Source organism: Williamsia sp., assembly GCF_016462415.1.
In the GTDB taxonomy this organism is placed as follows: domain Bacteria; phylum Actinomycetota; class Actinomycetes; order Mycobacteriales; family Mycobacteriaceae; genus Williamsia_A.
This window is the reverse complement of sequence record NZ_JAEMTF010000030.1, coordinates 1-41948: the sequence shown is the minus strand read 5'-3', so window position 1 is coordinate 41948 and position 41948 is coordinate 1. Positions and strand designations below refer to the sequence as shown.

The following is a 41948-nucleotide window of genomic DNA, read 5'->3' as shown; positions in this document are numbered from 1 at the left end:
GAGTGGCACTCTTCCCACTTCTTGGCGATGGTGTGGACCCGGCCCTTGTCGATGTGCATCGGTCACTCCTTCGGGCGGTCGGGTGTTGTCGATATTTCGGTGGGCAGTGCGGCGAGGGCGTTGAGGGTGAGCTCGGCGTCGTTGTCGAGGATCGTCGACAGGGTTACCGACACCTCGCCGCCCGCAACGGCGACGACAATCCTGTGGCGCCCACCAGTCGCGGCGAATCCTTCTCCCGGTAACGCGTCGTCCGGGATGAACCCCCGAACCAGGAGTCGGTCACCCACGGTCTCGACCCTTGGTTGCTCGACGGACGTGGCAGACGCGACGACTTTTACACGGATACCCGATCCATCGTCGACGTATCGAACACCGACGGTGGCCGGTGGGTGGGGGAGCCATGCGTGCTCCCAGAGATCGCGGAGAAGCTCTGCCAGCGAACGCGTTTGCGACCACGCCGAGCGGACAGCGCGTCCCTGGGGTCGCGGCGCAGGGGCGAATAGTTCGGCCGGCGGGGGACCGCTGTGACGGACGTGAGCGAAGCGGATCCGCGGGTCGTCGCCGAGCGCGTTCTGTGCCTGCCGCAGCAACTTGTCGACGAACGTGGCGTCGGCGTTGGGGTCGGAGTTCATTGTCCCGCAATCCGTGACGCAACCGAGTTGTCCGTCCGGGAGGCGGCTCCCGCGATGACATCCCACAGGCTGCGGCGGTCCTCGTGGGAGATGTCGTCCCCGTTTCCGGAGACGATCCTGCCGAGGTTCTTCAGTGACTCTGTCCCATCTTGGTAGTAGCTGTTGTGGTTTCCGATGACGAGTGTGGAGTCGCCACCCTCGGCCTGGAATCGCTCGGCGCCGTATCGGGTGGTGGCCGGGTCGGAACCGAGGCCACCCAGGCCGAACGAGGCCTCCGAGCTCGGACTACCGAGGTGTCCGACCAGATCGTTGGCGGCGGCGCCGACGTAGACGTTCTTCTCCCCGATGCCGAATTCGCCGGCCGAGGTGACTCCGCCGGTGCCGGGGGAACCGAGGAGGGTCACGGTGTCGACCTGTCCGGCGAGGCGACCGTCGTCACCGGCCCACCCGACGGTGGTCGTCCCGTAGCTGTGACCGATGACGTTGAGGTTCAAATGATCTGAGGCGCCGGCTCCCTGACCCAGGTCCGCCTGGTCGCGTGCGGCGGTGAAGCCGGCGATGTCGGCGGCGAGGAGATTGCCGCCGTCTTTCGCCGCGCCGGCCGCCGACACCGCACCCATGTCGGAGTCACTGGGTGCGTCGTAACCGATCCATGCGACCGAGGCAGCGGAGTTCGATCCGGATACCCGCGCCTGCTCGTAGAGCCGACCTGCTGATTCCACGTTGCCGCCGATGCTCGAGATGTTGGTCGTCATGCCGGGCACGTTCCACGCCACGTCATGCGCGGTGTCGAGGTCACCGACGGAGACGATGGCCTTCCCGTCGCCGCCGAACGCGTCGGAGTCGTAGCCGTACAACTGGATCGGCACCCCGGGATGATCACCCTCGGCCTTGAGCAGGGCGGAGCGGACCTGCTCCGCTTTCTCCAACCGGCGCGTGGCGTCACCGTAGACGTCGGGCTTGTTGGGGATGGACGTCGCCGCAGTCGACTGGGCGATGTCGCGATCGAGGTTCTGCAGGTTCGCCTCGTTGCGCACCGTGGCGGGCAGCCCGTCGCCGTTGCCGAGGTACTCGGGGAACTCCTGCAGCGCAGCCTCTTTCTCGGCGGGATCGAGGGCGTCCCACCACTGCGCACGCTGCGACGGGTTCATCCGCTCGAGGTCCTCGGTGTGGGCGCCGCGGTGGATCTTGTCCAGCCCCGATCGCACGAGGTCGGAGGGGTTGTACCCGCTCGCGGTCAGCGATCGGCCCGACGCCGCAGTTCCCGCCACCGCCCCCAGCGCGGTGACGAAAGAACGTTCGTTGGCCTCGGTCTTGGTCTTCAGGGCGTCGTTGTCGGAGCTGAAGGTCTGCACCTGTCGCTCGAGATCGGCCGAGCGCGACTGGAGGTCGGCCAGGGTGGATTCCGGGATCTCTTTGCCCTCCCACGATCGGACCTCGCCGTCGAACAGCGAGATGGAGCGCGCGAGTTCGTCACGTCGGGAGTCGAGCTGACGGCGAGTCGACTTCAGGGTTTCCAGCTCGTCTGCGTAGGCGCGCATCGCTTTCGCGCCGCGCGAGAGGCCGGTGTACGCCGTCGAGGTCTCCGACGCGAAGGGTGCGATCGCGCCGCGATAGGCGGTCGCACCCTTGCCCGACCAGGTGTTGCCGCCGTCGCCGACACCGGACACCGCGCTACCGGTGGCAAAGTCCTGCTGTCCCTCGACGGCATTAGCCGCGCGCGATGCCCGGGTCGCCATGGCCTCGGCGTCGGCGGGGGATCCCTCCACCCGAGTGGTGGGGGACGGCAGCGCGGGGATGTTTATGGTCGGCATGAGTTGCGAACTCCCCAAATCCGGCACATGAGCATGCCGCGATTCTCGCACGTTCGTTCGGGAGGAGTCGGTGCCGTCGACCGCCGCAGTCTGCGGTGCTCCACAGATCCCGAGGCCTCAACCGGCGTCGACGCCCGTCACTCGAACCATCTGCGAGCACTGAACCCCGTGACCGCTTGTTTGGCGCCCGGGTCGATCCCGTCGACGTCGGCGAAGAAGTAACACGGCGAGGACACTTTGATCGCGATGGGTTGCCGTGTCCCGTTGACGGTCACCGAGAAGACGCCGCTGGTCCCCTCCTGGCCGTCGTCGGCATCCCACTGGATCGGTGTCCCGCGGAAGCGCGCCTGCACCTGTTCGACGGACAGGGGAGGGCTGTTCACGTACACCGTTGCCGAGTACTGCACCCCGTTCAGAGTGGGATGGAACCCGAATTTCTGCTTCGCGGTGCAGTCGGCCCATCGTTCCGTGGACATCTCCCCGTCGATGTCGCTGTCGTTCGCGGGCAGTCGGTCTACATAGTCCAGCGCCATTGCGCGGCCCTTGTCGCGGACTGACGTTGCCTGCTCGGCGGTGATCGGCTCATTCGACGACACCTCGTCGTCGGTGTTGGGCAGCGGTCGAGGCTTATCGGAGCTGCAGGCCGCGGCCATCGTCAGCGACGTCAACACCACCGCCATCATCGCGCCCGTGCGAACGCGACTGATCGCGCGCCGCGCGACTGTGTGTCTGGCATCGGCGACGTCGTCGAGCGAGTCGATCGTCGGTTCGACGTCGATGACGCGACCCCGGCAGGTGAGCATGCCGCGATTCTCGCACGGCCGTTCTCCGACGAGGGCAGCGTCAACCCGCTGAGTCGGTAACGTCGATTGCGAAGCTGTCGACGGACGTCGGCATGTCGCGGCCCACGTGGCCGTCGGTGTCTACAGAGGAGAACGCGATGACGCGGCGTCGGGCAAAGTTCGCGTTGATCGCTGTGGCAGTTGTCGCTATCGCCATTGCCGCCGCCGTGGTCTGGGTGCGCAGCGACGAGCGCACTTCCGGCGCTCAAGGCCCGTTCCTCACCGCCGAGGACTTCCCGGCTGGGTATAAAGTGACGCGGTTACCGAACACTGCGCCGTCGGGCATCGGGGGAACGACGACACCCACCGAATGCGGGGCGATCGTCGCCGAGCAGGCGGGACGGCAGCTGCGCTCGGCCACCGTGGGTGTCCTCGCCACGAAGGATGGCGCGCCCACGTTCGCCCAGTCGGTCATCACCGGTGGCGAATCAGTCTCCGACACAGACGCCGTCGTGCGCCGCTGTTCGTCGTACCGACAGCAGACGGATACCGAGTCTCTTGAATCGATCTCGTCGATCGTGAGCACGCCGGCCGGATGTCCGGGCGATGTGGTGGTGGTTCGCGCAACGACCCGGCTGAGTGCCGCAGCAGAGCAATCGGATTCAACGTCGGTGAGCGCTTATGTGCAGGGCAGCAATGCGGTTGGCGTGCTCACAGTCTCACTCGATCGGCCTGAGGAGCCGATACCTGACGAATTCTGCCGATTGGCGTCAGTTGTCGCAGACGGTCTCGAGTAGCGGATCGAATCGATGTCGATGAGCAACGAAGGGGTTGACGCAATGGAAAGCGCCATCAAGCGTGTGAGCAGGGGTTCACTCACCGGACTCGCGGTAGTTCTGTGTCTCGGGCTGACAGCATGCGGGAGCGACGACAAGGGTTCGCCGACGCCGTCGAGCGCCACCACCACGGCGACGCGGCCTGCGACCCCGGTGTCTCCGACCACGCTGACCGGCGAAGAGATGTGCGGGTTGTTGAGCACGGCTGATGTCGCACCGCTGGTCTATTCAAGGACCAGCGGAAAGCCGGAGGCGGCGAATACGAATGGTCTTGCGGGGTGCCGGTGGCCTGTTTCGGGCGCTCGAAATGACTTCAGCGTTTTCTTGGACAAGGAGTCCGGCGGGAGCAAACGCGAGGACAATGCCGAGTTCGCCGACGTGTCTTTCGATGTGAACGGGTCGAAGATGTATCGGACGACGAGTGGCGCGTCAGTGTGCGACGCGGTGGTCTTCGGCCCCAAGGTGCCCGCGACCTACTTCCTCGACATCAGCTACGAGGCCGACAAGTCGAAACTCGGTGGGCAAGATCCTTGCAAGCCGACGCTTCCGGTCGTCTCGAAGGTTCTCACCAAACTCGGCTGGTGACGATTCGGGTCTGTTGCTGACAAATCTGATTACTCCGCGCAGGGCGTGTCTCATGACCGTGCGAGCCAGGTGATGATGGCGCGCAGGACGACGCCGCCATGGAGTTGAGGTTTTGTTCGTGTATCGGGTGCCATTGTTCTATCGGTGGAAGCTGTGTTCAACGGCGTTGCGGCCCTTGTAGTCCTACGCATCGAACCGTGCCGGGCACCCGCCGGCGCTGCCGACCGAGTCGACTGCCGTGGTTTAGGTTTCGGTGCTGGATGACGATGTGCAGATCGTGACCACTTTTGCGGTCGAACTTTCGACGGTGCAGTGGGTCCGGGATCGTCCTAAAGAACCGACGAAATATCGCTACAACTACAGTCCGGACTCCACACAGCCCGGTAGCTGTTTCGGCGGAACTACCAAGGAAACTAAAGCCAGCACCGTAAAAGTATGCCCTGCTGCATCATTCGGTGACCGGCGCGAGCGTCAGGGACTCGGTGATTGGTGTCAACGTGTCCAGGTACACCGCGGCGAGCATCTCCGACATCGTGCCGGCTTCGCGGACGCTGTCACTCTGTCGGCGGTCGAGGTCGTCATCGATGAGCAGCTCGAGATCGTCGATGCTGTTCGCGCGCTCCATCCAGTCGTACTTGTTCTTGCGACGCTGGATGCCCGCGACGATGTCGCAATAGCGGTCGAGCGACTGCAGACGTTCCAGTGCTGCGTCCATGCCACGGTCGAGTACGCGTGCCTTCTCGATGTAGGCGGCGACCACCTCATCATCGGAACGCAGATGCCCCTTCGGTGCTGGTCCGAGCACGTCGGTCTTGTCGCGCAGATTCAGCGCTCGTTGTGTCAGCGAAGTGACCTCGGAGATTAGATCGACGCGGACGCCGTGGTCGTCGAAGAAACGGTCCTGCCACACGGGGTAGGTGTGGATCCGCGCTGCGAGTACGCCGGACAGCCAGGAAATCTGACCCGCGGGGTCCGCTTTCATGGCGTCGCGGTCTGACTGCTCATCTCCTGACAGCGTGTAGGTGCGGTTCATCCGAGCGGCTATCGATTCCGCTGTGTCCGGGGTGTCATCGAGTTCGCCGTCGTAGAACGGCACCCAACTCCACGCGCGACCGCGATTGCGGTCCGTGAAGTCCTGACCCCGCCACAGGTCCAGGGCCAGCGCCTGATGTGAGTGCACGACATCATCGGCCAGGCGGTCGTCGGTTTTGATCGAGACACGCACCGATTCGCGTATCGCTACGCATGCCAGGGCTCGAGCGGCTCGCCGCTCGGTCAGCTCTTCGGAGGCCTGCTGAAGCGGGGAGGGAGGCTGCGCTGTGAACGGCGATTCCTTGACTCTCCGGCGTCGACCACGCCCGATCACCACACCTGACCCCCGGACTGCACTAGTTTGACGATGAATTGCCGGCGTCGGAGCGCGGAATCTCGGCGGACTGTTTCTCCGGCTTCTCGGAACCGGAGCGACTGATCATGTTGGCAAGGGATCGCAGACCGCCCGCCGCGACGGTTGCGCCGGCACCAACTGCTCGTCCCGCTATCTCGCCGAGCTCGTCAAGCGCCTCACCGACCCCGGGTGTGCGATTCTGCTCCCACTCGAGCATCTGGCTACCGCGGGTCTTTCGAAAATCTTCGAGCTCGGCTTGTAGTGTCTTTGTGCCGGTAGTCAGCGGGTCGACATCCCAGAAGCGGGCAATCTCAAGCGGCTTGACCTTGTCAAACCCATTGAGTCGCGAGTGCAGCTGCGACCACAGTTCGGCGTCGAGCCGCGCCTGCCTCGTCAATATCGCGCGCACCGAATGGTGGACCACCTCGCGGTTTTTCGGTTCGCTGTCCATTACGCGGCGTAGCCGTAGATGCTGCCAGTAGTAGTAGGTCTGTTGGGCGACGACTAGCAGTTGAAGAGATTCGCCGAGCCTGTTGGTCGTGACCACCGCGTCCACTTGAGCTGCGCGATCCTTGAGCGGCGCGTTCGGGTCCAGCTTGGAGACGGTGGCGGTCAGGTACGAACGAAGCTTCTCAAGTCCCCGCTCCAGTTCTGGCCCCAGGGACGCAACAGATTCCCAGTCCGATGTCGGCAAGGTGTTGTTGTTACGTACCTCAGAGGCCAGACGCTTGAGATAACTGTGGTTACCGACCACGTCGCCGATCACCTGGGCTTTCGCCAACGCAAGCAGGTCGTCGACCTTACCGTCGACTTTCGCGATCGCCTTCTGGACATCAGCAAGCGCGGTGGTGAGAGCCATCTGAATGGCGATCATTTGAATGGATGCGAGACGGGCGGGGCTACCCACCACGGGTTTCCAGACCATCTGGCCGCTAAATTTGTTCCCCGCTCCAACGGTAGTCATGCGGAAGTAACCCCCGCCGGCAGGAACCAACTTTCCGGCGCGCGCCAGGTCCATGCTTTGCTTCGAAACCTTCACGTACCGCCCATGTTGGGCGGCTGCGTTGGCTACTCCCGCCGCTACGCCAGCCACCATTCCCATGTCGCTCCTCGAAACCGCGGAGTTCGACACCTCGTTTTTGGTCACTTGCCGGAGCCGAGCGATGTAGCCATCAATCATCTCCGGAGTCCCGACGACCAGGAGCCCATCGTCTTCAACATCGATCGACAGCTCGGTGGAAGCGTCTGACTGCTCTGGCAAATTGTCCATGTTGCGATGATTGCAGATAGCTCGGACATGCGTGCAGCAGCTCGCAAAGACGAGCGGCCGCAGTGCCCGTGAGCTACGCACAGCGAGACAAGTGGTCGGACGATGGGCCAGGACGCTCAGGAAACTTGAACGGGCCGTCTGTCCTGTACTAGCTCGTTCCTCGTCCCTGCGCTCGCAGTCTGATGTCGGCATCCACACTCAACTACCTGGCCTAGGCATACTTGTCTGATGTCAGCAGACGATCAGACCATCTGGCCGACCAGGATCACGAAGGATCAACGGCTTTACGTGTGTCGGCCACACGGCCGTGACTGGCGGGAAGCCCTGATGAACTACCACCAAGTAGAACAGGGCGGCGCTCCGGCGAAGCTCTGGGAGGTCATTGGCGGCGAACCGTGGCGCGCCAATGACATGCTCATCACGTACATGCAGACCAGCCCGATGATGATCGTCCACCTAGACGTTTTGTCGACGGCGTCCACGGCGAAGGGCGGAATCGACTACGACGGGCTGTGTCACTTCGTCCATGGTGTGTCGCTTGACCTGGTCAATCAGCGATTGGGCTTCGAGCTTCAGACGGTTGACCTGTACTGGGAAGCTCCCGAAGCTAGAAGGATCGTGAAGGCTCTGAAACAAGAGTACGAGTTGGGCAGCACTTTGTTCGGCGACAATCGCGTCGCCGAAGCGCTGAAGATCCACTCAGCGCAGCAATCCGACTCGTAACATGACGCCATCTCCGCAAGACGTAGACAAGCTGATCGCCCATGTTGGAGTGCTCGGCGTAATACCGAACGAAGCCGAGCGCAAATCGGACCATGTGGGCGCGTTCATCACCGACGCTTCGCTGCAGCCTCGGACTGTCTACAGGACGACGGTATGGCCACGAGCCAATCTGGTGCAGAGGGAATGGCCTGGCGCTGCGACTCAGAGCGGCTTTATAAATCGGTTGGAGACGGAGCTCGACGAGCATCTCGACCTTGCCTAGTCCCGCATCGCAGAGGTCGGCAGCGTACACCGGGAGGGGCCGGCGCCACGATTGCTGCTCGGCCTCCGCCGGCATGCACCCCCGCTGGTGGAGCATCTGTTCTAGGAGCTGTTCGACGAGTGAGTCGGGATCAGCAATCGCCACACGGTCGGCGGTGGTCCGCAGCAAAGTCACGTAGATGTCCCCAAGGCAGCACGAAAGGATTCGTGCGGTGGGGGACATGTCCGTAGGGAAGTCCGTCAAGCCGCGAGTCGAGGCTAGCTCAACTGGGCGAGATTTCGAATCGCATACGTGTGTGTCGCTCGCGAACAGTAGCGTGGCGAAGAAGACACGTCGGTTCAACGAAAGAGGCGAGGACAATCGCTCGATATCCGCTCACCCGTGGCCAGATCGACTCAACGATGCAGCGGGTTTGCGCCGAGTGTCTGGTCGATGACGGCTCACTGTTGCACCCTGGGCAACAGGTCTGGACTGAGGGCAACGTCGCCGATCTCTACGACAAGTTCATCAAAAACGCATTTGTCGGAAGTGAGGGCGGGGGTACCTTCGACAGCAAATGGCGCCGACAACTTGATGGCACGTCAGACGGTGTGCGCAGACTTGCAGCCGAGATCATGTTGGTGCACTTCCTGTTCCCATCATCTGTCTCGTTTGGCCACAAGAAGAGGCTCATCGCCGAGACGTTGCAACTTGATTCGCTCGATGACCTCGAGAAGTCAGAGTCTATTGCGGCTCTGAAGACGGCCATCGGAAACCCTGGCATCGGATTCAATACGCGTCGCGACCTTCAAATCGGATTCGTCATCGAGTTTGTTCGGCTAGTGAAGGCGCTCGACCCGTTAGAGCGCGCGAAGGTCCTCGCCGATCCGTGGCTAACTCGTGATCTTGCCGAACAGGTTCCGCAGGAGAACCAGCGAGAGATGATGCACATCCTCTTGCACCTGCTGCACCCGGACAGTTTCGAGCGGATAGCGTCACTCTCCCATAAGCGCCAGATAGCCAAGGCTTTCGCGAATGTTGATGAATCGCCCGTAGGGACCGACGCGGATTCGCCGGTCGATCAAGAGCTCTGGCGAATTAGGTCCAGCCTCGAGGGCCTGATGCCGGACGGCAACGCGCCGGACGGCAAGGTTGATTTTTACTACCCGCCGCTCAGTTCGGTGTGGAGCAGCCGGGCCGCCGACTCGGTCGACGGTGTAACGGATTTGGAATCTCTGGCCTGGAAGAAGCAGATCATCCTTTACGGGCCGCCTGGGACCGGCAAGACCTACTCCGCGCGTCAGCTCGCGACAGAGCTGATTTCGAACGCAGCCTTGACTTCGTGGGGTATCGGCCGCTTCTTACAGAACGAAAAGGTCTTGAAGGCGGCGCTGAAGAAGAACTTTCGCACGCTGCAGCTTCACCCCGGTTACGGTTACGCGGACTTCATTCGCGGGGCTCAGCTGATCAACAACGAAACTCGATTTGAGCCCGGCTTCCTGATCGAGGTACTCAAGGACCATAACTCGCAGCAACTCCACGCCGCTGATGGAAGCGAACTCCCCTCGCTACCAACCGTTCTGCTGCTGGACGAGATCAATCGTACGGATCTGTCTGCCATGCTCGGCGAAGCCTTCTCTCTCTTCGAACGCGACAAACGGGGACACGCGATAGTGCTACCTGGCGTGAACCACGGCGAGAAGGCCGCGGAGCTGACTCTCCCGAAAGATCTGTACATCGTCGGCACTATGAATGAGATAGATCAGTCCGTGGAGACGCTCGACTTCGCACTACGCCGACGATTCCTGTGGAAGCGGTGTCCTTTCGATCGAAATGCGCTGATTGAGATCGTTGAATCCAGATGGACGCACGAGATCCCATCGAGATTCGCGATTGAGTTGGCGTTGCCGCAGATCGAGCGGTTCGCGGATGCGGCCGCAGCCCTGAACTCCGAGATCTCGCGGATCGACGACCTCGGCGACATGTACGAGGTGGGGCACAGCTACTTTGCGGACATCGTCTTCTTCATCGCGCAGTGGTTGGAGGGACGGTCCAAAAGCATGGTCGCTAGCGCAATTTGGATGAAGAACGGTCTACCGCGCGCGCCGTTGCAGGACCTCTGGTCGCGGTCGCTCGAGCCGCTCTTGGCGCAGTACCTAGCGTCTGTCGACAACCGACAGCAGCTGCTCGCTTCCCTGTGGAAGGCATTCTCGTCCTCATGACGTCCGAGATCGTCTTTCGTGACTTGTCGAGGCTCGTCGAGCCAGCCGCTTTGACGATCGACGACGATCGGTGGTTGGCCAGCCTGGCGGCGGAGGCGGACACCGCCGCGCTTTCCGTGCCGCTCCACGGGGCCGCGCCGCGCGCCTCGCAATGGAATGAACCGCCCGAGCCCCTGCTTACTCGCCAACTCGACGGGAGTTGGCGTGCGGGCCGCTTCATCGGCGAGATCCGCCGCGGTGACAGGGTTCTCCGGATCGAACCGCGGCTGGGTCTCGCGACCATCGCTAAATGGGCCAACGCGGCTCTGAACGTTCGCATATTTGAAACTTCCGCATCAAAGTCAGGAATGGGATTCGTCCTTGCGGAACTGCAAGGGGCGATGTGGAAGCGATCATTGCTACGTGCTTCTCGCCACGGACCCCTCGGGGTCCGGCGCCCAACGTTGCACGTAGGCACGACGGTTCGCGGCCGACTCGATATTGGCCGCAGCGTCCAGCAGCTTGCACGAGGCAACCGGCAACTCGTGTCTGTCTCGGCGCCGAAGTCCTACGACAACCCAGCCACTGCAGCCATCTACCTTGCGTCGCGTGTCTTGGACCGTGACATCTCGCGGCCAGACTGGAAGGGAAGCGAGGTGGAGACGGTGCTCGCGCACATTCGTATGAGTATTGGGCCACATCCTCGACTCCCTCGAAGGCGGGAGCTCGATCGCGTCCGATACTCCCCAATCACGCAGTCCTACAAGGGTGTGGCAGAGCTATCGTGGCGAATTGCAAAGAACCGAACGCTCGGTTCATCGGCCAGGTCAGACGATGTCGACGGAGTCTTGCTCGACGTAGCTGAGCTCTGGGAACTGTTCCTCGTCCGCTGCATGCAGAAAGCAGCAGGCTCACGATTCGAGGTCGTTCACGGCACTCTCGCAGGGGCGACGCCGCTACTCCGCTCGACTGTTGACCCGGCGCGTCAGATGGGGAGTCTCTACCCGGACATCGTCGTGTCGGATGAGCTAGGGCCGCGGCTTATTGTGGATGCCAAGTACAAACGTCTAGATGCCTCATCTTGGGTTGTGCGCGAGGACCTCTATCAGCTGACGAGCTATCTTTTGGCCCACGCGGGCGGGCGAGACCTCCGCGGCGCGCTCGCCTACCCGGAGGGTGAATCAGCAGAGTCAGTGGCAGAACAGTATGGGCCGTGGTCGTATTCAGCTACCGGGACGCCGAGCCTCGAGTCAGAGTTTCTGCGACTCCCAACTGATGCAGATGGCTGCGTCGAAGCAATGGCGGCGTTGCTCAAGAAGTGACGGCCGAGTCGCCAAAGCGTGCCGCCCAGAATCGCTGGTTCCGCCAGAAGTCGAGATCCTGAACTGCGTTGTCATCGAGAACGAAGTCGAACAGTAGGTCATGCCAGGGGTGTAGCCCGCGTGGGACAGCCCAGACGGTGTCCTGGCTCGTGAACAGGTACCACCTCCGAGTGGGACGAGCGATAGGCTCCCAGTCAACGGACACGGATACGCCGTTGCCGGGGTTGTCGGTGATCGTCCCGCGCAACAAGAACTCCATCGTCGACACGTTGTATCCGCGATGGCCGAACGGTGCATCGCCCTTGACGTTGTATCGCCTCCTTACCGCGATGCGCTCACCCACGCGCATGTCCTGAACCTTCATCTCCCACTTGGGGTTGCGTGTGGTACGCCATTCGCTTCTGGCGATGAAATCGTCAACTTGATCGAGACCACTCCTCTTGGTCCCGGTGTTGACCAGCCAGAGAATCGGAACATCGTCGGGGACGTTCTCGTTGAAAGTGGTGAACGTCGCGGCCCCCGCGGGAAGTTCCTCAGTGACCTCGGTCTCGATGGCGTTATCGACGACCTCCGGCTCGGCGGAAACGGCAACGTCAAGCGCCTCTCGGCTCGATTCGGGGTACACGCGCTCGACCAGTTGAGGGCAGTGATACCGCGTATAGGTGCACGGATGTTTCCGCATCACCTCCTGAACGAGCTGCGCGCCGGCGGAAAGTACCTGGGCGTCTGCCAGCAGAGCGGACAGCGACTCCGGGTCGTTGGCTAAGAGATTTAGAGTATCTGCGCCCGCATCCTGATATCTCGACTGCTTGACCACCACTCGTGGATGCGCGCGACGGAAGTTCTGCAGAGATCCATACGATTTCACGAGGAGTGACTTCCGGACGACCACGAAACCACCGAATGAATCGCCGAAGCGTTGGACGGCGAACGTCTCCATCATTCCGACGCAGACACAGAAAGCTCGCTTACCGCTGTAGCTCCCCGTGCTCACGCTCCACCCATGAAACTCCGTCTGTCTGGGAACCGGGACGCACGATTCGAGGTAACCCCGAAGCAGTGCAGTCAGCTGCGGTTCGTTGGCCGCAGCGAGGTAGTTGCTCGCAGCGGTTGAGTACTTCACCGCTTGCCCGTTCTCCATCGGCTTAAGGCCACTCTGGTCGTCCGCGTTGAACTTCGCAGGATCGGCCAGCCAACGGTCTTGGTCCTCGACGGAGAGAAGTTCCTCGAGCTCGTTCAGACCCCAGGCGATGCCGGCGTGAGCAATATTCCTGCACCGGTCAGGGGTGAGCTTGTTGATTCCGTGAATCAGCGACCTCTCGTACGCTCGAAGCTGTTGCTTCGAGAGTGTTCGACGCAGGAATCGCACGTCGCTAATCTCCCTGCCCCACTTGAGGTTGTGGCCACCCATCCGCGACCTCAGGTTGACCGATTCACCCACGTAGTAGGTGTCGTCCCCGAACGTCAACAAGTAGAACCCTGCTTGCTTCGCGGCTGGATCCCCACCGACAGGTGTCTTAATGCCGGCAAATGACTTTGCTGGCGAAAACCCTTCCCGGTCGGCCCAGCGATCAACGTCGTTCCGTAGTTTGCTCACGATGACGATGTTAGAGAAGTGGTCGGACAGCCGTGCAGCTATCCGTGCGGCACTAGGACCAAGACCAGCAAAGCGCCACGCCCGCCGCAGTGCTCCTGGGTAGATTTGGTGACGTACGAATATGCCGCATCGGAGGTTAGAGTGCCCCTGACAGTCAAAACGTGGACCAGGCTCGATGCGATGGAGCGTAACCCTCCCAGGAACGAGGGTCCGCTTCGATCGAACTTTGGTTCGCGAAGTTTCGACGAGCTGGTCAAGCTGGGGCACTTCAAGCAGTCCGGCGGACGTTACGAGCGCACGCTCGCATCCGTAAACGCGTTCAAGTTGTTTGCGCTGCTTCCACCGGATGGGCGAGCACTGAGCAACTCTGCGGCCGAGAAAGCTTCTGGGCTGTCGCCAACCGGGTACTCCCGAGCAAAAGCGCTGCTACTCAAGAGCGGCGAGATTGTGCGTGCGCCAGGGCGCGGAGGATCGATCAAAAGAGCCGCCGCGGTCGATATCGGGCAACGCCATGGGATCGTCGACAAGGAGTCGGACCTCTATGAGCCCTTTCGGCTCTTGCTCGAGGACAACGAGCAGCAGCCGGGGGAACAGTTCAGCTACAACCGTGTCGTCGCTCACGGCAAGGGGCAAATACGCGCGACAGGTCAGTGGTCGAAGCCGGACGTGGCGTCCGTCGTGGTGACCGATCTCGAATTCATGCCGGGTGTCGACATCACCGTCCGAAGCTATGAACTCAAACGATTTCGAGACGCGCAGAACCTGGCGGGCGTGTACGAAGCGTCTGCCCACCAGCGTGCCGCGCATTACTCTTTTCTCGTCATTGAGTACCCGATCGATGAGGACGAGACGCCGCCGAAGGCGGTGTTCGGAGAGTGTCAAAGGCTCGGAGTTGGTCTGATTTGCATGTGGGCCGGTGAGATCACGGAATGGCTCCCACCCGAACGCAACTCGCCTGACCCTCAGGCGCTCAACCACTTTGTGGGTGAGCTACTTGAACAGTCGCTGGTCGACGAGTACAGAAGGGCCATCGGAAAGGCGAAATCGGTCCTGACGGTCGACGACGTGCTCCCCGAGGAAACTTGAGGTTCTTAGACAGAAGTCGCAGTGACCAGCACTGCGAACATGGAAGAGGAAGAGGCAATCAAGGTGGCCCAGTTGGGACGCAATCACGATCTCGGGTTCGTCGCCGACAAAATGCGCCGTATCCGCGAGCCGCACGTCGCGCCGATCAATGCTCTGGCAGATGAGATCGCAGACACCTACGGACTACCCCGTGGGCACGTGCCCTACGTCGATCCAGCCCAGGGTGGAACCAACGCGCGAGTCCTGGTGCTTCTCGACAACCCGAGCACGAAGGCCGAGGCGGGCACAGGAAGCGGGCTACTCAGTCTCGACAACAACGATGCAACAGCTAAGAACTGCCGGTTGGCTTACAAGCAGTTCGGGGTTGATTGGAAACATGTCGTGCACTGGAACGTCTGTCCCTTCCCGACTGCCAATCAGAGCAACGGGTCGTCAATGGCCTCAGAGCGGCAGCGCGGTGCGGAATGGACAAGAGCGATCTTCGCGTTGTGTCCACGCGTCGACTATGTGTTGCTTCTCGGTCGGGCGGCCGAGGATGGCTGGCGCAGGGCAGCTATCGACTCGAACAATCTGAAGGTGACCGAGGATGTTCCACATTGCAGTCGACGTGGACTTAGTACATCAGACAGCAGGTCCCGTTTCGAGAATGCGATTCGTGATTTGGCCGCTCATCTGAAGGCGTAGACATGGACAGGGGAGCGCTACGGCTTCGGTCGACATAGTTCGACAACATCCCTGGTGGCGCCTCTTGTTCCGAACACATTGTTAGACGTGGAGGGTTGTGCGGCTTCACTTTGGCCCGCCACGTGGCCGCTTAATCACCACGCGCGCCTCAGGCTTGGCAATCTCGACCTGTCTGGGCGCCATGAGGGGCCACCCCAGAAGCCGCGGGAGACAAGCCGGGGCCGTATTTCGTGGGGTCTCCCGGGTCCGGCCTTCGGTTAGATGGTGTCGAAGTAGTCGTTGTCGACGCGATAAAGAGTGGCAGTCTGTTCAATCTGGACGCCCACGCCGTAGTGAACGAGAAGTCCGGCGAGACGATGTCCGTCGATGAGTTCGATGCGGGCATTGATTCGCTCGGCCTCCTCGCCTGCACCGGTGGTGAATCGTGAGGTGGTGATGAAAACACCACGGTCGCCTTGCTTTCCGAGGAGTGCTCCAGCAAATTCGTGTATGCGCGGGCGGTCGACGGGCCGGTCCTCCGCGTAGCGTTTGGCCTGGATATAGATGCGGTCCAGGCCCAATGGGTCTTGACTGATGATCCCGTCGATCCCGGCGTCGCCAGAGGCACTGGTTCGTTGCACGGACCCGGATTCGCCGTAGCCCATGTCGGAGAGCAGTTGAACGACGAGATCTTCGAATGCAGTGGGCGATACACGCAGTGCCTCGGCTAGGACCTCAGCCTCGACCGCGGCACGGTTCACATCCACCGCACGCTGCATCAAATCGTTAGGCGTCTCTGCCGTCGTCGCACTGCTGGCCGCGACTGTGCTTACCGCGGATGCGGAACCCTGCTGTATGCCCTGTCCAGGGCCGCCAGGAGTACGAGTGCGTTCACGAAACGCACGGAACGCCTCGAACTGTTCGAGGACCTTGACGTCGACACGGTCGGGATTCGCGGCAAGGACGCCGCGGCCTTCGTCCGTAATCAGCACCTGTCCACGAACCGGTCGCTCGACCAAACCGGCCTGGGCCAGGTAGGTCAGTGCCCACCCGACTCTGCCGTCGAAGACTCGTTGTCGGCCGCTGGCAAGACGTTCTTCGCGTTCTTCGAGGGACAGGTCAAACACGGTAGCCATGGCGTCTTTGACCTCGCGAGATCGACGCACGGCTCCGTCGGATAGCAACTCCAGCACTGGTCGCATGAGCGTCTGGTAGTCGGGGATCGTCATAGGTCCAGACCGTCCACGACGCGCATGGTCTCGATGGCCACGGTGGTGACCTTCTTGATCAGCTCGACGATGTAGGTGGGGTCGTCGTACTCGTCGCACCACAAGTTCGGGTCGTTGACGATGCCCGATGCCTTGTCGGTCTTCACTTGGTAACGGTCGATGATCCAGGCCAGCGCCGAGCGTGACCCGAGAATGTACTCCTCGGTCTCGGACGGAATGCCGCTGATGGTCACCTTTGGGTTATAGATGATCGCTGTGTGGTCATCCTTGCTGCGCCACTTCATCTTCTGCACCCGCCACGTCTCACGATCGGCCAAATCTGCGCCGGGCTTGAGTTGCACGTCGAGAGGATATGGGTCTGCGTCCTCGTACAGCATGTGAAGTTGCCCGAGCCGTTCACCGGCCTCGGCGAGCTGGGTGAATCGATCCAGCGAATCGGGTGTCGGGATATGCGGCAACATCTTCTTCAGATCAGACTCGTAAGTCTGCCGGTAGCTGGGGACGTGGAGCTGCCCGTACACCGACCAGAAGATGCGGTCCTTCGTCACCGAGTCTCCCAAGGCGGCTTGGTAGGTGGTGAGTATGTCGTCAGTGACGTTGTCTAGCTTGCGGTAACCGTACTCATCGACATTGGAGTCATGGCCGTTGGAGTTGAAGTCCAGTCCGCCATCGACGCCAACGATGCGCTCATACGTAAAACGTGAGAAGAACTGAGTGGTGTAGGTGAACAGTGCGACGTCGGGCATTGTGTGGCAGGCCAGTACTGCGAAATTGGCCGCTGGCCGCGGACTCATTACAACAAAGCCGTAGTTGCGATGGTGGGGTGTTGGAAACATCGACGGCATCTGCCCGCGCTCGTGGTTGAGATGCCGGTCGAAGTAGACGTGCTGGCTGCAGAATGGCCGGTAGCTGGACATGCGAACGTTGCCGTCGTGGAGTGTTATGTCTCGCTGATGCGTTAGATGGGTTCGCAGACTGCGTGACCATTTGATGTGGTCGCCAGCGGCGGCTTCGGGATGTTCGGCGAGGTAGCGGGTGACGTCGGCCTCTGCTGGCCGCATGATGGCATTGACGGCACAGTAGGCGGCGAATGGCTTGAGCTGCTGGTTGTAGTTGTCGATCAGCCAGCTAATGGTCTCGTTGAGTGCATCGCGGGAATAGCTGTATACCCATGCGTCCCTGCCTGTTTCATTGCCGCGAGAGAAGACTCGAAAGATCGCGCGGGCAGATTGTGCTCGATTTCCAATCGCGGGCCAAGAACCGAATGCGTCATCGCGCTGACCGATCCAGTCCCCGTGCGTGTTTGGCTTGATGGCACGCCATTCGGTGTTGTCTATGGTGCTGGCTTCGACGATGCGGAGTTTTTCATCACGGTCGAGGTAGTCGCCGATGTCGCGGTAGCGGATCTGCACAGGGCCGGTGTGTGATGGGTCTCTGACCCCGATGAAGATCGTGATAGTGGATCGGCTTCCGGAACCGAATACTTTGCCGCCTTCCTTGCGCGACAGCTCGCCGGCGGTGCGCTGGTTGCCGCGGAGGTTATAGATCCACAGGTGCGCGAACTCGTCGGCGAAACTCAGGCGGACGCCATCGGCAGTGTTGCCGTCGATCCAGCCCCCGTTGGAGACGAATGCGACGATGCCGTGGTCGCCGACTCTGTCAGTAGCCCAGCGGTAGGCGCGGTAGTAGGAGTCGTAGAGGCTGTTTTTGTTGGTGCCCGTCGAGCGGCCGGCGTAAGTGGCACCGATGCGGGCGTCGAGCGTGGGGTAGGTCATGTTGGCGTTGTTGTCGTTGGCGCTGTCCTGGCCGACCGAATAGGGCGGGTTACCGACGATGACGTTGATCGGTGCGTCGAGCTGTTTCATGATGCGATCGTTGTTCTGCGGGAACATGATCGAGTCCATCGTGTCGCCGTCTTCGGTGATCTGGAAGGTATCAGCGAGCACGATGCCCTCGAACGGTTCGTACGAGCCTTTCTCGCCGTCAGGAGTCGTCAAGGCGTGGAATGTGGTCTCCACGTTGACGGCCGCGATGTAGTAGGCGAGCAACATTATTTCGTTGGCGTGCAACTCTTCTCGATATTTTCGCGCCAGGTCCTCGGGAAGGATCAACCCCGACTGCAGCAACCGGGTGAGGAAGGTGCCGGTACCAGTGAACGGGTCGAGGATGTGGACGCCCTCGTCGGTCAGCCCCTTGCCGAAGTGTTCGCGGGAGACGTGGTCAGCAGCGCGAAGGATGAAGTCCACGATTTCGACGGGGGTGTAGACGATGCCGAGGGCGTCGGATTGCTTCTTGAACGCAACGCGGAAGAAGCGTTCGTAGAGTTCGGCGATGACTTGTTGTTTGCCCTCGGCGCTAGTGACCTCGGACGCCCGGACTTGCACCGAGGCGTAGAACTTGTCGAGGCTAGAGGTCTCGGATTCGAGGTTGGCATCGCCCAGGGCGTCGACCATCTGCTGCATGACGATGGAGACGGGGTTGTGCGCGGCGAAGTCGTGGCCGGCGAACAGCGCGTCGAACACCGGTTTGGTGATCAGGTGTTGGCTGAGCATGCTGATTGCGTCGTCGCGGCTGATGGAGTCGTTGAGGTTGTCGCGCAGCCCTGTCAGGAACTTGTCGAACTGCTCGGTCACCTCGGGTGAGGCGCCGTTGAGCAGGACGTTGATGCGGGCGATCTGGGCGGCGGCGATGTCGGCGACGTCGGCGGCCCATTGTTCCCAGTAGACGCGGGTGCCGACCTTGTCGACGATGCGGGCGTAGATCGCTTCCTGCCACTCCGAGAGCGCGAACAGCGCCATCTGCGACGCCATCCCACCGTTGCGGTCACCGGCCTTTGAGGTGTCTTCGGCGGTTTTCGTGGTGGGTTGGCTATCGCCGATGGTCTCGTCGGGGTCGGTGGTGGGGCCGATGTGTCCACCGAGGAGTCGGTCGTTGCCCTTGCCCTTCTTCAGTTCCTTGGTAGTGGCGTTGAGGGCTATGGAGTTGACCATCGCGTTGAACCGGTCATCGTGGGCGCGCAGCGCGTTGAGGACCTGCCACACCACTTTGAACCGGCGGTTGTCCGACAGGGCCTGTGATGGGCTCACACCGGCGGGGACGGCGACGGGCAGGATGATGTAGCCGTAGTCCTTGCCCGGCGAGAGGCGCATGACGCGGCCGACGGACTGCACGACATCGACCACGGAGTTGCGTGGCTGCAGGAACAGCACCGCATCCAGCGCAGGAACATCGACACCCTCGGACAGGCAGCGGGCATTGGACAGGATGCGGCACTCACCCTCGGGGATGGGTGCTTTGAGCCAGGAGAGTTGTTCGTTACGGCGCAGCGCGTTGAAGGTGCCGTCGACGTGGTGCACCGAGACGGTGAGGTCGCGGTTAGTAGAATCGACCTGTTCGCCGTCATTTTCGGACTCGGTGAGCAGATCCCGGTAGGCGTCGACCACGGCGGGGAAGACTTCGGCGACCTGTTTGGATGCGGCGATGTCTTTGGCGAAGGCCACCGCGCGTTTCATCGGGGGTGCCCCGAGGTCGAACCCATCCCCATCGGGGGAGCGTCCGGCCCGTTTGGCCAAACCGTTCCAACAGCCCACGATTTTTGAGGCGTCGTCGAGTTGGAGCTCGGCGTAGTCGCCGGCGAGCTGTTTCTGCATCGGGGCGGCGACGAGGTCCTCGTCGACGGTCAGAACGATGACCTTGTAGTCGGTGAGCAGACCGCGTTCCACGGCGTCACCAAACGACAGGCGGTGGAATTCGGGGCCATAGATGTCGATGTCGTCCATCGACGTGAGCTCAGCCGAGTGATCGGCGGCTTTCTCCTTGACTGTGTCATCGAAAATTCGGGGTGTGGCAGTCATGTAGAGGCGGCGTGCGGCTTTGAGGAACTCCTGGTCGTGGACCTTCACAAAGTTCGACTCATCACCGCCGGCGACAGTGACTCCGGTGGTGCGGTGCGCCTCATCGCAGATCACCAGATCGAATGGATCAACGCCCTCGCCTTGGGCGGCCGCCACCGCTGGCAATGACTGGTAGGTGGTGAAAACGACCGTCAAACCCTTGGACCGCTTGCGGTGTGCCATGTGTGCGGCGAGTGTCGGCCCATCGGTGGTCACCGGGATCGCGACATCAACCGTGCTGTAGTCCTCGGCCGAGCGCGACACTTTCGAGTCGGAACAGACCGCGAATGCTCGTAGGTCGAGCTTCGTCTGCGCGGTCCACTCGCGCAACGTTTGGGAGAGCAGCGAGATCGACGGGACCGCGAACAAGATGCGGGCACTGCCACCGTTGTCGATCGCGGTACGTTCAGCGATCTTCAACGCGGTGAACGTCTTTCCCGTACCGCAGGCCATGATCAGCTTGCCGCGCTCGTTTCCGGCGGCATACCCGTCGAAGACGGCGTCGATCGCGCCCTGCTGGTGCGGTCGGGGTTCATGCCGAGTCGCTTCGCTGAGTTCGACCGTCAGCTCGCCCTGCGGCCAGGCAATGTCCCAGTCGATCGGTGACTCCGCGATATCGGCGAGGCTGATCCGTTGGACGGCAATGGACTGGTTGTTGATCGCATCTTCGGCGTTGGGTCCCCACCTGTCGGTCGTGGAGATGATCACTCGGTTGGTGAACGCGCGCGTCTGATCCTCGATTGGGAACGTCTTGCCCGACTCAGTGAAGAACGAGTCGAGGTCTTCTTTCCGCAGAGTCGTGGTCGGCTCGTAGAACTTGCACTGGATCGCGGTGTAGTTGCCGGTGTCGCGTTCACGGGCCACCAGGTCGATGCCGTTATCGGCTCTGCCCTGCCGATCGGGCCAGTCCATCCACCGCCACACTTGCTCATACTGCTGAGACAACAGCGGGTCGAGCTCGAAGTAGCGGACCATCAACTCCTCGAACTTGGTCCCCCGCTCCGAGTTAGTCGGCTGCTTACGGAACGCCTCGATGACCTCATGAACGCTTGCCACGAACTACCGACACCCACCTCTTGTCTAGGAGACTACGAAACAATTATGCCGTGGATCGCTGGTCAGGTCGGCCACTTCAGCACCTTAATGGGCTACTTCGTCTGGCGTGATGAGCGCGCTCGCGTCCTCGAGGATGCTTTGCCACATCGCACCACAGAGCCTCCTCGGTCCAGACGTACCTGCGCTGGCACAGGGGACAACGAGCTGCTGTGGGCGGAAGCCCTCTTGCGGCGTACGAAACAGGGGTGTCCACCTGAGCTCCATTCAAGTGACGCGACCCGGCAACCGTCGCCCCCTTCACTGCCGACCGTCCGCTCGACTCGTACAACATGCCGACCGCCGCGCGCGAGGTTGAGCGACTGGGTAACTGCTCGAACGGATCCACTCTGATTGCGGCCGGCATAACCATTTGGGGACTCACGGCATGTCGCCGCGACGCGGTCTTGACCGATAGAAATGGGCGTTGCGCCCTCGCCGATTCGACTAGGTCGACCGCGAAGCGGCCGTGGGAACCTGCGGTGAGCCGAGTCATCTATCGAGATCCGTGACGATCTTCATTGTTTCAACTGAAACAGTAGTGACCCTCTTGATCAGTTCGACGATGTAGGTCGGGTCGTTATGCTCGTCGCACCAAAGATTCGGGTCGTTGACATTGCCCGACGCCTTGTCGGTCTTCACCTGGTAGCGGTCGATGATCCAGGCGAGAGCTGACCGTGCGCCGAGCATGTATTCCTCGGCCTCGGCCGGGATGCCGGCGACGGTGACCTTCGGGTTGTAGACGATCGCGGTGTGGTCGGTTTTGCTGCGCCACTTCATCTTCTGGACCCGCCACGTCTCGTGGTTGTCAGGGTCGGCGCCGGGCTTGAACTGTACATCGAGCGGGTACGGATCGACGTCCTCGTACTGCATATGGAGATCACCGAGTCGCTTGCCGGCTTTCGAAAGCTGGGTAAAGCGGCCCAGAGAATCGGGAGTCGGTATGTGCGGCAACATCTTCTTCAGATCGGCAGCATATGTCTCGCGATAGCTCGGGACATGTAGCTGCCCATACACCGACCAGAAGATCTGATCCTTGGTGACGGAGTCGCCCAGCGCTGCTCGGTAGATGGCGAGGATCTCGTCGGTGATGTTGTCGATACGCCGGTAGCCATATTCGTCGTCGCCAGAATCCTCGCCAGCTGAGCCGAAGTCGAGTTCATCGTCGGCAATAGCGGCAACCTGCTTATAGGTGAACCGAGGAAAAAACTGGCCATTCTGCCCGGCCCCCAACATCTGGACGTCCGGGAGCGATCCAGTCGCTTGCAGCGAGAAGTCGGCCGTCGCACCTACCCCAATCGCGTAGAAGCCGTAGTTGCGGTGATGCGGTGTCGGGAACATCGACGGGAGCTGAGATCGCTCGTGGTTGAGGAACTTATCGAAGTAGCTCCACGAAGCGGAGAACGGCCGGTATGCGGCCGACCGGATTCCATTAGAGTCGAATGCGATTCGAGTTCGGCGGGCGAGATGGGTTCGCAGGCTACGAGACCACTTGATTCGGTCGGGTGCTGATGCGGTCGGATTCGCGGCGAGGTACGCGGTAACGTCGGCTTCGGTGGGTTTGGTGATCCCTGTCGACGAGCAGTGCGCGGCGAACGGTTCGTGGAGGGCGTTGAAGTTGTCGATCATCGCTGCGACTTTCGCAGCGACCGTGGCTCGAGAGTAGTTATACACCCAGGCGTCGCGGTTAGTTTGCAGTCCAGCCGAGAATCGTGAGAACACCGCATCGCGCGGATTATCTCGGTCGCCAATCACCGGCCAAGTGCCGAAAGCATCATCACGTTGACTGGTCCAGTCGCCCTGGGTGTTCGGCACTATGGTCTGCCAATCGACGGTGGGCACAGTGCCGGCCCCGACGAGGCGGAGTTTCTGGTCGCGGTCGAGGTAGTCGCCAATGTCGCGGTAGTGGATCTGCACGGGCCCGGTGTGCGTGGGGTCTTTGACCCCGATGAAGATGGCAATGGTTGCCTGCGATCCAGCGCCGAAGATCTGACCGCCCTCCTCTTTCCAGTTCGGCTTTCGCATGTTGCCCCGCAGGTTGTAGATCCAGAGACGGGCATATTCGTCTGCGAAGGTGAGCCGGACGCCGTCGGCGGTGTTGGCTTCAATCCAGCCACCGTTCGAGACAAATGCGACGATGCCGGAACCGCCGACGCGGTCGGTGGCCCAGCGGTAGGCGCGGTAGTAGGAGTCGTAGAGGCCGTTTTTGTTGGTGCCTGTCGATCGGCCGGCGTAGGTCTTGCCAATCCTGGCGTCAAGCGTTGGGTACTTGAGGTTGGCATTGTTGTCGTTGGCGCTGCTCTGTCCCTTCGAGTAGGGCGGGTTACCGACGATGACGTTGATGGGTACTTCGAGCTGTTTGACGATGCGATCGTTGTTTTGCGGGAACATGATCTCGTCCATGGTGTCGCCAGCTTCGGTGATCTGGAAGGTATCGGCAAGCGCGATGCCCTTGAACGGTTCGTATGCTCCCTCCTCACCGTCGGCGGTGGTGAGCGCATGAAAAGTGGTCTCCACGTTGACTGCCGCAATGTAGTAGGCAAGCAGCATGATCTCGTTGGCGTGCAGCTCTTCTCGATACTTGCGCGCCAGATCGTCGGGCAAGATCAGCCCGGACTGCAGCAGGCGGGTGAGGAAGGTGCCGGTGCCGGTGAACGGGTCCAGGATGTGCACGCCCTCGTCGGTGAGCCCCTTGCCGAGGTGTTCCTTCGAGACGTGGTCGGCTGCGCGGAGGATGAAGTCGACAATCTCGACGGGGGTGTAAACGATGCCCAGCGCGTCGGACTGCTTCTTGAACGCGACGCGGAAGAACCGTTCGTAGAGTTCGGCGATCACCTGCTGCTTACCCTCGGCGCTGGTGACCTCCGAAGCCCGCACCCGCACCGAGGCGTAGAACGAGTCGAGGCTCGCGGTCTCGGATTCGAGATTGGCGTCGCCGAGAACGTCGACCATCTGCTGCATGACGATCGAGACGGGGTTGTGCGCGGCAAAGTCGTGGCCGCCGAACAGGGCATCGAACACTGGTTTGGTGATGAGGTGTTGGCTGAGCATGCTGATCGCGTCGTCGCGGCTGATGGAGTCGTTGAGGTTGTCGCGCAACCCTTTCAGGAACTTCTCGAACTGAGCGGCAACCTCCTCCGACGCGCCGTCGAGTAGCGCGTTGATGCGCGCGATCTGTGCGGAGGCGATGTCCGCGACATCGGCCGCCCACTGTTCCCAGTAGACCCGGGTGCCGACCTTGTCGACGATGCGCGCGTAGATGGCCTCCTGCCACTCGCTGAGTGCGAACAGCGCCATCTGCGCGGCTGTGTCGCGGCCGGTGTTCTTCGTTCCCGTATCTTCGCCCTTGTTGCCGTCGTTGATCGTCTCCGCTTCCTCAGCGGTAGGACCGATGTGCCCGCCAAGTAGACGGTCGTTGCCTTTGCCCTTCTTCGCTTCTTCGGTCGCGGAGTTCAGGGCGATGGAGTTGACCATCGCGTTGAAGCGATCGTCGTGTGCGCGCAGTGCGTTGAGGACTTGCCACACCACTTTGAACCGTCGGTTGTCGCCGAGGGCCTGCGACGGGCTGACACCAGACGGAACGGCGACCGGCAGAATGATGTAGCCGTAGTCCTTGCCCTCCGAGAGCCGCATCACGCGGCCCACCGACTGGACCACGTCGACCACCGAGTTGCGGGGGTGCAGGAACAGCACGGCGTCGAGGGCCGGCACGTCGACACCTTCGGACAGGCACCGCGCGTTGGACAAGATGCGGCATTCTCCCTCGGGGAACGGCGCTTTGAGCCACTGCAATTCGCGGTTGCGCTGCAGTGCGTTGTAGGTGCCGTCGACGTGGTGGACCTCGCAGTGTAGGTCGCGGTTCGCCGAACCGTCGTTCTCGCCGTCGTTCTCGGCGTCCTCGAGCAGGTCACGGTAGGCGTCGACCACCGCGGGGAACACCTCGGCCACCTGCTTGGAGGCCTTGATGTCTTTGGCGAACGCGACCGCGCGGCGCATCGGCGGCTCCCCCAGGGCGAAACCGTGCCCCTCCGGACTGGTTCCGGCCCGCTTGGCCAGTCCGTTCCAACACCCGACGATGCGGGAGGCGTCATCGAGTTGCAGCTCGGCGAAGTCGCCGGCTAGCTGGTTCTGCATCGGCGCGGCGATCAACGACTCGTCCACGGTGAGGACGATGACCTTGTAGTCGGTGAGCAGCCCACGCTCGACGGCGTCACCGAACGACAGGCGATGGAACTCGGGGCCGTAGATCTCGACGTCGTCCATCGAGGTCAGCTCCGCGGAGTGTTCCTCGGCCTTCTCCCGCATCGCCTCGGCGAAGATCCTCGGTGTCGCGGTCATGTACAGCCGGCGAGTGGCGGCGAGGAAGTCGTTGTCGTGGACCTTCACGAAGTTCGACTCGTCGACCCCGGCGACGGTGACACCGGTAGTGCGGTGCGCCTCGTCGCAGATCACCAGGTCGAACGGGTCGACACCGCGGGTCTGCGCGTCGGCTACCGCCGGCAGCGACTGGTAGGTGGTGAACACCACCGTGAGGCCCTTCGACCGTTTGCGGTGGGCCATGTGTGCGGCCAGGGTGGGCCCGTCGGTGGTGACCGGGATGGCGACGTCGACAACGCTGATGTCCTCCGCTGCGCGGGACACCTTCGTGTCCGAACAGACCGCGAACGCGCGTATGTCGATCCCGGTCTGCCCGGTCCACTCCCGAAGAGTCTGGCTTAACAGCGAGATCGACGGCACGGCGAACAGGATGCGCGCCGAGCCGCCGTTCTCGCGAGCGGCGCGCTCGGCTATCTTCAACGCGGTGAACGTCTTTCCGGTACCGCACGCCATGATGAGCTTGCCGCGATCGTTTCCTGCCTCGTATCCGGCGAACACCGCGTCGATGGCCTGCTGCTGATGGGGACGGGGTTGGTGCTTGACCGCGGGCGCCAACTCGATGCGGAGGTCACCCTGCGGCCAGGCGATGTCCCAGTCGATCGGAGAATCGGCGATGTCGGCGAGACCGAGGCGCTGCACCGGGATCTGCTGGCCCTCGATCGCGTCTTCGGCGTTACGGCCCCACCTGTCGGTGGTGGAGATGATTATCCGATTGCGAAACGGCTCTCGACCCGACGCGGTGAAGAACGAGTCGATGTCTTCCTTGCGCAGGGTGTGTGTCGGCTCGTAGAACTTGCACTGGATCGCCGTCATGTCGCCGGTCTCGCGGTCTCGCGCGATCAGATCGATACCGGTATCCGGCCTACCTTCGCGACCCGGCCAATCCATCCAGCGCCATACGGCGTCGTACTGCTGGTTCATCGTCGGATCGAGTTCAAAGAACCGGACCATCAGTTCCTCGAACTTCGTTCCCCGCCCGGAATTGGTGCGCTCGTCCCGAAACGCCTCGATAACTTCGTGCACACCCGCCACGACTATTGACACCACCTTGTTTTAATGTTCGTCTGAGCCAGCGTTATTGCGACCGGCGAGTATTGAATGATGTCCGACTCTATGTCGCAGGTGGGACGTCTGAGCGCAATCTCGAGCGCGCGCCGCCGGTCCACGGTCGTGTGCGTAAGCCTCACGTGTTCTCCGGCACCGTCAACGTGCCTGTAGCGAAGGTAGCGAGAATGCGTTGATGCGTTTGGCGGGGGAGATTTCGGTTCCCGGGCTCGCCGAACGGTGTCCCGGGCCGGGCTGGCGCGTCGCCCAGCAGCTGAGTTAGGCCCGGCCTCGTCAGCATCAGGAGACCGTGGGTTGCGCGAGTGCACGTCACAGCGAGTCGTCCGAACGCTGAGTTGAACTCGTTGAGGTCGGTGGCGCCGTTCAGAGGGTGGATCGCGACGGTGATGCCGTTGGTCTGGCCCTGCCAGGAGTCGACGGTCGAAGCCACCACTTCCGTCGGCGCCAAGCCGAACTTCTTGCGTAGTCGCTCAGCGATGTCCTCGGCGTCGTCGACAGCTTGGTTTCTCGTTGCCAGTATCGCGATCAGGGGATCGCCGGCCGGCTTGCCTGGTGCGGTCTCGACGGTCTTCCCGTTTGGGGAACCGGCCGAGTCGTAATCGGCCCGCTGTAGTAAAAATTTGCTCGCCAGGAGACGTTCAAGCAGTTCCTCGACGACGCCGATCAGGGGCAGATCGATGTCAGCTGCCTCGGCGATAGGCAACCCTTCGACTTCGACGAGTGTTGGTACCCCCGTGCCAACTTGCTTCCAGATGGTCTGGGCATCGCCGTTGAGACCCTCCGCAAGGAGTTTCCTGTCGCCGGGGGCTGCCACGCAATTGAGGTGGTCCCACTCGGGGTAGAAGGCTCGCCATAGATCGAGTTGACCGGCAGTGGGCCGCCATACAGCGGGGAGCTCCCTCGACCAGGTGTCTTTGTCATTGTCGAAGTCGGTCGGCCACGCGCGGTACGGGTTGAAGCCGGGGTCGCCCCGCCACGGGTTGTCGCCGACCTCGAGCGGCGGCAACTGGCCGACGTCACCGACGCCGACAGTGATGGGTGCGGCTTTGGCCACCTTGTCGAACAGATGGTGCGGCAGCTGCCACGCTTCGTCGACGAACAGAACGTCAAAAGCGGAACTGCCGTTCTGACCGGCTCCGAACGCCTTCACCTGGCGGGCGAGTTCACCGATCGCTCCGAGCTTGTGGCTCGTCGAAATGATCACGTCGCACGTATGAGGGATGCCAGACGTCGACGTGGCTACCTCGGCGTAGCGATGCGCCTCCTCGGGCACGTCACCCCAGCGGTCTTTGGAGACGAACAAGCACACCTTGTTCTTGCCGAGTTTCTTGCCAAGCGCGATGGCCAACGGATGAATCTGCTTGTTGGTGAACGCGACGACAACCACCCGTGAACAGTCAGGGTGGGCAACCGCGTTCGCAACTAGCTCCTGCAGAGCGAAGGACTTTCCGGCACCTGCGGCTGCCTTCAACAGGATTCGTTTAACGTCTGCCGTCCCTGTGAGAGCGTCGCGTAGCACGCCGACGGCCTCCTTTGATACTGCGGCGTTGCTTGCTGCGGCCTGCGCATGGTGGACGCGATCGTCGGATCCGCTGATCGCAGTCGGGGGGGTGAACCTCACTGCCACTGTGTCAATCCAAATCGTCGATGGTGATCGAGTCGGGCGCGGTCGTTGCCGGCTCAGACGTTGCGTTGCCGATCGGGGCGCCCTTGGGGGCTACCTCGAATGCGTCGCCGTCGATGACAGGTGGCCAGGCTTCGGGATTCAGCTCTCCGCGGGCGCGACGTTTCGCTAGTTGGTCTGACCAGGCAGCCTCATTCACCTCATGCGATTTGCAGCACCACTGATGTGCCTGTGGCGCAGTGTCGTAACTGCTCTCGGTGCAACCTGGCGTCGGTGCCATATTTTCGTCAGCCTTCGGCCGCGCGACGGTGAGTTGAGTGTTCTTCTTCAGATCGCAGTACCAAGCGAAGTCGGCCACCACGATCCTGTCGCCGACCACCAATTCGGGCTGAGTCGCCGGAGTCCACGTGTAGTGGTTGGCGATGTCGGTCTCGCTGAGTGGGCCGATTGCGAGCCCGGTGAATTTGAAGCTTCCCTTCTGCGCGACGACTGAGACCGATGGATCCTCCACGGATGCTGCGTCGTCGTTGTGGAGCAGGACTACTCGCGATCCTTCGCCGATTCTTCGTGACCTGACCTCGAGCGTGACTGGCTCGAGGGAGATGACACGCGCAAACGCCACAAACCTGTTGCCGGCATCTGCAGCCATATCATGTGCGGTCTGCCGGTTGGACAAGGACAAGAGCTGGGTCCGGCACGTTCCATCGCTCTCGATCACCGGCACGAGATTGTTTCGCCAGTAGCGGTAGGTCCGGCCGAATCGCACCAGATCCGACGCGTGAAGGTTCAGTCTGCGTCTCCACACTTCTTGAGCGTCGCCTTCGATAGCTCGGTAGGTCTCCAAGAGCGCCGAGTCCTCAAAGCTGTGCAGCACGGTGAACGCCCGATCGAAGAAGTCCTGCTTGTACTCGAGTTCGCTCTCGACGAGGCGTTTGTAGCGATTGGGGTCGGAGCTCTTGCCCGCTTTTCCTGGTACGCGCCCGCGACCGGTCAGCGCGGTATGAATGTCGTCTGACTGCTTGCTGGTCAGCCTGGCGCCCGGTGTACTTCGGGACGATTCGATCACATCTTCAAGCTTGCGGGGGTCGGCTGGCTTCTTCGTCAGTGTTTCGGCCCACTCAACCAGGTAGTCGAGGCGGTACGACGCCACCGTCGGTCCCCCCGCGACAAGGTGCGAGGCCAAGACGGATCTCAGATCCACGACGGGAGACCGCAGGATCACGGCCCGGGCTCTGTCTTCTTCGAGCAAGAATGACACCGCGGTCCGTTCGGTGGCGCTCAGCTTCTTCGGTACCACTGCTGGCTCGCCGTTGTACGTGAGCGGTTCACGGCCGGCCTCCATGTCGCGAGCCCAACGAAGTCGGCTCAGCTCGACTCCGGCGAGGTTGTCGGCGATCGAAGCAAGGATGTCCGCAGTCGGCTTGTCAGGAACGACGATGTGGATGGGACTCGGAGCGAGAGGCTTTGCCTTCTCCTGCGCAGCCATTGCCCGTTCTATCTCGCCACCGAGAATGCGCATGATGCGTCGTCGAGTGTCGGGTGACTGCGGGTCGTCGAACACGGTCTTCGACCAGGCGGCGGCATCCCTCGCCGTTTGGCGAGAGACCGACATACCGTGGACGCCGAGTGCAGCGCTATCAGACTTGGCGATCGCCACGTAGATGTTGCCGGGTAGTCCAACGGGATCCGTGCGACGCTGGCCGGTGGTCTCGGCCACGCCGGTCAGGGTCGCCCTCACGTTTGCGTGAACTGAGGCCGGCGCCGCAGTTTCCGAACTTGGGTCATCGAGCAACGGTGCGAGGAGCGGTCGCTCGTCGGCCGCGATCCCCAGCTCGATCAGAAGGTCTGCCGGATCCGACGAGGTCCGTAGTTCGTTCCGGCAGAAGCTGAAGAGGGTGCACGTCGTGCACGACGCCGGATCGAATGTTGCTTTGAGGTGGGCGACGTAATCGTCGATTTTCGTCGAGGTCTTGAACGCAGTGCCGCTCGCTTCGGCTACCCGTTCCGCGATACGCATCCGTACCTCCTCGCGATGATCGACGAGGGCGTCGACGAGGGCTTCAGGCTGAAGAAACGCGTTACGTGGCACAGCGAGGACGCCGTGAGTGTGGACATTCATGTCAGCCGGTAGCTTCGACCAGCTCGCGGCGGCCTCAGCGCCAAGCGCGACTTGGAGAAACCCCTTCAGCAGGCGAGCATCGTCCACACGAGAGCGAACCCGTTCGTAGTCCTTCGCGTCGCCCATGATCAGCCACGATTGGCCGGCGACGGTCTGCGGCGCCACTATCGCGAAATCGGGTTTCACCTCCGACGCCTCCCGGCCTTCGAAGCCGGGGAACGGTAGCGCGACCGCGTGGATGAGAGTCGCGGCGTTTTCCGTGATCGCTCGGGCGTGTGCTGCCCCTAAGAGCTGTGCAGTCTTCGCCGAGCTGACGTTTGCATTGACTGTGACGACGCTGGTCGGGCGGGTGAGTTCCAGCCGGCCGACCGTTGTGGTCGCGACCTCGCTCGCGAAGCGCTGGTCGCGAACAAGACGCTCGAACGTCATCGCCCGCATCCATCGAGCCTCTGGAATCTTGCCGGAGTCGTCAGGGAAACCGACGTCGCGCGCGAGTGTCCGTCTAGTTCGGCCGACGACCAGAGGGTCTGTGCCACGGAAGCGTGCGCAAGCTGCGTGAGACGAGGCAGCGACAGCGCTCGATCCTCCGCCCAGCGAGGCCTGAACCAAACCGTCCCCTTTGACCGACGTTTGTGACACGTACGTGCGTACGATGACTCGACACTACTGAGCCATCCGCAAGATCGCAGGGGATCGGCGATCGGGAAGTGCGCTACTTTTCCGTCTGCTGGGATTAGCCGGCAAGCAGCTCGGCGGGAAGCTCCACGACCCGCCTCCGTCAAGGCTGAATGAACTGCTTCGCATTCAACATCGCATCGCGGATCGCCCTTGAAGGGTCGGTCCGCGCGAAAGGGGATGGGGCGTTGAGGATCTTGACGCCTGACCGCACGCAGCCAGAGTCGGCGCCGGCAACACCGGTCTTCGGCACGCCTCCGAATGTGATGATGACGCGAGGGTTCCGGATCTCGCCGAGCAACGCGTTGAGGTGGCCGAGTCCTCGCGAGATGTCGGCGTCGTTTGGGTTGTAGCGCACGGTCGGGAACGGGCACAGATTCCAAGCGACGCAGTCCGCACGTCGCAGCCCGGTTGACTGAACAGCGTTGAACATCAGCTCGGCGCCGTTGTCGTCGTTGTCCAGCGACAGGAGTCGGTTCTCGCCACGATCGATCGAAGCGTCTGCCTGCGGTGACTTTAGTAAGAAGATGATTTTAGCCTCGCAACCACCGAAGGTCGGGTCCACCAACGGCACCTGGCCCGCACATTTCTCTCGATCACCGATCGAGCGAGCGAGTTCGTTGATAGAACGGACGTGCGGGTCGTGGACACCTTCGAAGCGGATACGACGTAGCGTGTCGTCGCGCAAAGCGCGCGATAGGGCCGGAACTGCGTAGCGGGTAGAAGGAAGTTGGGTGCGGCCCAACGGGTCGTCGAAGCCGGGCCGCACGTCGACCACGAGGGCGGATTGATTTGCTGCCGGGCCCCACTGCACGCGATCGCCTATTCGCTTGTTGCGGAGAGCGATGCCGCGAGGAGAGTTCGTTGCGACCGCTTCGAAGTCGGGGTCTTCAGGTTGATCGGTGCGAACAAAGGATCTGAGAGTCGTCTCGCGACCGGGGAACTCGAGCGTGACGATGGATCCGGCCACAACCCAGTATCTCGTCGGCCCCCACTCGACGAGACGGTCCTTCGCTGCCAGAAAGTTGGCGAGGTTGGTCCGCAGATCGGCGCAATGCTTTTCCGCGTCGGCGAGATCGGATTCCAAGCGTCGTCGCTTTGGCTCGTCGCCTCGTGAACGGTTCTTGGTGAGGTTGCCGAGTCGCTCGCTCAGCGTGAGCCGAAGCTGATCTGCGTCGGCGATTGCCCGCTCGTAGAGCGATTGTTCGCGGTCGGCGCGGGCGGAAATCGTCATGGCGCGGAGGTCATCGCCGCCGGGCCAGATCGCTGCTTTGGAGCCAGGCCGACGCCATGGCACCGGCAAAGCGTCGTCCCGACCGCGCGGCGACGCGTACGTCGGCGACGAACTCACGTCCGGACTTATCGACCGCGGGATCCGAATAGACAAAGTGGGCGCGCGCTCCAAGATTCGCGATAGCGCAGAGGCGGTCGGCGTTGAGGTGGGCCATGGGTTCGATCCTTTCGAGGGGGACTCATCTACCTTAGCCCTTAACTTAGTCAGTATGCAAGCACTAAGTACGAGTTAGCCTGCTATAGTGAGGCTATGCCGTACTCAAAGGCTGCGCTCGGCGCGGCGGTCAAGGAGATTCGAGAGTCGCACAACGTGACTCAAGAGCAGTTAGGTACTCAGGCGGGATATGGCTTGGGTGCTGGTGTCGCAATTTCTCGCATCGAGTCAGGCCAGACGCGACCCAGTCGTGCTCGGCTCGTTGGCATTGCCAACGTGCTTGGTACGTCGGTCGATGCGCTGGAGGCGAAAGCTGCTAAGTCGGGTGAGCAGACGGGGACGGCAGATCCGCTTCCGAGTGAGACGTCCGTGCGCGAGCGGGCGGGAGCTATCCAGGCTGAGGTCGAGCGCAGGACATTCCTCATCGAGAGCTCGACAGACGGTTTCAACAGCGCGCACGACCGTGCGCGTGATGAATTTTTTATGCCGTTCGTCGCATTGGCCCAGCAGATTTCAGGATCCCCGCAACCCGAGCAGGAGCTGGCCAATGTTGAGGGTGCGCCATCGGCGCACTCCGTCGCAGTACAGCGACGACTCGCGGCAAACTATGGAATCAGGCATGTGCTTGCTGGGGGAGCCGGCGGAGCGGTCGCTGGCGCTGCAGCTGGTGGAGCCGCCGCGTACGGGACATTTCTAGCCGCTGTCTCTTTCGGCACGGCATCCACGGGGGTCGCTGTATCCAGCCTGTCGGGAGTCGCTGCCACCAACGCGGCCCTAGCGCTACTGGGTGGTGGAACTCTTGCCGCAGGCGGTGCCGGGATGGCCGGTGGGGCAGCTATTCTCGCGGGCGTTGTGGCGGCGCCGGCAGCTCTTCTTGCGGTTGGAGCGATGGTGTGGGTGGCTCGTCGTAGTAAGAAGCAGAACCAAGAGCGAGCTGACGCACTTAACAAGGCTCAGGCCCAGCTCGACAGCACAGCTCGCGGAGTCGATGCGCTGGCCGAACTGATCCCTGACGCAGCCGAGATCTTGAACTATGTCGCAACGCACGGTGGCCACGCGCTGAAGCGGTGGGCACGAGAGATAGGCGAACCGCCCTTCGAATGGGACACGATGACTCCGGAGCAGCAAGAACAATGGGAGCGATTCGTTGCAATCGCGGCGTGCCAGATCTCTGCTGCCGCTCTCGATGCGGAGCGGATCTTGGTGGCTGGTGGTGACGAACGTGAAGAACTGGTCACGATCGCGCAGGAAGTACTAAGTGAGACCAAGGAGTCGTTGGAAAAGCTGGTGTGAATCGCTCAGCTAGCGTGTCGTCGTGTCCCCGGCAGTCCGCCACCAACTATCGAGACACGCTGATGTACGAAATGGTTTCGCGGCGGAGCCTGTGCCGCGTTCCGGTTGACGATTGACGATTGATCGGGAGTCCACGCAGAAGCTTGGCTCGCTCATCGCTCATCGCTCATCGCTCATCGCTCATCGCTCATCGCCCAGCGTTCTGATCAGAGAGGTTTCGGCAGATGTAGGGTTGCGACGCCGCGCGCACTCCTTGAATCGCTGCAGATCAGCATCGACACGATGGAGTCGCTTGTAACGATCACGCTGCTCCGGCCTCAGACGCTTCCAGTCCTGCTGATCCATCGTCAGAAATTAACTCAACCCACGGACAGCTGTGTCGCATTTGGGTGTTCTGGCTGCTGTTGAACTCACTGCTGCCTACCCGCAGATGGGGGGCAGCGAAGGTTCACCCAGGTCGCCGATTTTCTAACGACGACGATCGTGCCATTTGAGACGGATGTCCGAATGATCTGCCATCATCGTTTGCAACGGGAAATGCCGGTCCTGCTGTAAGGGGTGGCTGCCGCAGAGGTCGACGTCGGAGAAGGACAAGATTTGCCAACAGGACTAAATGGTGACGCGCTCCCCGGCGACACGGCAGCGCCGCTGGAGCCGCGGATTCAGGCACGGCTCGATTCGACTCTTGCGAAATGGCGAGACAGCTTGCTGGCGATGGATCGTCGTCAGCGGCTGCTCTACTTCAAGCACCTGAAGGCGGGGACGCTGGAGTTTGACCATGCGTCACCACTCGAGACGCTCTCGATGCTCGCGGACACGACGGTTCCCGTTCGGCCCGCACTCACCGAGGGGCAAGCGAGACTGGCGCGTTCGCTTTACGTCAAGGACAAGCAGGACGAGCAACTGCGGCCAGCGATGCGCCGCATCGAGCAGGCCTCCGGTCAGGCGTTCGCGGATCGCGGTGTCTGGACCTTGTACCTCGGCTTGTTGATGCTTCACTGGGTCGATTCGAACGATGATGGCGCTCAGGTGGACAGTCCTGTTTTGCTCGTGCCAGTGCGTGTAGTGAAGACGGGCGCAGACTCGCCGTACGTCCTTGAACGCACCGAAGACGACATCACCGTCAATCCCGTGCTGAAGCTCAAGTTGAGCGAGTATGGAGTCGAGCTTCCGGAAGTTGATCCGGATGACGTCTCAATGCAGATGTTTGTCCTCGAGCTCGAAGAGTCGATCAATGGCCACGCGTCGTGGCGAATTGACCAGCGAATGGTCCTCGGTAACTTCACCTTCCAGAAGGAGGCGATGTACCAGGACCTACTGGCCAACTCTGCTGAGATTGCCGAACACGGCATGGTTCAGCTGCTCGCGCTGGGTCCAGAAGCGCCGTCGCACGACGATTACGGCTTCGATGAGCTGTCGCTAGACGGGCTGGACGAGGCGAAGCCACCGGAGTCCATGTTCAGCATCTTGGATGCGGACTCTAGCCAGCGTCGCTGCATCATCTCCGCCACTGATGGACGGAGCTTCGTGATGGACGGGCCCCCGGGGACCGGAAAGAGCCAGACAATCGCGAACATGATCGCCGAGCTGATGGCTGCTGGAAAGACGGTGCTTTTCGTCAGCGAGAAGGCTGCGGCGCTAGATGTCGTTCGTGACCGTTTGACGAATGCCGGGCTTAGTCACTTTCTGTTTGAGCTTCACAGCCATTCAGCTACGCGCAAAGAGGTCGCAGCTGAGCTATCCCGAACGCTTCAGAATCGGGTCAAGCCATCAAACAGCTTCAGTGATCAAGACGCTCGTTCGCTCGTTAGGGACCGGCGTCAGCTCACTGATTTTGCGAATGCGATGAACTCCGTCGACCCCAAACTCGGGTGGAGCCTCTTTGCGGTTTTGGGCCGACTGTCTGAACTGGACATCGGCGTCGACGCATCCCTGCCGAAGCATCAGCGCTGGGCGGGTCTCTCAGAGGCCGACCTTAGCGAGATCCGCGATCACGCCGAGAATCTCGGACGTTCGTGGGACGCGGTTCACCGCGGAGACGAGTATCTATGGCGCGACCTTAAGCGGGACGATGTGGACGCCTCCGAGGTGCGCGAATGTCGCCGCCTAGTGTCAAGGGCGATTGAAGGCCTCGGATTACTCCAGGATCGTCTGCACACGATCGACGAAGACCTTGGGCTCAAGCTTGATTCAAGCGCAGAGAGCTTGAATGCACGGCTTAGCCTCCTCGCGGAATTGGATCTACGAAGGCCAGGATTTCCAGTCTGGTACGACCATTCCGATCTCGAAACCATAGAAGGGAGACTCGCGCAAGGCCAGGCCGCCGTCAACGAAATTGCTCTCGAGACCGAATCGTTGCATGAGAGCGGCTACGTACGGTGGCGCGAGATTAATCCTAGTCTGAGCGCGCCACTGAGCCAGGCGCTCAACAACGACAGGATCGTCAACTCCTCTACCGCGAGGGATATGGACGGCATTGCGACTACTTTGACCGCCTTAAACGTCACTGCAGGCGAGGTGCTATCGGATGTCGCCGAACTTGTCGAGATTCTTGGTTTGTCGGACACGGATGTTTCGATGCAGCGGTCTGGGGACATCTCGCGTTTGGCGCAGCTCGCTTCGGCGCAAAACCGTCCAGAGGCATTCTGGCTCAACACTGTTGAGGTGGAAAGGGTGGTCCAGGCGGCTCGGGCGATGGATGCGGTAGTCGAACACGTCAATCGTCGTCACCAGGCACTACATACTGTGTTCACGCCGGCAGCGCTGGAATTGGATCTGCCATCGCTGGTGGTGCGTTTCCGGGAGACTCACGTTGGATTTAGAAAGTGGGGTGGTGCAGCGCGGAGAGACCGGAAGCTAATCAAGGCAGTGTCGGTGTCCGGCCGAACCGACAAATCGGTGCTCGGCCACTTAGAGGAAGCTGCGAGCTGGCAGCAGGCCGTATCCGATATGCGGCGCGCCGAGGGCACGCACGCGCGAGAGCTTGGCAGCCGCTACCAGGGAACACAGACAGAGTTCGGCGAGATTGGATCCGCGATTGGTAACGCTCGAGAAGCCCTGCGACTAGCTGGGATTGATGCCAACCCGGCAGCGCTTGCCGCGCAGCTTTCGATGCATTCAACTCCAAATCCGCGTCTGCTGCCATTGGCGCAGCGTGTTACGTTGGCAGAACAGAAGTTTGGGCGACTCTTACAGAGCCTCCCGGCAGAACTTAAGTCGCAGGTGTCAGAGAAGGCTTCGCTCGTCGCCACTCGAGGCTGGTTGACCTCAGCGGTCGACGAGACTGACCTGGTGCGGCACGTGGTCGAGGTTGTGTCGTCAATCGCGCAGCGCGACCTGACTGTTCTACAGGCAGCTGAGTTGGTCGGTCAGGCGGGAAACGTCATTCGGCTCGAGGCCGCGCAGGGTGAGTTCTGTGCGTCTGATGTGGCGAATTTTGGTGATGAACTCAGTCTTGCCACGGATTTTGAGGGTCTCAGGTACGCGATAGGTCACTCGAAGGCCGTCCAGCGGCTCTATCCCCGGGCGATAGACGCGGATGATGCCCGCCGTCTTGATCGTTGCGTGATACCTCAATCTGAGCTGGCATGCCGGCACGACGCATGGATTGTGCGCCGGGACGAGCTGTTCGCTCTCTTCCTCGATCGTCGTGTAGCTGAGCTTCGTGCCGAGTGTGATCCCGGACTCGATCAAGCTCTTGAACTGTTCGAAGAGATGGAAGAGACTGCACCGAGGGAGATCGAGATGTGGTGTGCCGCTCAGCGCGAACTGCGCTGGGCGGCCACAATTCAACTCGATTCGATACTGCTCGAGTTGAAGCGGCAGCCACGATCACAGAATGAAGTCGCGGCAGCGGTCGAGTATGTCGTCCTAGAGGCCTGGGTGGACGATAGGACGAGCCGCGACACTCGGTTGTTGGATTATCGGTCAAACAGCCGCGACGACCTCGTCGCTAGGTACCAGGACCTTGATCGAGCGCTGATCCGAAACGCCCACGCGCGGGTGATTGACCGCTGCAACTCCCGCGCGCCGAGCAGTTTGACGAGTCGAAGCGCGTCTGTGATCAAACGCGAAGGTGAGAAGAAGACTCGGCATAAGCCAGTCCGACTATTGCTCGATGAAGCTTCTGGCCTAGTGCAGCAGCTGAAGCCGTGCTTCATGATGAGTCCGCTATCGGTCTCGCAGTACCTTCCGAGGTCAGTGCGATTTGACGTCGTCATTTTTGACGAGGCATCGCAGGTGCTGCCTTCTGATGCTCTCAACTGCATCTACCGCGGCAGCCAGCTCATCGTCGCGGGCGACCAAAAGCAGCTGCCTCCCACCGACTTCTTCTCAGCCGCGGCAGACGAAGCCGATGAAGACGAAGACAACGAGGCGTCTGACTTTCAATCTGTTCTCGACCTGGCCAAGGGCGCAGGTGGGTTGAGTTCGCTACCGCTAAATTGGCATTACCGCAGCCGGCATGAAGACCTCATTGCCTACTCGAACCATCGGTTCTACGACGGTCGACTGATGACCTTTCCGGGCGCGGTGTTCGATGCGCCTGACCTCGGTGTGTCGTTGCTACCGGTAAACGGCGTCTACCGCCGCGGGACGAGCCGAGACAACCCGATCGAGGCGTCCAAAGTGGTCGAACGTCTGATCTGGTTCAGGCGACATCGCCCGAATGACTCGATTGGCGTCGTCACATTCTCAGGTGCCCAAGCAGACAGGGTGCTCCAAGAGATTGAGGCGCAGAGCGCCCAGAATCCCGTTCTTGCAGGAATTCTCACGGATCACGACCGATTGGGCGGGTTCTTCGTGAAGAGCTTGGAGAACGTTCAGGGCGACGAGCGTGACATCATTCTGTTTTCCGTCGGTTACGGGCCCGACGAGAACAGAAAGTTCACTGCCAACTTTGGTCCGCTTAATCGCGACGGGGGCTGGCGACGGCTCAACGTCGCTACCACGCGTGCGCGTAAACGAATTGAAGTTGTCTCGTCCTTTATAGCGGCTGAGATGCCCTCGACCTCCAATCCATCGATCCTGCATCTTCAGCAGTACCTCGATTTCGCCGAGAGAGGCCACGCTGCTCTGGCTTTGGAAATCCGCGAAAGCGAAGGCGAGGCTGAGAGCGTCTTCGAGGAGCAGGTTATTGCGAGAATCCGGTCGTGGGGATACACCGTCGTCCCACAGGTTGGGGTGGCTGGCTACCGCATCGATATGGCTATTCGACACCCCGAACGCCCAGGCGAGTATGCCCTCGGTATTGAGTGCGACGGGGCTGCTTACCACTCAGGTCAGACGGCTCGAGACCGAGACCGGCTGCGTCAGCAGGTCCTGGAGGGACTCGGCTGGAGGCTCCATCGCATCTGGGGGCTGAGTTGGTGGCGTGATCGAGCGCTACAAGAAGGCAGACTCAAAGCGAATATTGAGGAAGCGATTCGGTTGTCGGGTAGTCAGACGACGCGAGCGAGACAGCCTGAGTCGGTGGCGGAGGAAGTCACTTACGAGGAGGTGCTGGATGGAGCGGATTTCGATTGGACGATTGAGTACGTCGAATACGAAGGATCTCCGCTGAGAGCCCGCGACCCTAAGACGATCGAAGGCGTTCGCGATATGGCGGAATATTTTGGCAAGGTTATTCGCGCCGAGGCGCCGATCCATCGCGAGCTACTACATGAGCGTTTCAGAGAGGCGTGGGGGGTCGGACGAATTGGCGCTCAGATTCGCAAGTCTGTTGACGAAGCTCTAGCCCGTGCACACGAACGCGGCCCTGATACCGAAGGTTTCTACCGTGTCCGAGATGCAAAGACCACTTCGGTTCGTATCCCCGGAGAGCATTCAGGTGAGCGCAAAGTGAGTCTCGTGCCGCCGGAGGAGATTGAGCACACCATGCTACGTCTCGTCCAAGACGCTGTAGTGCTCGACGAAACAACTTTGGTCAAACAAACCGCCGCAGTATTTGGTTGGCAGCGGCTAGGTGCAGAAATTCGCGCTTCGCTGAGCGGCATTGTGACGCGTCTTGTTGCGAATGAGCTGTTGCTACGAGAGGGCGCCGAAGACCTCAGGCTTGTCTTCGACGAGTGAAGGAGGTTAGCGGATACCTTGACGCGCGCTTTATAGACTCATCCCGCTCGCACTCGCAAGAGTGCCACGAGTGTTCACAAGCCACTGTTCGTGTCAGGTTAGGTAGTAGCAAATGAACCAGCTAGCTGCGGGTTGGTACTTCGATCCCACGGTCGCCGGACTTCTCAGGTGGTGGGACGGCAAGAATTGGACGCAAGATACGCAATTCCCTATACCGCAAGTCCCGCCTGTTGGGCCGCGAATAGCGTCAGACGCCGGGCCCGCAGATGCAGTATCGCTGCAACGAGAGGACTCCGTGCCCCTCGCGGGCCCTCTCGAAAGCAGTGTCGAGCTGGCTAGTCCTACGCGCCCGCGGACGGTCAGAAAAATTGATGAAAACGGTAAAAGAACTACTGAAATCCTGGTCGATATCAATAGAGATGCCCTATCGAAGCGCGGCTGGGAAGTCCTCGAGATACGCGCGCGGGTCACTACTGAGTTCGACGATGGCGGAAGTCCGTTCCACGAGGTTAACTTGTTTGGTACCGCGCGATTTAACCCGTTGGGTTGGGTTGACTGCTTCCGGTTCAGTCGGGAACTCTCAGCACCGATTGTGGTGACGATCAGCTCGCGAAGTCTTTCCGAGTTCGATATCAGCCTGTTGGCATTCTTTGCGAGCGGAGAAGATCTGCTGAAACCAATCCGGTTTTCGGGGTCCAGGCCCTTCGACACTAGGTCATCGTTTGATCACGATGATGTTTTCATTACCGTTGCTTGTTTCGACGCCTACGAAGGTGGCGCCTTCCGGCTCCCAACCCAGCCGGTGAAGCTCGACGTCGAGATCGTTGATGAGACCGGGCGAAAGGGAGTCAGTTTACGAATCGACTCGGCTGACGTCCTGGCCTTCCGAGCAGTATCCGACGGAGTTGAGTACGGAAACATCAAGCTATCCGGAACCATTCTGGTAGGCAAGCTCAGTGATGTGTGGGCCATGTTCCGAGATGCGGACTGGATCCATGACGAGAAGCGGCTCGACGCTTCGGTACCGTTCTGTGTGTCAGTTCCCTCGATAGCAATCGAATTTTTTGACGAGACTGGATTCTTGGTCGGACAGGAACAGGTCCGTCTAAGCGCAGAGGTGCCTGTCGACTCCGACTGCCGACTACCTTCTAGGGTTGGGGAATGGCTTGTCGACAGCGCATTTGATCCTTCGGAATTCTCGGCGCCGCCGACGCGCGCTGTCGTGCGGATCGTGGACTTTGTCGCGTAGGTGCAGGTCAGGTATTGGTCGAACCCTGATTTGTGTGACTGAGATGAAGCGCACCGGCGATCCGCTCACCTGCCTCTGCCAAATTGCTTCGGATGAATTTAACTTGCGACAACCGATCCGCTAGCGAACGTGTCAGCAGGCATAGGCCGTCGCAGTCTCCAGGTGATGGCGATGGGCCGCTCACCTTCATGGCTCACATAGTCAACCGGGCCGAGGAACAGGAACGGGTTGGCGCCCAACGGCCCGGTGGGCCGGTCGCGAACGAACAGCAACACGGATCGCCCCGTCTCGCGCTGCTGGATGTAGCGCTGTCCTATGGGGGAGTCGACAGAAGTGTTGTTCGGTGACTCCCAGTGGAAGATGTCGCGAGAGATCGGGAAATCTCGATACATCGTTGAGGGCGTGAACTCGCCTTCGCTTTTATGGAAGTTGACGAACAGGGCGGCGATCTTGCCATCCGGACTCCACGTCACGCCTCCAGCCTGTCCCTTCGCGCTGCGCGTCAAGTCCGCGAAGCGAATGGCTGCGAGGGCCTCTTCACGGCGGTAGTGCGTATGTGTGGACAGGCCCAGGCTTTTGAACGTTCGCCCAGGAATGTGGTTGATTGTCTCGGTGGTGACAGCGAGAATCTGCGAAATCTCCTCGACAACTGCCGGATTGGCCCGAAGCCGCTGCAA

The 41948-nt window shown here is 61.3% G+C and carries 24 protein-coding genes and 1 pseudogene; 11 read left to right on the top strand and 14 right to left on the bottom strand.

The window, feature by feature from the left end; translation table 11 throughout:
* Nucleotides 1-62: 62 nt before the first annotated feature.
* From JHC79_RS09825 to JHC79_RS09815, 3 genes are all read right to left on the bottom strand, one after another.
* Entirely contained in the window at nucleotides 63-632 is a 570-nt protein-coding gene (locus JHC79_RS09825) for a hypothetical protein (RefSeq protein ID WP_296390119.1), read from the bottom strand.
* Complete coding sequence (locus tag JHC79_RS09820; protein WP_296390116.1) at nucleotides 629-2446, bottom strand: alpha/beta hydrolase; 1818 nt, start codon at nucleotides 2444-2446, stop codon at nucleotides 629-631. Before JHC79_RS09820 ends, JHC79_RS09825 begins: the two co-directional genes overlap by 4 nt.
* Before the next feature lie 137 nt (nucleotides 2447-2583).
* Nucleotides 2584-3249, bottom strand: coding sequence for a hypothetical protein (locus tag JHC79_RS09815; RefSeq protein ID WP_296390113.1), 666 nt, complete (start codon nucleotides 3247-3249; stop codon nucleotides 2584-2586).
* Between the two features lie 137 nt (nucleotides 3250-3386).
* Here JHC79_RS09815 and JHC79_RS09810 point away from each other — a divergent pair, with 137 nt between their 5' ends.
* Together JHC79_RS09810 and JHC79_RS09805 are read left to right on the top strand one after the other, a co-directional pair.
* Nucleotides 3387-4025 (top strand): hypothetical protein, encoded by a 639-nt coding sequence (locus tag JHC79_RS09810; protein ID WP_296390111.1) that lies wholly within the window; start codon nucleotides 3387-3389, stop codon nucleotides 4023-4025.
* Between the two features lie 18 nt (nucleotides 4026-4043).
* Complete coding sequence (locus JHC79_RS09805; protein WP_296390109.1) at nucleotides 4044-4649, top strand: DUF3558 family protein; 606 nt, start codon at nucleotides 4044-4046, stop codon at nucleotides 4647-4649.
* Between the two features lie 448 nt (nucleotides 4650-5097).
* Here JHC79_RS09805 and JHC79_RS09800 read toward each other — a convergent pair whose 3' ends face one another.
* On the bottom strand, nucleotides 5098-5874 hold the full coding sequence (locus JHC79_RS09800) for a hypothetical protein (RefSeq protein ID WP_296390107.1): 777 nt from the start codon (nucleotides 5872-5874) through the stop codon (nucleotides 5098-5100).
* 163 nt (nucleotides 5875-6037) lie between these two features.
* Nucleotides 6038-7306, bottom strand: a complete 1269-nt coding sequence (locus tag JHC79_RS09795; RefSeq protein WP_296390105.1) for a hypothetical protein — start codon at nucleotides 7304-7306, stop codon at nucleotides 6038-6040.
* 228 nt (nucleotides 7307-7534) lie between these two features.
* On the opposite strand from JHC79_RS09795, the gene JHC79_RS09790 reads away from it, so the two are divergent.
* The 3 genes from JHC79_RS09790 to JHC79_RS09780 all read left to right on the top strand — a co-directional run bounded on the left by JHC79_RS09790 (nucleotide 7535) and on the right by JHC79_RS09780 (nucleotide 11793).
* Complete coding sequence (locus tag JHC79_RS09790) at nucleotides 7535-8029, top strand: hypothetical protein (protein ID WP_296390103.1); 495 nt, start codon at nucleotides 7535-7537, stop codon at nucleotides 8027-8029.
* Nucleotides 8030-8692: 663 nt separating this feature from the next.
* Nucleotides 8693-10492 carry an AAA family ATPase gene (locus JHC79_RS09785; protein ID WP_296390102.1) on the top strand — a complete coding sequence of 600 codons (1800 nt, stop codon included), beginning with the start codon at nucleotides 8693-8695 and terminating at the stop codon, nucleotides 10490-10492.
* Nucleotides 10489-11793: a hypothetical protein gene (locus JHC79_RS09780; protein WP_296390101.1), complete on the top strand. Its 1305-nt coding sequence runs from the start codon at nucleotides 10489-10491 to the stop codon at nucleotides 11791-11793. The genes JHC79_RS09785 and JHC79_RS09780 overlap by 4 nt, the downstream gene beginning before the upstream one ends.
* Here the strand turns inward: JHC79_RS09780 and JHC79_RS09775 are convergent.
* Nucleotides 11783-13390 carry a GIY-YIG nuclease family protein gene (locus JHC79_RS09775; RefSeq protein WP_296390098.1) on the bottom strand — a complete coding sequence of 536 codons (1608 nt, stop codon included), beginning with the start codon at nucleotides 13388-13390 and terminating at the stop codon, nucleotides 11783-11785. The genes JHC79_RS09780 and JHC79_RS09775 overlap by 11 nt on opposite strands.
* A gap of 180 nt (nucleotides 13391-13570) precedes the next feature.
* Between JHC79_RS09775 and JHC79_RS09770 the strand changes: the two genes are divergently transcribed.
* Complete coding sequence (locus JHC79_RS09770; RefSeq protein ID WP_296390096.1) at nucleotides 13571-14476, top strand: hypothetical protein; 906 nt, start codon at nucleotides 13571-13573, stop codon at nucleotides 14474-14476.
* A gap of 21 nt (nucleotides 14477-14497) precedes the next feature.
* Complete coding sequence (locus JHC79_RS09765) at nucleotides 14498-15160, top strand: uracil-DNA glycosylase (RefSeq protein WP_366782562.1); 663 nt, start codon at nucleotides 14498-14500, stop codon at nucleotides 15158-15160.
* Nucleotides 15161-15417: 257 nt separating this feature from the next.
* Here the strand turns inward: JHC79_RS09765 and JHC79_RS09760 are convergent, their stop codons facing one another.
* From JHC79_RS09760 to JHC79_RS09730, 7 genes are all read right to left on the bottom strand, one after another.
* Nucleotides 15418-16368 (bottom strand): restriction endonuclease, encoded by a 951-nt coding sequence (locus JHC79_RS09760; protein WP_296390094.1) that lies wholly within the window; start codon nucleotides 16366-16368, stop codon nucleotides 15418-15420.
* Nucleotides 16365-21317 carry a DEAD/DEAH box helicase gene (locus JHC79_RS09755; protein ID WP_296390092.1) on the bottom strand — a complete coding sequence of 1651 codons (4953 nt, stop codon included), beginning with the start codon at nucleotides 21315-21317 and terminating at the stop codon, nucleotides 16365-16367. Before JHC79_RS09755 ends, JHC79_RS09760 begins: the two co-directional genes overlap by 4 nt.
* Nucleotides 21318-21845: 528 nt before the next feature.
* The gene (locus JHC79_RS09750; RefSeq protein WP_296390089.1) at nucleotides 21846-26762 is read right to left on the bottom strand and encodes a DEAD/DEAH box helicase; all 4917 of its coding nucleotides are present in this window, start codon (nucleotides 26760-26762) and stop codon (nucleotides 21846-21848) included.
* 151 nt (nucleotides 26763-26913) lie between these two features.
* A complete protein-coding gene (locus JHC79_RS09745; RefSeq protein WP_296390086.1) occupies nucleotides 26914-28416 on the bottom strand; it encodes an AAA family ATPase in 1503 nt (500 codons plus the stop codon).
* A gap of 10 nt (nucleotides 28417-28426) precedes the next feature.
* Nucleotides 28427-30967, bottom strand: a complete 2541-nt coding sequence (locus tag JHC79_RS09740; protein ID WP_296390084.1) for a hypothetical protein — start codon at nucleotides 30965-30967, stop codon at nucleotides 28427-28429.
* 349 nt (nucleotides 30968-31316) lie between these two features.
* Nucleotides 31317-32447 carry a hypothetical protein gene (locus JHC79_RS09735; RefSeq protein WP_296390082.1) on the bottom strand — a complete coding sequence of 377 codons (1131 nt, stop codon included), beginning with the start codon at nucleotides 32445-32447 and terminating at the stop codon, nucleotides 31317-31319.
* 10 nt (nucleotides 32448-32457) lie between these two features.
* A complete protein-coding gene (locus JHC79_RS09730; RefSeq protein ID WP_296390080.1) occupies nucleotides 32458-32661 on the bottom strand; it encodes a hypothetical protein in 204 nt (67 codons plus the stop codon).
* Between the two features lie 95 nt (nucleotides 32662-32756).
* On the opposite strand from JHC79_RS09730, the gene JHC79_RS09725 reads away from it, so the two are divergent.
* The 4 genes and pseudogenes from JHC79_RS09725 to JHC79_RS09715 all read left to right on the top strand — a co-directional run bounded on the left by JHC79_RS09725 (nucleotide 32757) and on the right by JHC79_RS09715 (nucleotide 41271).
* Nucleotides 32757-33953 (top strand): helix-turn-helix transcriptional regulator, encoded by a 1197-nt coding sequence (locus JHC79_RS09725; RefSeq protein WP_296390078.1) that lies wholly within the window; start codon nucleotides 32757-32759, stop codon nucleotides 33951-33953.
* Nucleotides 33954-34511: 558 nt separating this feature from the next.
* Complete coding sequence (locus JHC79_RS09720) at nucleotides 34512-40022, top strand: DUF3320 domain-containing protein (protein ID WP_296390076.1); 5511 nt, start codon at nucleotides 34512-34514, stop codon at nucleotides 40020-40022.
* 112 nt (nucleotides 40023-40134) lie between these two features.
* Nucleotides 40135-40236 (top strand): annotated as a pseudogene (locus JHC79_RS23810) (DUF2510 domain-containing protein); the annotation flags it as partial.
* An 81-nt stretch (nucleotides 40237-40317) separates the two neighbouring features.
* Complete coding sequence (locus tag JHC79_RS09715; protein ID WP_296390074.1) at nucleotides 40318-41271, top strand: hypothetical protein; 954 nt, start codon at nucleotides 40318-40320, stop codon at nucleotides 41269-41271.
* Nucleotides 41272-41369: 98 nt separating this feature from the next.
* Here JHC79_RS09715 and JHC79_RS09710 read toward each other — a convergent pair.
* On the bottom strand, nucleotides 41370-41948 hold a 579-nt coding region (locus tag JHC79_RS09710), incomplete at its 5' end, for a DUF3427 domain-containing protein (protein WP_296390072.1).

Bases quoted from the DNA above. Each gene is read 5' to 3' on its own strand.
- JHC79_RS09825 (WP_296390119.1), bottom strand. From the start codon at position 632: ATGAACTCCGACCCCAACGCCGACGCCACGTTCGTCGACAAGTTGCTG.
- JHC79_RS09770 (WP_296390096.1), top strand. From the start codon at position 13,571: ATGGAGCGTAACCCTCCCAGGAACGAGGGTCCGCTTCGATCGAACTTT.
- JHC79_RS09795 (WP_296390105.1), bottom strand. From the start codon at position 7,306: ATGGACAATTTGCCAGAGCAGTCAGACGCTTCCACCGAGCTGTCGATC.
- JHC79_RS09780 (WP_296390101.1), top strand. From the start codon at position 10,489: ATGACGTCCGAGATCGTCTTTCGTGACTTGTCGAGGCTCGTCGAGCCA.
- JHC79_RS09805 (WP_296390109.1), top strand. From the start codon at position 4,044: ATGAGCAACGAAGGGGTTGACGCAATGGAAAGCGCCATCAAGCGTGTG.
- JHC79_RS09785 (WP_296390102.1), top strand. From the start codon at position 8,693: ATGCAGCGGGTTTGCGCCGAGTGTCTGGTCGATGACGGCTCACTGTTG.
- JHC79_RS09740 (WP_296390084.1), bottom strand. From the start codon at position 30,967: ATGACGTTCGAGCGTCTTGTTCGCGACCAGCGCTTCGCGAGCGAGGTC.
- JHC79_RS09790 (WP_296390103.1), top strand. From the start codon at position 7,535: ATGTCAGCAGACGATCAGACCATCTGGCCGACCAGGATCACGAAGGAT.
- JHC79_RS09815 (WP_296390113.1), bottom strand. From the start codon at position 3,249: ATGCTCACCTGCCGGGGTCGCGTCATCGACGTCGAACCGACGATCGAC.
- JHC79_RS09820 (WP_296390116.1), bottom strand. From the start codon at position 2,446: ATGCCGACCATAAACATCCCCGCGCTGCCGTCCCCCACCACTCGGGTG.
- JHC79_RS09810 (WP_296390111.1), top strand. From the start codon at position 3,387: ATGACGCGGCGTCGGGCAAAGTTCGCGTTGATCGCTGTGGCAGTTGTC.
- JHC79_RS09730 (WP_296390080.1), bottom strand. From the start codon at position 32,661: ATGGCCCACCTCAACGCCGACCGCCTCTGCGCTATCGCGAATCTTGGA.
- JHC79_RS09760 (WP_296390094.1), bottom strand. From the start codon at position 16,368: ATGACGATCCCCGACTACCAGACGCTCATGCGACCAGTGCTGGAGTTG.
- JHC79_RS09735 (WP_296390082.1), bottom strand. From the start codon at position 32,447: ATGACGATTTCCGCCCGCGCCGACCGCGAACAATCGCTCTACGAGCGG.
- JHC79_RS09725 (WP_296390078.1), top strand. From the start codon at position 32,757: ATGCCGTACTCAAAGGCTGCGCTCGGCGCGGCGGTCAAGGAGATTCGA.